The 55,915-nt window shown below is 72.1% G+C and carries 51 protein-coding genes, 4 tRNA genes, 1 other RNA gene and 1 riboswitch (1 of these 57 only partly in view); of the genes, 29 read left to right on the plus strand and 27 right to left on the minus strand.

Annotated features, from left to right (window positions below; all coding sequences use genetic code 11):
* Positions 1 to 54 precede the first annotated feature (54 nt).
* Complete coding sequence (gene upp / locus ACFUNE_RS18235) at positions 55 to 690, plus strand: uracil phosphoribosyltransferase (protein WP_383568437.1); 636 nt, start codon at positions 55 to 57, stop codon at positions 688 to 690.
* Between the two features lie 54 nt (positions 691 to 744).
* Here the strand turns inward: upp and ACFUNE_RS18240 are convergent, their stop codons facing one another.
* The 6 genes from ACFUNE_RS18240 to ACFUNE_RS18265 form a co-directional block, all read right to left on the minus strand.
* Positions 745 to 1,341 carry a LytR C-terminal domain-containing protein gene (locus tag ACFUNE_RS18240; protein WP_383568683.1) on the minus strand — a complete coding sequence of 199 codons (597 nt, stop codon included), beginning with the start codon at positions 1,339 to 1,341 and terminating at the stop codon, positions 745 to 747.
* Between the two features lie 141 nt (positions 1,342 to 1,482).
* The gene (locus ACFUNE_RS18245) at positions 1,483 to 1,779 is read right to left on the minus strand and encodes a type II toxin-antitoxin system VapB family antitoxin (RefSeq protein ID WP_014155093.1); all 297 of its coding nucleotides are present in this window, start codon (positions 1,777 to 1,779) and stop codon (positions 1,483 to 1,485) included.
* 229 nt (positions 1,780 to 2,008) lie between these two features.
* A complete protein-coding gene (locus tag ACFUNE_RS18250) occupies positions 2,009 to 3,532 on the minus strand; it encodes a M20/M25/M40 family metallo-hydrolase (RefSeq protein WP_383568440.1) in 1,524 nt (507 codons plus the stop codon).
* A gap of 221 nt (positions 3,533 to 3,753) precedes the next feature.
* Positions 3,754 to 4,365: an HhH-GPD-type base excision DNA repair protein gene (locus tag ACFUNE_RS18255; protein WP_383568443.1), complete on the minus strand. Its 612-nt coding sequence runs from the start codon at positions 4,363 to 4,365 to the stop codon at positions 3,754 to 3,756.
* Positions 4,366 to 4,432: 67 nt separating this feature from the next.
* A complete protein-coding gene (locus ACFUNE_RS18260) occupies positions 4,433 to 5,689 on the minus strand; it encodes an RNA polymerase sigma factor (protein WP_383568446.1) in 1,257 nt (418 codons plus the stop codon).
* Positions 5,690 to 5,698: 9 nt separating this feature from the next.
* Entirely contained in the window at positions 5,699 to 6,124 is a 426-nt protein-coding gene (locus ACFUNE_RS18265; RefSeq protein ID WP_383568449.1) for a YciI family protein, read from the minus strand.
* Positions 6,125 to 6,307: 183 nt separating this feature from the next.
* Between ACFUNE_RS18265 and cbiE the strand changes: the two genes are divergently transcribed.
* Both cbiE and cobM read left to right on the plus strand, forming a co-directional pair.
* Positions 6,308 to 7,633 (plus strand): precorrin-6y C5,15-methyltransferase (decarboxylating) subunit CbiE, encoded by a 1,326-nt coding sequence (gene cbiE / locus ACFUNE_RS18270; RefSeq protein ID WP_383568452.1) that lies wholly within the window; start codon positions 6,308 to 6,310, stop codon positions 7,631 to 7,633.
* Positions 7,630 to 8,379: a precorrin-4 C(11)-methyltransferase gene (gene cobM, locus ACFUNE_RS18275; RefSeq protein ID WP_383568455.1), complete on the plus strand. Its 750-nt coding sequence runs from the start codon at positions 7,630 to 7,632 to the stop codon at positions 8,377 to 8,379. Before cbiE ends, cobM begins: the two co-directional genes overlap by 4 nt.
* A gap of 67 nt (positions 8,380 to 8,446) precedes the next feature.
* Here cobM and ACFUNE_RS18280 read toward each other — a convergent pair whose 3' ends face one another.
* The gene (locus ACFUNE_RS18280) at positions 8,447 to 9,565 is read right to left on the minus strand and encodes a cobalt-precorrin-5B (C(1))-methyltransferase (protein WP_383568458.1); all 1,119 of its coding nucleotides are present in this window, start codon (positions 9,563 to 9,565) and stop codon (positions 8,447 to 8,449) included.
* A gap of 15 nt (positions 9,566 to 9,580) precedes the next feature.
* On the opposite strand from ACFUNE_RS18280, the gene ACFUNE_RS18285 reads away from it, so the two are divergent.
* Complete coding sequence (locus ACFUNE_RS18285) at positions 9,581 to 10,387, plus strand: cobalt-precorrin-6A reductase (RefSeq protein WP_383568461.1); 807 nt, start codon at positions 9,581 to 9,583, stop codon at positions 10,385 to 10,387.
* Positions 10,388 to 10,482: 95 nt separating this feature from the next.
* On the opposite strand, the gene cobJ is transcribed toward ACFUNE_RS18285, so the two are convergent.
* The 3 genes from cobJ to ACFUNE_RS18300 form a co-directional block, all read right to left on the minus strand.
* Positions 10,483 to 12,006, minus strand: coding sequence for a precorrin-3B C(17)-methyltransferase (gene cobJ / locus ACFUNE_RS18290; protein ID WP_383568464.1), 1,524 nt, complete (start codon positions 12,004 to 12,006; stop codon positions 10,483 to 10,485).
* Positions 12,003 to 12,629 carry a precorrin-8X methylmutase gene (locus ACFUNE_RS18295; RefSeq protein ID WP_383568686.1) on the minus strand — a complete coding sequence of 209 codons (627 nt, stop codon included), beginning with the start codon at positions 12,627 to 12,629 and terminating at the stop codon, positions 12,003 to 12,005. The genes cobJ and ACFUNE_RS18295 overlap by 4 nt, the downstream gene beginning before the upstream one ends.
* Positions 12,630 to 12,691: 62 nt before the next feature.
* Entirely contained in the window at positions 12,692 to 13,993 is a 1,302-nt protein-coding gene (locus tag ACFUNE_RS18300; RefSeq protein ID WP_383568467.1) for a cobalamin biosynthesis protein CobG, read from the minus strand.
* 154 nt (positions 13,994 to 14,147) lie between these two features.
* Positions 14,148 to 14,222: riboswitch (cobalamin riboswitch) on the plus strand.
* A 92-nt stretch (positions 14,223 to 14,314) separates the two neighbouring features.
* Here ACFUNE_RS18300 and cobN point away from each other — a divergent pair.
* Together cobN and ACFUNE_RS18310 are read left to right on the plus strand one after the other, a co-directional pair.
* The gene (gene cobN / locus ACFUNE_RS18305) at positions 14,315 to 17,914 is read left to right on the plus strand and encodes a cobaltochelatase subunit CobN (protein ID WP_383568470.1); all 3,600 of its coding nucleotides are present in this window, start codon (positions 14,315 to 14,317) and stop codon (positions 17,912 to 17,914) included.
* An 84-nt stretch (positions 17,915 to 17,998) separates the two neighbouring features.
* Positions 17,999 to 18,748, plus strand: coding sequence for an IclR family transcriptional regulator (locus ACFUNE_RS18310; protein ID WP_383568473.1), 750 nt, complete (start codon positions 17,999 to 18,001; stop codon positions 18,746 to 18,748).
* A 72-nt stretch (positions 18,749 to 18,820) separates the two neighbouring features.
* Here the strand turns inward: ACFUNE_RS18310 and ACFUNE_RS18315 are convergent, their stop codons facing one another.
* A complete protein-coding gene (locus ACFUNE_RS18315; RefSeq protein WP_383568476.1) occupies positions 18,821 to 19,393 on the minus strand; it encodes a TetR/AcrR family transcriptional regulator in 573 nt (190 codons plus the stop codon).
* Positions 19,394 to 19,508: 115 nt separating this feature from the next.
* On the opposite strand from ACFUNE_RS18315, the gene ACFUNE_RS18320 reads away from it, so the two are divergent.
* The 4 genes from ACFUNE_RS18320 to ACFUNE_RS18335 all read left to right on the plus strand — a co-directional run bounded on the left by ACFUNE_RS18320 (position 19,509) and on the right by ACFUNE_RS18335 (position 22,244).
* Complete coding sequence (locus tag ACFUNE_RS18320; protein ID WP_383568479.1) at positions 19,509 to 20,441, plus strand: SDR family oxidoreductase; 933 nt, start codon at positions 19,509 to 19,511, stop codon at positions 20,439 to 20,441.
* 215 nt (positions 20,442 to 20,656) lie between these two features.
* The gene (locus ACFUNE_RS18325) at positions 20,657 to 21,271 is read left to right on the plus strand and encodes a glyoxalase (RefSeq protein WP_383568482.1); all 615 of its coding nucleotides are present in this window, start codon (positions 20,657 to 20,659) and stop codon (positions 21,269 to 21,271) included.
* Between the two features lie 107 nt (positions 21,272 to 21,378).
* Positions 21,379 to 21,828: a helix-turn-helix transcriptional regulator gene (locus tag ACFUNE_RS18330; RefSeq protein WP_383568485.1), complete on the plus strand. Its 450-nt coding sequence runs from the start codon at positions 21,379 to 21,381 to the stop codon at positions 21,826 to 21,828.
* 5 nt (positions 21,829 to 21,833) lie between these two features.
* A complete protein-coding gene (locus ACFUNE_RS18335) occupies positions 21,834 to 22,244 on the plus strand; it encodes a VOC family protein (RefSeq protein WP_383568487.1) in 411 nt (136 codons plus the stop codon).
* Between the two features lie 94 nt (positions 22,245 to 22,338).
* On the opposite strand, the gene ACFUNE_RS18340 is transcribed toward ACFUNE_RS18335, so the two are convergent.
* A complete protein-coding gene (locus ACFUNE_RS18340) occupies positions 22,339 to 23,466 on the minus strand; it encodes a hypothetical protein (protein WP_383568490.1) in 1,128 nt (375 codons plus the stop codon).
* A 353-nt stretch (positions 23,467 to 23,819) separates the two neighbouring features.
* Here ACFUNE_RS18340 and ACFUNE_RS18345 point away from each other — a divergent pair, with 353 nt between their 5' ends.
* A complete protein-coding gene (locus ACFUNE_RS18345; protein WP_383568492.1) occupies positions 23,820 to 24,320 on the plus strand; it encodes a DUF4234 domain-containing protein in 501 nt (166 codons plus the stop codon).
* Positions 24,321 to 24,418: 98 nt separating this feature from the next.
* On the opposite strand, the gene ACFUNE_RS18350 is transcribed toward ACFUNE_RS18345, so the two are convergent.
* Positions 24,419 to 25,348: a phosphorothioated DNA-binding restriction endonuclease gene (locus ACFUNE_RS18350; protein WP_383568495.1), complete on the minus strand. Its 930-nt coding sequence runs from the start codon at positions 25,346 to 25,348 to the stop codon at positions 24,419 to 24,421.
* A gap of 154 nt (positions 25,349 to 25,502) precedes the next feature.
* Positions 25,503 to 26,279: an SDR family NAD(P)-dependent oxidoreductase gene (locus ACFUNE_RS18355; protein WP_383568498.1), complete on the minus strand. Its 777-nt coding sequence runs from the start codon at positions 26,277 to 26,279 to the stop codon at positions 25,503 to 25,505.
* Between the two features lie 122 nt (positions 26,280 to 26,401).
* Between ACFUNE_RS18355 and ACFUNE_RS18360 the strand changes: the two genes are divergently transcribed.
* Positions 26,402 to 26,548, plus strand: a complete 147-nt coding sequence (locus ACFUNE_RS18360; RefSeq protein WP_383568500.1) for a hypothetical protein — start codon at positions 26,402 to 26,404, stop codon at positions 26,546 to 26,548.
* Positions 26,549 to 26,638: 90 nt separating this feature from the next.
* On the opposite strand, the gene ACFUNE_RS18365 is transcribed toward ACFUNE_RS18360, so the two are convergent.
* Positions 26,639 to 26,726 (minus strand) — tRNA-Ser (locus tag ACFUNE_RS18365).
* A 121-nt stretch (positions 26,727 to 26,847) separates the two neighbouring features.
* Between ACFUNE_RS18365 and ffs the strand changes: the two genes are divergently transcribed.
* The 6 genes from ffs to ACFUNE_RS18395 all read left to right on the plus strand — a co-directional run bounded on the left by ffs (position 26,848) and on the right by ACFUNE_RS18395 (position 35,750).
* Positions 26,848 to 26,944: signal recognition particle sRNA small type (gene ffs, locus ACFUNE_RS18370), an RNA gene on the plus strand.
* 79 nt (positions 26,945 to 27,023) lie between these two features.
* Positions 27,024 to 29,252 (plus strand): DNA polymerase III subunit gamma and tau, encoded by a 2,229-nt coding sequence (locus ACFUNE_RS18375; RefSeq protein ID WP_383568503.1) that lies wholly within the window; start codon positions 27,024 to 27,026, stop codon positions 29,250 to 29,252.
* 293 nt (positions 29,253 to 29,545) lie between these two features.
* Positions 29,546 to 30,799, plus strand: coding sequence for a phosphoribosylamine--glycine ligase (purD, locus tag ACFUNE_RS18380; RefSeq protein ID WP_383568506.1), 1,254 nt, complete (start codon positions 29,546 to 29,548; stop codon positions 30,797 to 30,799).
* A 392-nt stretch (positions 30,800 to 31,191) separates the two neighbouring features.
* Positions 31,192 to 32,922 carry a hypothetical protein gene (locus ACFUNE_RS18385; RefSeq protein WP_383568509.1) on the plus strand — a complete coding sequence of 577 codons (1,731 nt, stop codon included), beginning with the start codon at positions 31,192 to 31,194 and terminating at the stop codon, positions 32,920 to 32,922.
* Positions 32,923 to 33,209: 287 nt separating this feature from the next.
* The gene (locus ACFUNE_RS18390; RefSeq protein WP_383568511.1) at positions 33,210 to 34,673 is read left to right on the plus strand and encodes a N,N-dimethylformamidase beta subunit family domain-containing protein; all 1,464 of its coding nucleotides are present in this window, start codon (positions 33,210 to 33,212) and stop codon (positions 34,671 to 34,673) included.
* A 150-nt stretch (positions 34,674 to 34,823) separates the two neighbouring features.
* Positions 34,824 to 35,750 (plus strand): phosphoribosylaminoimidazolesuccinocarboxamide synthase, encoded by a 927-nt coding sequence (locus ACFUNE_RS18395; protein ID WP_383568514.1) that lies wholly within the window; start codon positions 34,824 to 34,826, stop codon positions 35,748 to 35,750.
* A gap of 44 nt (positions 35,751 to 35,794) precedes the next feature.
* Here the strand turns inward: ACFUNE_RS18395 and ACFUNE_RS18400 are convergent.
* The 8 genes from ACFUNE_RS18400 to ACFUNE_RS18435 form a co-directional block, all read right to left on the minus strand.
* Positions 35,795 to 35,867: transfer RNA gene (locus tag ACFUNE_RS18400), tRNA-Gly, on the minus strand.
* Between the two features lie 22 nt (positions 35,868 to 35,889).
* Complete coding sequence (locus tag ACFUNE_RS18405; protein ID WP_383568517.1) at positions 35,890 to 36,513, minus strand: response regulator; 624 nt, start codon at positions 36,511 to 36,513, stop codon at positions 35,890 to 35,892.
* Positions 36,510 to 37,781 (minus strand): sensor histidine kinase, encoded by a 1,272-nt coding sequence (locus ACFUNE_RS18410; protein WP_383568521.1) that lies wholly within the window; start codon positions 37,779 to 37,781, stop codon positions 36,510 to 36,512. The genes ACFUNE_RS18405 and ACFUNE_RS18410 overlap by 4 nt, the downstream gene beginning before the upstream one ends.
* Before the next feature lie 20 nt (positions 37,782 to 37,801).
* Positions 37,802 to 38,572: an ABC transporter permease gene (locus ACFUNE_RS18415; protein ID WP_383568524.1), complete on the minus strand. Its 771-nt coding sequence runs from the start codon at positions 38,570 to 38,572 to the stop codon at positions 37,802 to 37,804.
* Complete coding sequence (locus ACFUNE_RS18420) at positions 38,569 to 39,540, minus strand: ABC transporter ATP-binding protein (RefSeq protein WP_383568527.1); 972 nt, start codon at positions 39,538 to 39,540, stop codon at positions 38,569 to 38,571. The genes ACFUNE_RS18415 and ACFUNE_RS18420 overlap by 4 nt, the downstream gene beginning before the upstream one ends.
* Before the next feature lie 132 nt (positions 39,541 to 39,672).
* Positions 39,673 to 39,745: transfer RNA gene (locus tag ACFUNE_RS18425), tRNA-Gly, on the minus strand.
* 79 nt (positions 39,746 to 39,824) lie between these two features.
* Positions 39,825 to 39,896 (minus strand) — tRNA-Gly (locus ACFUNE_RS18430).
* Between the two features lie 152 nt (positions 39,897 to 40,048).
* Positions 40,049 to 40,384 carry an Lsr2 family protein gene (locus tag ACFUNE_RS18435; RefSeq protein ID WP_383568530.1) on the minus strand — a complete coding sequence of 112 codons (336 nt, stop codon included), beginning with the start codon at positions 40,382 to 40,384 and terminating at the stop codon, positions 40,049 to 40,051.
* 387 nt (positions 40,385 to 40,771) lie between these two features.
* Here ACFUNE_RS18435 and purS point away from each other — a divergent pair, with 387 nt between their 5' ends.
* The 7 genes from purS to ACFUNE_RS18470 all read left to right on the plus strand — a co-directional run bounded on the left by purS (position 40,772) and on the right by ACFUNE_RS18470 (position 47,217).
* Positions 40,772 to 41,023 carry a phosphoribosylformylglycinamidine synthase subunit PurS gene (gene purS / locus ACFUNE_RS18440; RefSeq protein WP_099173088.1) on the plus strand — a complete coding sequence of 84 codons (252 nt, stop codon included), beginning with the start codon at positions 40,772 to 40,774 and terminating at the stop codon, positions 41,021 to 41,023.
* On the plus strand, positions 41,020 to 41,700 hold the full coding sequence (gene purQ, locus ACFUNE_RS18445; RefSeq protein WP_383568533.1) for a phosphoribosylformylglycinamidine synthase subunit PurQ: 681 nt from the start codon (positions 41,020 to 41,022) through the stop codon (positions 41,698 to 41,700). The genes purS and purQ overlap by 4 nt, the downstream gene beginning before the upstream one ends.
* A complete protein-coding gene (gene purL, locus ACFUNE_RS18450) occupies positions 41,697 to 43,946 on the plus strand; it encodes a phosphoribosylformylglycinamidine synthase subunit PurL (RefSeq protein WP_383568536.1) in 2,250 nt (749 codons plus the stop codon). Before purQ ends, purL begins: the two co-directional genes overlap by 4 nt.
* A gap of 105 nt (positions 43,947 to 44,051) precedes the next feature.
* A complete protein-coding gene (locus ACFUNE_RS18455; protein ID WP_383568538.1) occupies positions 44,052 to 44,579 on the plus strand; it encodes an ArsR/SmtB family transcription factor in 528 nt (175 codons plus the stop codon).
* A 27-nt stretch (positions 44,580 to 44,606) separates the two neighbouring features.
* Positions 44,607 to 45,428, plus strand: coding sequence for a M23 family metallopeptidase (locus ACFUNE_RS18460; protein WP_383568541.1), 822 nt, complete (start codon positions 44,607 to 44,609; stop codon positions 45,426 to 45,428).
* A 116-nt stretch (positions 45,429 to 45,544) separates the two neighbouring features.
* On the plus strand, positions 45,545 to 46,342 hold the full coding sequence (locus ACFUNE_RS18465; RefSeq protein ID WP_383568544.1) for a sterol carrier family protein: 798 nt from the start codon (positions 45,545 to 45,547) through the stop codon (positions 46,340 to 46,342).
* 53 nt (positions 46,343 to 46,395) lie between these two features.
* Complete coding sequence (locus ACFUNE_RS18470; protein WP_383568547.1) at positions 46,396 to 47,217, plus strand: META domain-containing protein; 822 nt, start codon at positions 46,396 to 46,398, stop codon at positions 47,215 to 47,217.
* 67 nt (positions 47,218 to 47,284) lie between these two features.
* Here the strand turns inward: ACFUNE_RS18470 and ACFUNE_RS18475 are convergent, their stop codons facing one another.
* Both ACFUNE_RS18475 and ACFUNE_RS18480 read right to left on the minus strand, forming a co-directional pair.
* Positions 47,285 to 48,739, minus strand: a complete 1,455-nt coding sequence (locus ACFUNE_RS18475; protein WP_383568550.1) for a sulfatase-like hydrolase/transferase — start codon at positions 48,737 to 48,739, stop codon at positions 47,285 to 47,287.
* 198 nt (positions 48,740 to 48,937) lie between these two features.
* Positions 48,938 to 49,030 carry a putative leader peptide gene (locus ACFUNE_RS18480; protein ID WP_351527697.1) on the minus strand — a complete coding sequence of 31 codons (93 nt, stop codon included), beginning with the start codon at positions 49,028 to 49,030 and terminating at the stop codon, positions 48,938 to 48,940.
* Between the two features lie 490 nt (positions 49,031 to 49,520).
* Between ACFUNE_RS18480 and purF the strand changes: the two genes are divergently transcribed.
* Complete coding sequence (purF, locus tag ACFUNE_RS18485) at positions 49,521 to 51,047, plus strand: amidophosphoribosyltransferase (protein ID WP_383568553.1); 1,527 nt, start codon at positions 49,521 to 49,523, stop codon at positions 51,045 to 51,047.
* A gap of 60 nt (positions 51,048 to 51,107) precedes the next feature.
* Positions 51,108 to 52,181: a phosphoribosylformylglycinamidine cyclo-ligase gene (purM, locus tag ACFUNE_RS18490; RefSeq protein ID WP_383568556.1), complete on the plus strand. Its 1,074-nt coding sequence runs from the start codon at positions 51,108 to 51,110 to the stop codon at positions 52,179 to 52,181.
* 146 nt (positions 52,182 to 52,327) lie between these two features.
* Here the strand turns inward: purM and ACFUNE_RS18495 are convergent, their stop codons facing one another.
* On the minus strand, positions 52,328 to 52,585 hold the full coding sequence (locus tag ACFUNE_RS18495; protein ID WP_383568559.1) for a DUF3073 domain-containing protein: 258 nt from the start codon (positions 52,583 to 52,585) through the stop codon (positions 52,328 to 52,330).
* Positions 52,586 to 52,940: 355 nt separating this feature from the next.
* Entirely contained in the window at positions 52,941 to 54,038 is a 1,098-nt protein-coding gene (locus ACFUNE_RS18500) for a Leu/Phe/Val dehydrogenase (protein WP_383568561.1), read from the minus strand.
* Between the two features lie 177 nt (positions 54,039 to 54,215).
* Here ACFUNE_RS18500 and ACFUNE_RS18505 point away from each other — a divergent pair, with 177 nt between their 5' ends.
* Positions 54,216 to 55,061, plus strand: coding sequence for a hypothetical protein (locus ACFUNE_RS18505; RefSeq protein ID WP_383568564.1), 846 nt, complete (start codon positions 54,216 to 54,218; stop codon positions 55,059 to 55,061).
* A gap of 660 nt (positions 55,062 to 55,721) precedes the next feature.
* Positions 55,722 to 55,915, plus strand: the 5' portion of a protein-coding gene (gene bldC / locus ACFUNE_RS18510; RefSeq protein WP_003949541.1) for a developmental transcriptional regulator BldC. The gene runs 13 nt beyond the window's last position; only the first 194 of its 207 coding nucleotides appear in the window; it begins with the start codon at positions 55,722 to 55,724; the stop codon falls past the right edge of the window.

Raw genomic sequence — 55,915 nt, forward strand, 5'->3', positions numbered from 1 at the left:
ATGCCAGTGCGGACCGGCGGAAAGCCCCTCCTGGGCCCGGTTACTGTTGACGGCATGCGGATCCACGTCGTCGACCACCCGCTGGTCGCGCACAAACTCACCACGCTGCGCGACAAGCGCACCGACTCCCCGACCTTCCGGCGGCTCGCCGACGAACTGGTCACCCTCCTCGCGTACGAGGCCACCAGGGATGTGCGGACCGAGCAGGTCGACATCGAGACCCCGGTGACGCCCACGACCGGCGTGAAGCTGTCGTACCCGCGCCCCCTGGTCGTCCCGATCCTGCGCGCCGGTCTCGGCATGCTGGACGGCATGGTGCGCCTGCTCCCGACCGCCGAGGTCGGCTTCCTGGGCATGATCCGCAACGAGGAGACTCTCCAGGCGGAGACGTACGCGACGCGGATGCCCGAGGACCTCTCCGGCCGTCAGGTCTATGTCCTGGACCCGATGCTGGCCACCGGCGGCACGCTCGTCGCGGCCATCCGGGAGCTGATCAAGCGCGGAGCGGACGATGTCACCGCGGTCGTGCTGCTGGCGGCGCCCGAGGGCGTCGAGGTGATGGAGCGCGAGCTGGCGGGATCGCCGGTCACGGTGGTCACCGCCTCGGTCGACGAGCGGCTCAACGAGAACGGCTACATCGTGCCGGGGCTCGGCGACGCCGGCGACCGCATGTACGGCACGGTCGACTGACCGGACGGCTCCGGCCCTCCCGGCCCGGACGCCCGTCGGGCCGGCCCCGCCGCCTCAGCAGGAGGACGGAGCAGGGGCCGGCTTCGTCAGTGCGGTGAGCGCCGACGCGGCGGCCGCGGGCGTGCTGAACGCCTTGAACTTCGTACCGATGATCAGATCGACGTCCGCGGTCCTGCGGGCGTCGGTCTTCTGTGCGGCCCCCGGCAGCTGCGTGGCGAGCACCGGGAACGAGCCGTTCATGGCCGTCGGGCCGCCGAGCAGCATCCCGGTGCCGGGGACCTTCTTGTCGTAGGCGGCCGGTGCGTTGTCCACCTTGCCGATGGCGAAGCCGCGCTTCTTGAGCTCGTCCGCCGCGGCCTTGGCCAGCCCGCTGCGGGGCGTCGCGTTGTAGATGTTGACCTTGATGGCGGCCGGCTTGGGGAGCACCTTCGCGGGCGTCGAGGCGCTCGGGGAGGGGCAGGCTTTGGGGCGGTCGGCGGCGCTGGCCTGCTTGTCGCCGCCGGTGAAGACGTCGATGAGCTGCAGCGTGCCCCAACCGGCCAGGCCGAGGGCCACCACGGCGGCGGCTGCCGAAAGGACCAGCTTGCGGCGATGACGGGGGCGGCGCATGCGGGGGAAGGTGTTACCCGTGATGCGGTACTTTCCGCCCATGCCGGGAGGGGTCAGCATGCTCATGGGCGAAGCGTAGTGCGACCTGGTGATGATGCCTACTAAACGATCAACCTATGGCACCCGAACGAGCATAAAAGCACTCGAAAGGCCCGAAATGCTCCACGGGTGGGTGTGGCGCGTTCAGCCCATCTCGAGCACACGTGCGTGCAGCACCTGGCGCTGCTGCAGTGCGGCGCGCACGGCGCGGTGCAGTCCGTCCTCGAGGTAGAGATCGCCCTGCCACTTCACGACGTGGGCGAAGAGGTCGCCGTAGAACGTGGAGTCCTCGGCGAGCAGGGTTTCGAGATCCAGCTGGCCCTTGGTGGTCACGAGCTGGTCGAGGCGGACCGGGCGCGGCGCGACATCCGCCCACTGGCGGGTGCTTTCCCGGCCGTGGTCTGGATATGGCCGCCCATTTCCGATGCGCTTGAAGATCACACGGAAAGCCTACCGGGCAAGGGCCTCCGGGCGCAGCCACGGAACAGGACCGGACTGCCGTTCAAACAGGTATGAAACGTCCCAAAACGTCGCACTGTCTGTCATGTGTGCGGAGCAGGTTCGTGGGGGCGCCCGGGTGGACGCGCGACGGCCCGACGGTGGCGGCCCGGTGAAGCCCGGGTGCGTCGCACTCCGCGGGCGGGGAGCCGGCCCGCGGAGTGCGGACGCGCTACTCGGTGACGCCGTGCGCGTGGCCCTCGCGCAGCCCGCCGCTGCTCCGGGCGTCGCCGGAGGCCGACGCGGCCGGCACCGGGCGGCTCAGGGAGCTCAGGTCGTGTGCGTAGGTGCCCACGGCGTGGGCGATCACGTCGATGTTGGTGTCGAAGTGCTTCATGTCGATGTTGTCGAGGTCGTCGCAGGCGGCGTGGTAGCAGGGGTCGTACGCGATGCCGGCCTTTCCGCCGTACGTCCTGGCCTGCTCGGCCGTCTTGATGCCCTCGGCGCCGGTGTCGGTGCCTCCGGACGGGATGCCGACCTCGATGAACGGGCCGTAGTCGGAGCGCCCCGTGAAGTCCGTGCCGGTGTGCGGCTTGTCCTCGCTGTCCAGGAACGCGCTGATGTCACGCTCCAGTTGGGCGGATCCCTCGGGGCCGGGGCCCGCTCCGGCGCCGTCGGAGTCGTCGCCGTCGAAGACGAACTGCACACCGTTCGGGGAGGCGATCATGTCGAAGTTGAGGTAGAGCGCGATCTTCCCGCGCTCCGCCGCGGAGAGCTTCGCGACGTACGCCTCCGAGCCCAGCAGGCCGTTCTCCTCCGCGGACCACCAGGCGAACCGCACCTTGTTGGCGGGAGCCCGGTGGGTCCTGGCCAGCTCCAGGGCGACTTCGAGGAGTCCGGCCGAGCCGGAGGCGTTGTCGTTGATGCCGGGGCCGTCGGTGACCGAGTCGAGGTGCGCGCCGAGCATGACCGTCCTGCTCGCGTTCCCGCCGGGCGTCTCGGCCACGACGTTGCGGGTGGTGCGCTCCTCCTGGAACTCGCGGATCTCGAAGGAGACCTTCACCTCGCCCGCCGCGAGGTCCGCGACGAGCTTCTCGCCCTCGTCCCGGGTGAGTCCGCCGGTGGGGATCTTTCCCGCCGCGGCATCGCCGAGGGTCCCGGAGAGGACCCCCTCGGTGTTGTTGTAGATCACCGCTCCCGCAGCGCCCGCCACCGCGGCCGCCGCCTGCTTCTCCGCGAAGGAGCAGCCGCCCCTTCTGATCAGGGCGATCCTGCCGGTGTACGCGGCCGAGGCGTAGTCCGCCGCCTCGCAGCCGGTGGTGTCGTCGGTGGGGACGGCGACGAGAGCGGCGGTGATGCCGCCCTCCTCGGTGGAGGTGGTGTACGTCATCGCCCGGATCGAGATGTCCCGGGGCGTGGGGGAGACCACGGCGAGCTTCTCGGCGAGGGTCTCGGTGTAGATGAACTCGAACGTCTGGTAGCCGACCCGGTATCCGGCCTTCCGGAGCAGCCGGTGGACGTAGGCGGCGGAGGCGTCGTGACCGGGAGATCCGGCCGCGCGGTGCCCGTCCGCCGAGTCGGCTATGGCCTGGAACCGCTCCAGGTGCCGGTGGGCGCCCTTGGCGGAGGAACTCTCGACCAGCTGCCGGGAGAGCCTGGCGGCGTCCCTGGCCGGGTCCCGCGCGGTGTGTCCGTGGTCCGGCGACGCGGCGAGGAGGAGAGGTGCGGCCAGGGCGGTGGCGGCCACGACTGCCATGGCTCTGCGACGTTGTGCGTGCACAGGAGTCCTTCCGGTGTGAACGGATGTGGGGGGAAGCTAGCGAGCCGGCCGCTGTCTGTGAACAGGTGTGGCCGTTCCTGATCAGGTGCGTGGCCGGTTCCGTACCGGTGCGGGCGCGGGACAGGCGCCGTCGCCGGTCGGCGCCCGGTCTCTCCTGTACGGGCGGGCCGTTCCCCGCCGGGCCGGCCGCCCCCCGCTCACGTGGACCCGCCCGCCGCTCTGGCCGCCGCCTTCGCCTGCTGCTTGAACGCCCGCACCTCGGCGAGCGAATCGGGGCCGGTGATGTCGGCCACCGACCGGTGCGAGCCCTGTTCGCCGTACGCCCCGGCGGCCTCCCGCCAGCCGGTCGGACGTACGTCGAACTGCTTGCCCAGCAGGGCCAGGAAGATCTGCGCCTTCTGGGTCCCGAATCCCGGCAGTGCGTTGAGCCGTTTCAGCAGCTCGGCCCCGGTGGCGGCATCGGCCCAGACCGCTTCGGCCCGCCCGTCGTACTCCGCCACCAGGAACTGGCAGAGCTGCTGCACCCGCTTGGCCATGGAGCCCGGATACCGGTGCAGGGCGGGTTTTCCGGTGAACAGGCCGGTGAAGGCCTCGGGGTCGTACGCGGCGATCTCCCGGGCGTCCAGATCGTCCGACCCCATGCGCTGCGCCAGTGTGAGCGGGCCGGTGAACGCCCATTCCATCGGTACCTGCTGGTCCAGCAGCATGCCGACGAGGGCGGCCAGCGGACTGCGGGCCAGCAGGGCGTCCGCGTCTGGCTCCTGGGCGATCCGCACGGTGCGGGCCTTGCCGTTGTCGCTGTTGGTCATGTATTCGATGATCGCGAGGGAGACCGGGATCGGCGACTCGGTACACCGCCGCGGCCGCGGCGCCCGCCTACCCGGGGCTTGCGCCGTCCGGCGGCGGCAGCCGTGCCGCCCGCATCCGCAGATAGCGGGCCTCGGGTGCGCTGAGCGTGTGGCCCGCCGCCCGCCGATAGGCGGCGCGCGCCGCCTCGCGGTCCCCGGCCCTCTCCAGCAGGTGGGCCCGCACCGCGTCCAGCCGGTGGTGTCCCGCCAGCCGGTCCTCCAGGGCCGCGACGGCGGTCAGCCCGGCCCGCGGGCCCTGCACCATGGCGAGGGCCACCGCCCTGCCCAGCTCCGCCATCGGCTCCGGGGTCCTGTGCACGAGGAGGTCGTACAGGGCCAGGATCTGGGGCCAGTCGGTGTCCTCGGCACGGGCCGCCTCGTCGTGGAGCGCGGCAATCGCGGCCTGCAGCTGATACGCCCCCGCCGGGCCTTCGGACAGCGCCTCCTCCACCAGGGCCGTGCCCTCGTCGATCGCCGCCCGGTCCCAGCGGGTGCGGTCCTGCTCGTCGAGCGGGATCAGCTCGCCGTGCGGTCCGGTGCGCGCCTCGCTGCGGGCCTCGGTGAGCACCATCAGGGCCAGCAGCCCGGTCACCCGCCCGTCCCGGGGCAGCAGCGTGCGGACGGCGCGGGTCAGCCGGATCGCCTCCCGGGCCAGGTCGGCGCGGTGCAGATCGCTGCCGGACGTCGCGGTGTACCCCTCGTTGAAGATCAGGTAGAGCACCTGGAGCACGGCGGTGAGCCGCTGGTCGCGGTCGGCGGGACCGGGCTGCCGGAACGGCACGCCCCGTACCTTCTGCTTGGCCCGGCTGATCCTCTGTGCCATCGTCGCCTCGGGCACCAGATGGGCCCGCGCGATCTCCGCCGTCGTCAGCCCGCCGACGGCGCGCAAGGTCAGCGCGACCTGGGCGGCGGGCGGGAGCCCGGGGTGGCAGCAGAGGAAGAGCAGGGTGAGGGTGTCGTCGGCGGACGGGGCCCGGCTCTCCCCGGGCGGCGGGGCGGTGAAGGCGTCGCGGGGGGTGAGCGCGGCGGCCCTCGCCTCACGCCGCTGCCGTGCGGAGTCGCTGCGCAGCTGGTCGGTCAGCCGCCTGGACGCGGTCCTGATGAGCCAGCCGCGCGGATTGCCGGGCACCCCGTCGGCCGGCCACTGCCGGTACGCCGCGAGCGTCGCCTCCTGCACGGCGTCCTCCGCCGTGTCGAAGTGTCCGTAACGGCGGACGAGCGCGCCGAGGACCTGCGGCGCGTGGTGGCGCAGCAGGTCCTCGACGCCTGTCTCCCTACGGTTCACCTGCGCCCCTCATCCGGAGGTCGTGAGCTCGCCACCGTCGTCCATGATCGGCCGGATCACCACCGGGTGGACGGGTGCTCCCTCGGGCTGCGGACACAGCGCGACGCGCGCGGCGATCTCGGTGACCCTCTCCAGGCTCTCGCAGTCGAGCACCCAGTACCCGGCGAGCTGCTCCTTGGTCTCCCCGTACGGTCCGTCCGTGACCACGGGACGACCGTCGTCGCCGGGCAGCACACAGCGGGTCCTGGCCGGTTCGGCCAGTCCGTTGCCGTCGACCATCTCGCCGGACTCCGCCAGATCGTTGTTGATCCCTTCCATGAAGGCGAACATCGCCTTCATGTCCTTCTCGCTCCAGGCCGGGCTCTCCGCCGACGGCTTCCCCGACATGGCCTCGTAGTCGGCCTGCGAGCCCTGAATCATGACCAGGTACTTCATGGTGTCGCTCCTCCGTCTCCGGTCGCCGCCCCCTGCGAGCGGCTTTCACAGGGGACGTCGGAGCCACCGGCCGGTTCTCGACACCACGCGGGAGATTCCTCGGAATCACTCCGCCGCGCGGGCCCGGAAACGCTCCCCGTAGAGTTCGGCTGCGTCGTCCCAACCAACCCCGAGGTACCGGCCGTGACCCCCGCATCACCCCTGCCCGCCGTCCCGGCGGCCCCGTCCGCCGTGAGCGTCGTGGGGATCGGTGCCGACGGCTGGGCGGGCCTCCCCGGGACCGCGCGGGCGGTGCTCCTGGACGCCGAGATCCTGATCGGCGGTGAGCGTCAGCTCGGTCTGCTCCCGCCGGAATGCGCCGGCCGGCGCGTGCCATGGCCCTCGCCGCTGCGGCCGGCCGTGCGCGGTCTGCTCGCCGCGCACGCGGGGAGCAGGACCGCCGTGCTGGCCAGCGGCGATCCCATGTTCTACGGCATCGGGCGGGCCCTCACCGAGGAGCTGGGCGCCGGTGCGCTGCACGTCGTGCCGCACCCTTCCTCGGTGTCGTACGCCTGCGCCCGGCTCGGTTGGCCGATGGAGGACACCGAGACCGTCACCCTCGTCGGACGGCCCACCGCCCGGCTGGCCGCCGCGCTGCACGACGGGCGCGGACTGCTGGTGCTCTCCGCGGACGCGGCCACACCCGCCGCGGTGGCCGCCCTGCTCCGTGAGCACGGCTTCGGGCCCAGCCGGATGCGGGTGCTCGAACAGCTCGGCTCCACGGCCGAGGACTGCCTGGACGGCACCGCCGACACCTGGGAGCACCCGCCCGGGGACCCGCTCAACGTCATCGCGGTGGACTGCCGGAGCGCCCCGGACGCCCTGCGCCTCGGAGCCGTGCCGGGGCTTCCCGACGAGGCCTACGAGCACGACGGACAGCTCACCAAGCGCCATGTGCGGGCGGCCACGCTCGGCGTGCTCGCTCCCTCGCCCGGTGAGCTCCTGTGGGACGTCGGCGGAGGCTCCGGATCGATCGCCGCGGAGTGGATGCGCACCCATCCGTCCTGCCGCGCCGTGACCGTGGAACGCGATCCGGCACGGGCGGGGCGCATCGCCCGCAACGCGGACCGGCTCGGCGTACCCGGGCTGCGCGTGGTCACCGGCCGCGCACCGGACGCCCTGGCCGGACTGCCCGCGCCCGACGCGGTGTTCATCGGCGGCGGGCTGACCGCAGCCGGACTGCTCGACACCTGCTGGGACGCACTGCCCCCGGGCGGCCGGCTGGTGGCCAACACGGTGACGCTGGAGTCGGAGGCGCTCCTCGCCGAGTGGTACCGACGGCTCGGGGGAGACCTCGTCCGCCTCGCGGTATCCCACGCCGTGCCCGTCGGCGGGTTCACCGGCTGGCGTCAGGCCATGCCCGTCACCCAGTGGTCCGTACGGAAGCCCTCGCACGCTCCGGAACCTCCGCACGCTCCGGAACCCTCGCCCGTTGCAGACCCCTCGCACGCTCCAGGAGACGACAGATGACCGTGTACTTCATCGGCGCGGGCCCCGGCGCCGCCGACCTGATCACGGTGCGCGGCGCCCGGCTGCTCGCCGCCAGCCCGGTCTGTCTGTACGCGGGCAGCCTCGTGCCGCGCGAGCTGCTGGCCGAATGCCCGCCGGACGCCCGGCTGGTGGACACGGCCCTGCTCGACATCGACCAGATCACCGCCGAGCTGGTGGGCGCCCACGAGGCGGGCCACGACGTGGCCAGGCTGCACTCCGGCGACCCGTCGGTCTTCAGCGCGGTGAACGAGCAGATGCGGCGGCTCGACGAGGCCGGCGTGCCGTACGAGGTGGTGCCGGGAGTACCCGCTTTCGCCGCGGCCGCCGCGGCGCTCAAGCGGGAGCTGACGGTGCCCACGGTCGGCCAGACCGTGATCCTCACCCGGATCGCCCAGCGCGCCACGGCCATGCCCGAGGGAGAGGACCTGGCCACGCTGGGCCGTAGCGGTGCGCTGATCGTGCTGCACCTCGCGGCGCGGTACGTGGACCGCGTGGTCGACGAGCTGCGGCCGCACTACGGGGCGGACTGCCCCGCCGCCGTGGTCGCCATGGCCTCGCGCCCGGACGAGATCGTCCTGCGCGGCACGCTGGACTCCATCGCTGAGCAGGTGAAGGAGGCGGGGGTGATCCGGACCGCGGTGATCATGGTCGGCCGGACGCTGGGCGCGGAGCAGTTCCGTGACAGCCACCTGTACTCCCCGGCGCGGGACCGCCACACCTGCTGACCGGCGGGGCGGCTTCCGTCCCGTCTCCGCTCCGGACCTCACCGCGGCGTGGCCGGGGCCCCGCCGCTCATCGCGCCTCGCTGCGCCCCACCACGGCTCCCGCCCGGTCGATGCAGATCACATCCACCGTCACCGGCGCTCCCCGCAGGACCGACAGGGCCTGGTCCCGGGCCGCCACCGCCACCAGGTCGCCCAGCGGCACGCCGGCCGCCGTGCACAACTGCAGTGCCGCGAGGCCGGTGTTGGCGACCTCGATCTCCGCCGCCAGCGCCTCGTCGGCGCCGCCCTGCCGTGCCAGCCGGGCCAGGAACGGCTTGTCGACCTGGGAGCGGCCCGAGTGCAGGTCCAGATGTCCGGCGGCGAGCTTGGACAGCTTGGCGAAGCCTCCGCAGATCGTCAGCCGCTCCACCGGATGCCGGCGTACGTACTTCAGCACGGCACCCGCGAAGTCCCCCATGTCCAGCAGGGCGATCTCCGGCAGCGCGTACTCGGCCACCACCGTCTTCTCCGAGGTCGAGCCCGTGCACCCCGCGACATGCCGGTGCCCGGCCGCGAGCGCCACGTCCACCCCGCGGCGGATCGAGTCGATCCAGGCCGAGCAGGAGTACGGCACCACGATGCCCGTCGTGCCCAGGATCGAGATGCCGCCCAGGATGCCCAGCCGGATGTTCCACGTGAAACGTGCGATCTCCTCGCCGTCGTCGACCGAGACCGTGATCTCGACGTCGCCGGTGCCGCCGTTCTCCGCCGCCACCCGCTCGACGTGGTCCCGCATCATCTGGCGCGGGACGGGGTTGATCGCGGGCTCCCCGACATCGAGGGGCAGACCGGGGAGAGTCACGGTCCCCACGCCCGGTCCCGCCCGGAACACCACACCGGACCCCGGCGGCAGAAGCCGTACCGTCGACCGCACCAGCGCGCCGTGCGTGACGTCCGGGTCGTCGCCCGCGTCCTTGACCACGCCGGCCGTGGCCCGCCCGTCGCCGAGTTCCTCCACCGCGAGCGCGAAGGCAGGGGTCTGCCCCCTGGGCAGGGTGATGGTCACCGGATCGGGGAACTCGCCGGTCAGCAGGGCCGTGTACGCCGCCGTGGTCGCCGCTGTCGCGCACGCCCCGGTCGTCCATCCCGGCCGCAGACCGGTGTGCTTGAGTTGGGCGGTGCGCCCGCCCTGCGCCTCACTGCTCATGGATGGACCGATCCGATGTCCTTGCACGTACTCCTCCTCGGCGGCACGACGGAGGCCCGCCGGCTCGCGGAGTCCCTGGTGGCCGTGGACGGGATCAGGGTCACCAGCTCACTCGCCGGCCGTGTCGCCCGGCCGAGGCTGCCGCCCGGGGAGGTGCGTGTCGGGGGCTTCGGCGGAGCCGAGGGCATGGCCGAGTGGCTCCGCGCACACCGTGTGGATGCGGTCATCGACGCCACCCATCCCTTCGCAGAAACGATCAGTTTCAACGCGGCTTCGGCCGCCGCCGCTGTCCATGTTCCCCTGCTCGCTCTCCGGCGGCCCGGCTGGGTGCCCGTCGAGGGGGACCGCTGGCACGCCGCCGACTCCCTCGCGGGCGCGGCGGAACTGCTGCCGGCACTGGGGTCGCGCGTCTTCCTCACCACGGGACGTATGGGACTGGCGGCGTTCGCCGCGCTGGACGAGCTGTGGTTCCTGATGCGCTCGGTGGACGCTCCCGAGCCTCCGTATCCGGCGCGGACCGAGGTCCTGCTGGACCGGGGTCCGTTCACCCTGGAGGGCGAACGGGAGCTGGTCCGGCGTCATGGGATCGACGTCCTCGTCACGAAGGACAGCGGCGGTGACGCGACGGCACCCAAGCTCACCGCCGCGCGCGAGGCCGGAATCCCGGTGGTGGTGGTCGGGCGCCCGCCGGTGCCGGCGGGCGTGCCGGTGGCCGGTACCCCGGAGGAGGCCCTCGCCCTGCTGCGGGACCTGCGGGACCTGCGGGGCCTGCGGGGCCTGTCGGATCCGGGAGACCTGCGGGACCTGGGGGATCGCGGCTGACTGCCGGAGCCGGTCTCGGCTATCGGACACGGGACGGCGCGTCGGTCACCGCGCAGGCCGGGCGGCGCTCGCTCGGTGCGGCGCCGCCCGTCCTGTCAGGCCTCGGGGTAGCGGCGCGGTGTCCAGACGATCTGCCGCCCGTCGCCCCGGTGCACCCACCGGGTCTGTGAGGACCCGACGATGAGGATCGTCCGCATGTCGACCTCCATCGGGTCCAGATCGGCCAGCCGTACGGTCCGCACACTCTCCGCCGGTCCTCCGACGTCCCGGCCGAGTACGACGGGCGTGTCCGGGGAGCGGTGTTCCAGCAGCAGGTCACGGGCCTTGCCGACCTGCCAGGTCCGGCTCCGGGAACCGGGGTTGTACAGGGCCATCACCAGGTCGGCCGCCGCCGCCGCGCGTAGCCGCCCGGCGATGACCTCCCACGGCTTGAGCCGGTCCGACAGGGAGATGGTGGCGTAGTCGTGGCCCAGCGGCGCACCGGCGCGGGCCGCGGCGGCATTGGCCGCGGTCACCCCGGGAAGCACCCGCACCGGGATGTCCGTGTACGTGTCCTGGGAGGCCACCTCCAGCACGGCCGTCGCCATCGCGAAGACCCCGGGGTCGCCGCCCGAGACCACGACCACGCGGCGCCCACGACGAGCGAGGTCGAGGGCGAACTCGGCGCGCTCCGACTCGACCTTGTTGTCGGAGCCGTGACGCTGCTGACCGGGCCTGACCGGCACCCTGTCCAGATACGTCGTGTAGCCGACCACGTCGTCGGCGGCGGCCAGCGCCCCCCGTGTCTCGGGCGTCAGCCACAGCGGTCCCGCCGGCCCGGTCCCCACCACGACGACCTCGCCGGAACCGGGGGCCCGCTCGGGGCGGGGCGCGTCGATCCGGCTGGGCAGCACGGCGACCGCGAAGTACGGGACGGAGTCCGGGTCGGTGTCCGCCAGGTCACCGGTGCGCTCCCCGGCCATGGTGGCCCGCTCGACGTACCGGGCCTCGGGCAGCCGTCCCGACGCCTCGAACGCCCGGCGCACGGCGGGGAAGGTCCGGCCCAGCTTCATCACCACGGCTGAGTCCGTGGCCGCCAGACGTGCCGTCAGCTCCTCCTCGGGCAGGGTGCCCGGCAGGATCGTCAGCACCTCCTCGGCCTCCACGAGCGGGGTGCCGAGGCGGGCCGCGGCGGCGCTGACCGATGTGACGCCGGGGATGACCTCGGTGTCGTAGCGGTCCGCGAGCCGCTTGTGCATGTGCTGGTAGGAGCCGTAGAAGAGCGGGTCGCCCTCGGCGAGCACCGCGACGGTGCGCCCTGCGTCGAGGTGCACCGCGAGGCGGGCCGCGGCCTCGGCGTAGAACTCGTCCAGCGCGCCCCGGTAGCCGCCGGGGTGGTCCGTGGACTCCGTCGTGACGGGGTAGACCAGCGCCTCCTCGATGTGGTCGGCGCGGATGTACTGCGCCGCGATCGAGCGGGCGATGGAGCGGCCGTGCCGCGCCGAGTGGTAGGCCACGACGTCGGCCTCACCGATGATCTGCACGGCACGCACGGTCATCAGCGCCGGGTCACCCGGGCCGAGCCCGACCCCGTACAGCCGTCCGGCGCCTTCCGTCCGCTGCTGCTCGGGCACGCTCACTCCTCCTCGCTGGCGATGGCGTTGACGGCGGCGGCCGCGATGGCGCTACCGCCGCGCCTGCCCCGTACGACGAGGTGCTCAAGCCCGGACGGGTGGGCGGCCAGCGCCTCCTTGGACTCGGCGGCCCCGATGAAGCCGACCGGCACACCGATGACGGCGGCGGGGCGCGGTGCGCCCTCCTCGATCATCTCCAGCAGCCTGAAGAGGGCGGTGGGCGCGTTGCCCACGGCGACGACCGCGCCCTCCATCCGGTCCCGCCACAGCTCCAGGGCGGCGGCGCTGCGGGTGGTGCCGAGCTTCGCGGCCAGCTCGGGCACGGAGGGGTCGGACAGGGTGCAGATCACGTCGTTGCCCGCGGGCAGCCGCTTGCGGGTGACCCCGCTGGCGACCATCGCCACGTCGCACAGGATCGGGGCACCGGAGCGCAGGGCGGCGCGGGCGTCGGCCACCGCGTTCGGGGAGAAGGCGAGATCGCGTACGAGGTCGACCATGCCGCAGGCGTGGATCATGCGGACGGCCACCTGGCTCACATCGGCGGGCAGCCCTGCCAGATCCGCCTCCGCGCGGATGGTGGCGAAGGACTGGCGGTAGATCGCCGGTCCGTCCTTCTCGTACTGGTGCACAGTGCTGTCGCTTTCTTCATCGAACAGGTCGAATTGGTCGAACAGGGGGTGATACATGCTGGTCAGGGGTGTGTGCCCCGGGCCGACGCCACGGCGGCGGCGAGCGCGGCCGGGTCGTCCCGGACCGTCACCGCCTCCGTCGTCCGGTCCCCCCGCACACGGGAGATCCGGTGTCCGCCGGAGGTGGCGACCACGTCGATCCACTCCCCGTGCGGATGGCCGCACCGGCGTTCGCACCCGGACCAGTACACAGGGAGCCGTCCGGCCGGTCCCACGGCGGCCCCCGCCTCGGCCCGCACGTCGGCCAGCGACTTCGCGCAGCCGGGCTGTCCGATGCAGGCCCCCACACCGGCCCACGGGGAGCCGGGACCGGTGATCAGTCCGGCTGCGGAGAGCTCGGCGAGAAGGCCGGCCGCACGGTCGGGCGCGATCCCGGTGACGACGGCTCCGCGCCACGGGGTGAGCCGCAGCCCACCGGCTCCGGACAACAGCCGCCATTGCTCCTGGGCCAGCCGCCCCAGCGGTACGCCGACGGACAGTGCGGCCTCGCGACGGCCGCCCGGGACGGGGCCGTGCGCCGGGGGCAGCGCTTCGAGGGGGCGCGGGTGCCGGTCCGGGGCGACGGGGATGCCGGCCTCGCGCAGCCGCCGCATGGCCTCGGCGGGCAGCGCCGCCGCCGCGTCACCCGGCAGGTCCTTCACCCGCCACGCGCCGGTGTCCCGTGCCGAGTCCAGAAAGGCCTCGGCGGCGATCAGCGCGGCCCGGGGGGCTTCGCCGGCGGGTACCCGGAGGACGGCGTCGCCGTCCCCGACGCGCAGCCGGCCGCTGCCGTCACCGAGGCCCAGGAGGGTGAGGTCGGCGCCGAGGGCGTCCACGTCACCGCGGCCGTCGTCGAGCGCGAACAGAAAGCGTCCGGAGAGCTCCGTCGCACGGTCGCTCCCGCAGAGGAGCCGGTCCAGTCGGGTCAGCCACGGTCCGACGTCGGCGGCACCGAGACGGTCGAGCCCGGAGAGCGGGGAGGCGACCACGTTCCGTACCCGTTCATGGTGTTCGGAGGGCAGCAGCCCGGCCCGGTCCAGCAGCCCGGCCAGTTCCGCTCCGCAGTCCGGGGCGAGCCCGCGCAGCTGCACGTTTCCGCGGGAGGTGAGATGCAGCTCACCGTCACCGAAGTGCCCGGCAGCGTGTCCGAGGGCCTCGGCCTGAGGGGGTGTCAGCACCCCGCCGGGTATGCGGATCCGCGCCAGCGCACCGTCGTCCGCCCGGTGCAGGCGCAGTGCGCCGGGGCACGCGTCCCCGCCGCTCCGGGCGCACGCATCGCCCGGAGGACGGGGCGTAAGGGGGGAGGCCGACATGGCGGCGAGCATACCGACCGTGACCGTGGCGGACCCCTGCGGTCACTGTGACCTACGGGACACCCCCCACGGCCGGGGCGGGGGCCGTCTGGTCAGGACCCCCCACCCCCCGCCTACTATGCCTAGCGGCGGTCCGTTCGGTCCGCCATCGCCAGACGGCGACACGGAGGAAGCCCGGTGAGAATCCGGCGCGGTCCCGCCACTGTGAGCCCGGCCCATCGGCCGGACGAGTCAGGAACTCCATTCCCCAAGCTCTCGGCTTCGCTCGAGCAGGGGAGACCCCAATCCGACACTGCCCGGGGCGTGGACACCCCGAGGAAGGCCTGACGCCGCATGATCCTGCTCCTGTCGACGTCCGACACCGACCTGCTCAGCGCCCGTGCCTCCGGCGGCCCGGTCGGCTTCCGCTACGCGAATCCGTCCCGCCTCTCCGTCGAGGACCTGCCGCGGCTCCTGGAGGGCGCGGACCTCGTCGTCGTACGCCTCCTCGGTGGTGTCCGCGCCTGGCAGGAAGGGCTCGACCAGGTGCTGGCCACCGGCCGCCCGGTCGTCGTCCTCACCGGTGAACAGGCCCCCGACGCCCAGCTGATGGCCGCGTCGACCGTGCCCATCGGCATCGCGGCGGAGGCGCACGCCTACCTCGCGCACGGCGGCCCCGCCAACCTGGAGCAGCTGGCCCGCTTCCTCTCCGACACCGTGCTGCTCACCGGCCACGGCTTCGAGCCGCCCGCCCCGGCCCCCGCGTGGGGCCCGCTGGAGCGGACCGCCCGTGACGTCGCCGGCCCGACGGTCGCGGTGCTCTACTACCGCGCCCACCACATGAGCGGGAACACCGACTTCGTCGAGGCGCTCTGCAGGGCCGTGGAGGACGCCGGTGCGCGCCCCCTCCCGCTGTACGTCGCCTCGCTCCGCACGCCCGAGCCCGAGCTCATCGACGAGCTCCGGGCCGCCGACGCCATCGTCACCACCGTGCTCGCCGCGGGCGGCACCAAGCCGGCCACCGCGTCCGCGGGCGGCGACGACGAGTCCTGGGACGCCGGCGCCCTCACCGGTCTCGACGTCCCGGTCCTCCAGGCGCTCTGCCTCACCAGCCCCCGCGCGGCCTGGGAGGAGAACGACGAGGGTGTCTCCCCGCTGGACGCGGCCACGCAGATCGCCGTCCCCGAGTTCGACGGCCGCCTGATCACCGTGCCGTTCTCCTTCAAGGAGATCGACGAGGACGGCCTGCCCGCGTACGTCGCCGACCCCGAGCGCGCCGCCCGGGTCGCCGGGATCGCCGTACGGCACGCCAGGCTGCGCCACATCCCGGCCGCCGAGAAGCGGATAGCGCTCGTCCTGTCCGCCTACCCGACCAAGCACTCCCGGATCGGCAACGCGGTCGGCCTCGACACGCCCGCCAGCGCCGTCGCCCTGCTGCGCAGGCTCCGGGCGGAGGGCTACGACTTCGGGCCCGAGGAGGAGATCCCGGGCCTGGTCTCGGGCGACGGCGACGAGCTGATCTACGCGCTGATCGAGGCCGGTGGCCACGACCAGGAGTGGCTCACCGAGGAGCAGCTGGCCCGCAACCCCGTCCGCATCCCCGCCGCCGACTACCGCCGCTGGTTCGCCACGCTGCCCGCCGAACTCCGCGCGTCCGTCGAGGAGCACTGGGGCCCGGCCCCCGGCGAGATGTTCGTCGACCGGTCCCGCAACCCCGAGGGCGACATCGTGCTCGCCGCCCTGCGCCGCGGGAACCTGCTGATCCTCATCCAGCCGCCGCGCGGCTTCGGCGAGAATCCGATCGCGATCTACCACGACCCCGACCTGCCGCCCTCGCACCACTACCTCGCCGCGTACCGCTGGATCGCCGCGTCCGCCGACGACAACGGCTTCGGCGCCGACGCGATGATCCACCTCGGCAAGCACGGCAACCTGGAGTGGCTGCCCGGCAAGAACGCCGGCCTCTCAGCCGCCTGCGGTCCCGACGCGGCGCTCGGCGACCTGCCGCTGGTCTATCCGTTCCTGGTCAACGACCCGGGCGAGGGCACCCAGGCCAAGCGCCGCGTGCACGCCACCCTCGTCGACCACCTGGTGCCGCCGATGGCCCGCGCCGACAGTTACGGCGACATCGCCCGGCTCGAACAACTCCTGGACGAGCACGCCCAGATCGCCGCGATGGACCCGGCCAAGCTGCCGGCCGTCCGCGCCCAGATCTGGACCCTCATCCAGGCCGCGAAGCTCGACCACGACCTGGGCCTGGAGAACCGGCCCGAGGACGAGGGCTTCGACGAATTCATCATGCATCTCGACGGCTGGCTCTGTGAGATCAAGGACGTCCAGATCCGCGACGGTCTGCACGTCCTCGGCAGCGCCCCGGCAGGCAAGAACCGCGTCAACCTCGTCCTCGCCGTCCTGCGCGCCCGCCAGATCTGGGGCGGCACGGCCTCGCTGCCCGGCCTGCGCGAGGCGCTCGGCCTCGACGAGTCGGCCGCCACCCGTACCGCCGCCGACGAGACCGAGGAGAAGGCCCGCGCGCTCGTCCAGGCGATGGACGACGCCGACTGGGACCCGGACGCCGTCGCCGGAGTGGCCGCGGGGCACCCTCAGGCCGTCGCCGACATCCTCGACTTCGCCGCCCGCGAGGTCGTGCCCCGCCTCGCCGCGACCACCGACGAGCTCGACCACGCGGTCCACGCGCTGAACGGCGGCTTCGTCCCCGCCGGACCGTCCGGATCCCCGCTCCGCGGCCTGGTCAACGTCCTGCCGACCGGCCGCAACTTCTACTCGGTCGACCCGAAGGCCGTCCCCTCCCGCCTCGCCTGGGAGACCGGTCAGGCCCTCGCCGACTCGCTCCTGGAGCGCTACCGCGCCGACAACGGCGAGTGGCCCACCTCCGTCGGCCTGTCCCTGTGGGGCACCAGCGCCATGCGCACCGCCGGCGACGACATCGCGGAGGCGTTCGCCCTGCTCGGTGTCCGTCCCGTCTGGGACGACGCCTCCCGCCGGGTCACCGGCCTGGAGCCGATCCCGTACGAGGAGCTGGGCCGGCCCCGCATCGACGTCACGCTGCGCATTTCCGGCTTCTTCCGCGACGCGTTCCCGCACACCATCGGCCTGCTCGACGACGCGGTGCGCCTGGCGGCCTCCCTCGACGAGCCCGCCGAGCAGAACTTCGTACGCGCCCACACGCAGGCCGACCTCGCCGAACACGGCGACGAGCGGCGCGCCACCACCCGGATCTTCGGCTCCCGTCCCGGTACGTACGGCGCCGGGCTGCTCCAGCTGATCGACTCCCGCGACTGGCGCACCGACGCCGACCTCGCCGAGGTGTACACGGTGTGGGGTGGCTACGCCTACGGCCGTGAGCTGGACGGACGCCCGGCGCGGGACGAGATGGAGACCGCGTACAAGCGGATCGCGGTGGCGGCGAAGAACACCGACACCCGTGAGCACGACATCGCGGACTCGGACGACTACTTCCAGTACCACGGCGGCATGGTCGCGACCGTACGCGCGCTGAAGGGCACCGCCCCCGAGGCGTACATCGGCGACTCGACCCGCCCCGAGACGGTCCGCACCCGCACGCTGGTCGAGGAGACGTCCCGGGTCTTCCGCGCCCGTGTGGTCAACCCGAAGTGGATCGAGGCGATGCGCCGCCACGGGTACAAGGGCGCCTTCGAGCTCGCCGCGACGGTCGACTACCTGTTCGGGTACGACGCGACGACCGGTGTCGTCGCGGACTGGATGTACGACAAGCTCACCGAGACGTACGTCCTCGACCCGACGAACCGCGAATTCCTCCAGCAGGCGAATCCCTGGGCACTCCACGGCATCGCGGAGCGACTCCTGGAGGCGGAGTCCCGGGGCATGTGGGCCAAGCCCGACCCGGCGGTGCTCGAGGCGCTGCGCCAGGTGTTCCTGGAGACCGAGGGCGACCTGGAGGGCGAGGACTGAGCCGCGCACCGGCCGGGGAGCCCTCCGGCCGGTGACCGGCGGTCCTGCCTTGCTGCCTCCGGGCAGCGGGTCCAAGCTTGTGGAATGGGTGACCGAGCGGGCCACGCGCCCATCTCTTCTGTCCACCACACGTTCCGCTTGATGGAAGCCGTGGCGGCGCACGAGGGCGGCGCGCCCGCCGAGCTGCTGGCGCGGCAGGCGGGGCTGCCGCCGGACACGGCCCACGAGCTGCTGTGGGCCCTCACGCAGGAGGGCTACCTGCGCATGCTCGAGGACGGCGGTTACGTCCTGGGCGACAAGCTGCACAGCGCGCACCCGGCACCGGACCTGGTCAGTCGGTTCCGTCCCGCACTCGCCTCCCTGCGGAACGACGTGTCGGCCGCGGCCTACCTCACCTTCTACGAGGAGGGCGAGATCCGGATCGCGGAGATCGTCGACAGCCCGAAGACGCCCAGGGTCGACCTCTGGGTGGGATTCCAGGACGCCGGGCACGCCACGGCGCTCGGCAAGTGCGTCCTGCGCGAACTGGACGCCGACGCGCGCGGCGAATACCTCTCGCGGCACACCCTCGCCGACCTGACCCCCCGCACCATCACGCACCGGGAGGAGCTGATCCGGCAGCTGGAGGGGACGCAGTCGGCGCCGGTGGTCATGGACCGGGAGGAGTACGACCTCGGCACGGTGTGCGTCGCGGTGCCCGTCCGCAGCGGTGACAAGCTCGGCTCGCTCGGCGTCTCCTTCCGGGCGGACCGGATGTACCGCACCAGCCAGGTCCGCGAGAGCCTGCTGTCGTCGGCGGCCCGGGTGACCAGGGATATCGCCCTCGGCGGCTGAGAACGGCCCGGAGCGGCGGCCTCCTTCGGGAGTCCGGGGCGCGGAAGCCCGGAGTCCGGGACGCGGCGTTCCCTAGGAGGTGCGCCCGCCGGCCGTGAGGGCCTTGAGCTCGTCCAGCACGTCCCGCATCACGAGGGACATCGCGCGTTCCTCGGCCTCGGTGATCCACCGCTCGAAGCCGACCTTGAAGACGGCGATCCCCGTCTCGGCGCTCAGGCTCGCCGCCGGCTCCGGAACGCCGCGCCCGCGCAGGGTGGCGGCGAGCGCGGCCGACAGCGAGGCGAGCTTGATCAGCTCGCGCTCCTGGAGTTCGGCGTTCGCGACGATCACGGCCTGCCGCTTCCGCGCGTACTCCCGGCGGTCGTCGAACATCTCGGACACCGCGTCGAGGCCCGCCGCGAGCGCGTCGATCGGGGCCGTGGTCTCCGGGACGCCGGCCACCGCCCCGACGAGCAGGTCCCGCAGCTCGGAGCCGCCGAAGAGCACCTCGCGCTTGTCGGCGTAGTGCCTGAAGTAGGTCCGCTCCGTGAGCCCGGCCCGCCTGGCGATCTCCGCGACGGTGGTCTGCTCGAATCCGCGCTCGCTGTACAGCTCCAGCGCCGCCTCGGCCAGGCGCCCGCGCGCGTTCGGCTCCCATCTACCCATGGGCCGATCCTACGTGACGGCAGTGACTGACATCGAGCCTCATTGTGCATGTCAGTCGCTGACATCAGGTGTTACGGTGGATGTCAGTCACTGACATCCAGAGTTGGAGTTTCCCATGCGCATCTTCGTGACCGGCGCGTCCGGCTGGATCGGGTCCGCCGTCGTTCCCGAGCTCATCGACGCGGGCCACCAGGTGGTCGGGCTCGCCCGATCCGACTCGTCCGCGGCCGCGCTCACCGGGGCCGGGGCGGAGGTGGTCCGGGGCACCGTCGACGACCTCGACGTCCTGCGGGACGCGGCCGCCGCCGCGGACGGGGTCATCCACCTCGCCTTCAAGCACGACATCGCCTTCTCGGGCGACTTCCTGGGCGCCGCGGAGGCCGACCGGCGTGCGGTCGACGCCTTCGGCGACGTACTGGCGGGCACCGACCGCCCCTTCGTCATCGCCTCGGGCGTCGCCGGCCTCCTCCCCGGGCGGGTGGCGACCGAGCGCGACATGCCGACGATCGACGGCTCGCCGGTCTCGGTCAGGGCGGCCACCTCCCTGGCGGCGCTCGCCCTCGCCCCGCGCGGCATCCGCTCGTCCGTGGTGCGGCTCTCCCCCACCTGCCACGGCGAGGGGGACAACGGCTTCACCGCGGCCCTGGTGGCCGTCGCCCGGGAACGCGGAGTCTCGGGGTACATCGGTGACGGTGCGAACCGGTGGCCGGCGGTCCACCGCCTCGACGCCGCGCGGCTGTTCCGCCTCGCGGTCGAGGAGGCACCCGCCGGATCGGTGCTGCACGGAGTCGCGGAGGAGGGCGTCGCCATCCGTGACATCGCCGAGGTGATCGGCCGCCACCTCGACGTGCCGGTGACCTCCGTGGACCCGTCGGCCGCGGGGGAGCACTTCGGGTGGCTGGGCGGTTTCCTCGCCGTGGACGCCCCGGCGTCGCACGCCCTCACCGGCGAGCTGCTCGGCTGGCGGCCGACGCGGCCCGGCCTGCTCCAGGACCTCGATGCGGGCCATTACTTCGACGCCGCCTCCGCCTCCGCCGTCACGCTCTGACCGCCGGTCGACGGGCCGGGGGCCGGCCGGGCCCCCGACCCGGACGTCAGGCCTCCCGGCGCTCCTGGCGGTCCCGGCTGTCCTGGCGGCCCCGGAGGCCCGGACCTCCTCCTGACCGGGCCTCCTCCTGACCGGGCCTCCTCCGTCGGACCTCCTCCGCCTGACCGGTCAGGAATCGAGAAGCGCGCGGAACGGAGCCGCAATAGCTTCTTCTCATGACCTCCATCGCATCCGTCACCCTCGAGGTGGACGACCCCACCGCAGCCGAACGCTTCTACGCCGACGCGTTCGGTCTGGGCACCCAGCTACGCGTACGGGCCGCCGAGGCCCCGACCACGGGCTTCCGCGGCTTCACGCTGTCGCTCACGGTCTCGCAGCCGTCCACCGTCAACAGCTTCGTCGACTCCGCCCTCGAAGCCGGAGCCACGTCCGTGAAGCCTGCCGGGAAGTCGCTCTGGGGCTACGGCGCTGTCGTGCAGGCCCCTGACGGCACCCTCTGGAAGATCGCCTCCTCGGCGAAGAAGGACAAGGGCCCCGCCACCCGGCAGATCGACCGCTTCGTGCTCCTGCTGGGCGTCGACGACGTGATCGCGACGAAGGGGTTCTACGTCGAACGCGGCCTCGCCGTGGGCAAGAGCTTCGGCCGCAAGTACGTCGAGTTCGACACGAAGCCGGGCTCCGTCTCCCTGGGGCTCTACGGCCGTGCCGCCCTGGCCAAGGACGCGGGGGTCGCGCCCGACGGCACCGGATCGCACCGGATCGCGATCGGCAGCGACATCGGGCCCTTCACCGATCTGGACGGCTTCGCGTGGGAGAAGACATCGGACTGAGCAGGCCACAGCCCGTCCTCGGCCGCGCAACCGCCCGGCCGCGCATCCGCCCGGCCTCCCGGCCGAACAGGCTGCGCGGCACCGTGGCGCGTGGCACGATCGCGCATGTGACCGGCAGACCCTCCGAAGCGCAGCACCTGCGCGATCTGGCGCTGCTGCGCCGCGTCCGCGACCGGATGGACCGGGAGTACGCGCAGCCGCTGGACGTCGAGGCGCTGGCCCGGGGCGTCAACATGTCGGCCGGGCACCTGAGCCGCCAGTTCCGGCTCGCCTACGGCGAATCGCCGTACGGCTATCTCATGACCCGGCGCATCGAGCGTGCGATGGCACTGCTTCGTCGTGGGGACCTCAGCGTCACCGATGTCTGCTTCGCGGTCGGTTGCTCCTCGCTGGGCACCTTCAGCACGCGGTTCACCGAACTCGTCGGGATGCCGCCCAGCACCTACCGGCGCCGGGCGGCGAGCGGGGCGGCGGGCGTGCCCCCGTGCGTGGCGAAACAGGTGACCAGACCGGTCAGGAATCGAGAAGCACACCCTGCCGAACCGCCGCTAGCGTGACCAGCATGGACATCACCATCAACACGAGCGTCCTCCTGCACGACGACCCGGACGCAGCCCTCGCCTTCTACCGCGACACCCTCGGTTTCGAGGTCCGCAGCGACGTCGGATCCGGCACCATGCGCTGGATCACGGTCGGCCCCGCCGGGCAGCCGGACACGTCCATCCTCCTGGCACCGCCCGCCGCCGACCCCGGCATCACCGAGGACGAACGGCGCACAGTCGTCGAGATGATGGCCAAGGGAACCCACGGCTGGATCCTCCTGTCCACCTCGGACCTGGACGCCACCTTCGAGAAGCTGCAGGCCGGCGACGCCGAGGTCGTCCAGGAGCCGACCCTCCAGCCGTACGGCGTGCGCGACTGCGCCTTCCGCGACCCGGCCGGCAACCAGATCCGCATCAAGGAAGTGCGCTGAGCACGTCCTGTCCGCTGCCGGGACAGGCAGGTCCCTGACCCAGGGCCCTCACCCGTGGTGAGGGCCCTCGGCACGGACGGCGGGGCGGGCGCCCTCAGCTGTCCGCCGCCTCCGGGGCCGCCGTGGACGACCGCTCGATCAGGCCGTTGACCGTCTGGTCGCCGTTCGCGTCCATCGGTGTGGAGTAGTCGCCGACGGCCCAGAAGTCGCCGGAGCTGCCCGCCGGGGCCAGGTCGTAGAAGGCGTACGAGGGCCACCGTGTGTCGCCGTCGGATGCGGGTGCCCCGGCCTCCTTCGTCCAGGTGGCGCCGTCGTAGTGCCAGAAGACCGGGTCCGCCTGGGCGGGTTCGGCCTGGTCGTTGCCGGTGACCCACAGACCGCCCCGGCCGTCGGGCGCGATGGCGTGGACGTACAGGGCCGAGAGCGCCCCGGTGATGTCCTCCCAGGCGGAGCCGTTCCAGTGGGCGACGCCCGGCACGGGCGGGGCGGCATCGGGGCCGACGGCCCAACCGGCGACGTAGACGCTGTCCGAGGACTCGGCGGCGATCTTGGCGGTGTCCGTGCCGGTGAGCAGGGGCGGCTGCTCCATCAGCGTCCATGTGGTGCCGTCCCAGTGGTACGTCACCGGGTGGCCGCCGTCGACCGGGTACCTCATCCCGGTGGCGTAGGCGTCGTCCGCCGAGATCGCGTCGATGCCCCTGATGTCCACGCGTGCGGGCAGCGCGAAGGTCTTCCAGGCGCCGCCGGAGTAGGTGTAGAGCGCGTTACCGCCCTTGAAGAGCCGTCCGGGGACGGCGTCGATCGGTACCTCGGGCCAGGAGTCGTCGGCGGGCCCCGCCGCGGTGACGCTGTTCCAGCGTTCGCCGTCGAAGTGCACGAGCGCCTGGCCCCTGCCCACCGAGCCGTAGGCCCAGACGTCGTCCGCGGAGACGGCGCTCACCGCCGACCACTGCCAGACGGCAGGGAGTCCCGGAGCGGTGTCCTCGGCCCACCGCTCTCCGTCCCAGCGCATGATGACGCCCTCGCCGCCCTTGCGCCCGACCGCCCACGCGAGGTCGTCGTCGACGGTGGAGACGGACATGAGGGAAGTGGCGGGGCTGTCCCCGGAGAGCGAGACCTCCCAGCCGGATGCCTCGGCTGCGCCCGCTCCGCCGGCCATGAGCAGGGTGGACGCGAGAGCCGACGAGACGGCTGCCGTGCGTATGAGGTGCCGTACGAGCATCAGTGGGCTTTCCTTCGAGGTGAGTTGGAGCTTTCCCGGTGCCGGGGGAGGCCTGTGGCCTGTCGGCTACGGGGCCAGACTCACGGTCACGCCCGATGGTTGTAGTGGCTGGTCGTGGCACGGGGTGACGACCTGGACCGCGCCTCACGCCCCGCAGGGGACCGGGCGCCCGGGCACGGACCGGCAGAGGCGGGTGGCCGCATCGCGCAACTTCGCGGGTGGCGTGCCTGGTTGGCGCATCATCACGAAAAAGTGACGAGATACCCACTGAATACCCCATTGTCTTCACAAGGCCTTCACTTGCTGTCATGCTGCTCCGGCTCAACCCGGAACCAGCAGATGGAGCACCTCACATGGCTGACATTCAGCCCACCACCGCGTCCGGTCCGGACGTTCGGAGCGCGGCGGCGGGCACCGTGGAGCCCGCCGCGGCCGGCGCACCCGCCGTCAGGCTGACCGGTCTCGCCATGAAGCGCCGCGGCCCCGTCGCCGTGTGGCTCGGCCTGACCCTCATCACCCTCGGGATCTACCAGCTGGTCTGGTACTTCAAGATCCACAACGAGCTGCAGCAGTTCGACCGGCGCAGGCCCCTGAGCCCGGGCGGCAGCGTGCTGGTCCTCATATTCCTCGGCTGGACCCTGGTCGCTCCGCTGATCTCCTTCCACAACACCGGGAAGGCCATCGCGAACGCCCAGCGCGCGGCCGGTCTGCCGGTGACGTGCAGCCCCGCCGCGAGCATGTGGCTGGCGTTCGTCTTCGGCCTGAACACCTGGTACATGCAGCGCCAGCTCAACCTGGTCGTCGAGGCCTACCCGGGCGCAGCCCCGGGCACCGAGGTCTCGCTCGCGGCCTGAGCCCGGGGAGCGCCGCGTCACGGCGAAGCGTCACGGCGCCACCCGGCACGCCGGTCCGCGCCCGGGTGGCACGGACCGGCGGCCGTTCGGCCCAGCGGTCAGACGGCCATTGCGGGACGTGGACTGCCCTGGAAGACCTGGCTGGTGTGCCAGGAGCGGTGGGCGGTCGAGACGGGACGGACGCCCGGCTGAGGGCCGATCACCGGGCGGCCGGCGAGCGCGACGACGTGCTCGCGCGCGGCGGTGCTGCGGCCGACGAAGCTCTGTGAGACCAGGATGTGGTGGCGCCCGCCGCGGCCCTCGTCACGGCTCTCGTCACGGCCTTCGTCGAGCCCGAGGACGCCTTTGTCGAACAGCTTGTGGTGCAGAGAGCACAGGCACAGCCCGTTCTCGACGTCGTCCGGGCCGTCGAACGCCCACCAGCGCACATGGGCGGCCTCGAGCCCGACCGGCACCGTGCCGATCCTGCCGTCGTACCCGCAGAAGGCGCACTGGTACTCGTACGCCGTCAGGACCATCTCCCGCATCCGCCGGTCCCGCTGCCTGCGCGCGGCCGAGAGCGGCCCGGTCCCGGCCTCCTCCAGTCCGAGGCCGACGGCTTCGCACAGCTCGCCGTGGAGGGAGGGCGGGAAGTTCAGATCGAGCAGCATCCGCGCCATCCGGCCGAGCAGGGGCGGGTCCCGCCGCAGGGCAGCCCTCAGCTCCGGCGCCAGCCGCCCGGCGGCGCTGGTTCCGCGCAGTTCCCTGACCCCGGTCCCGGGGCTGCCGGGCCCGCGGTCGGTGCGCACCTCCCAGACACCGTCACTCGCCAGATGATGGAACGGGTAGGCGGGTGTCGTCCGGTTGCCGGGGCCGTACTCGGCGAGCAGCCGCCGCAGGTCCTCCTCCACCGCGCTGTACCGCAGCTCGTCGTCGGCGTCCTGCTGGAACCGGCTGAGCGCGTACAGGAACAGCAACGGCTTGTGCGGAGCCCGCGTCCCACTCCTCGTCCACTGCCGCAACCGCGCGGTGCGCTCGACCCAGTCCATGGTCGGCGAGCGTAGTGGTGGCCGTCCCGGCGCTCGACCGCGGGCAGGGACGGTGACCCCGGTCCCACCGTCGCCCGCAGATCCTGCTCGTCCCGGCTTCGCTCTCCCCGCTGATCCGAGGAGGGCTTGGGGCTCGGGCGCCCGGCCGGTCCGGCTATTCGGGAAACGGGCCGCGGACCGAGACGCCGCCGTCCAGCACGATCTGCTGACCGGTGATGTAGCGCGCCTCGTCCGAGGCCAGGTAGACGGCTGCGGCAGCCATCTCCTCCGACGTGCCGTAGCGGCCCGCCGGGATCTCGGGGACCCATTCGTCGGAGGGGGCGGCGTTGACGGCGGTGCTGATCGCCCCACCCGCGACGACGTTCATCCGGATGCCGTCCGCCGCGTACTCGGCCGCGACGGTCCGCGCCAGGCTGTACAGGCCGGCCTTGGCGGCCCCGTAACCTGCCTGCTTCGGCGCGGCCATGAACCCGCTGACCGAGCCGATGCTGACGATGCTCCCGCCGGTGCCCTGCGCCAGGAACAGCCGCAGCACCTGGCGCACCGCGCGAGCCACGTAGCGCAGGTTCACGTCGTAGACGGTGTCCCAGTCCTCGTCGGCCATCTCATGCAGCTTGACCGCAGGTACGAACGCCACCTGCCCACCGACCACCGTGACCAGGATGTCCAGCCCGCCGAGCCGTTCGGCCGCGCCGGCGACCACGTCCTCGAGCTGCTCCGGGGAGCGCACGTCACCGCTCAGCGCGTGGGCGACGTGTCCGGCAGCCCGCAACTCGTCCGCCGTCCCGGCCGCCCGCTCGGCGTCCAGGTCGACCACCGCCACCGCCGCCCCGGCGGCCCCACAGGCACGGACGATGCTCCGGCCTATCCCTGCCCCGCCACCACCGATCACCAGAGCCCGCTTGCCGTCGAGCCTGCTCCACCCAGCCATGTGCCCCCCCATGAGTTGCCCAAGGCTATACGCACCAACTGGGCGTTTTCGAGGGCCACAAGGCCATGCAGGAGGAGCCGACCGGCCCCGCCGGTGGCGCCCGGAAGAGAGGCGCGCGAGCGATGACCTGCAGGGCGATGGCGGCCCGGTACCAGCACGTGACAGGCGGCATCCTCGCCGACGTCGCGCAGCGGGTCGGGGGGCTCATCCGGGAGGTGGCCGAGGAGCCCGACGAGAGTGGCGCGGACGGCTCCGCAGGGTCTCGATGAGACTGCAGATGAGACTGCGGGCCCAGGAGAACGCCGAAGGGCCCCACCGCAAGCGGTGGGGCCCTTCGACGTATTGCCCGGTGAGAGCAATGGCGGAGGATACGAGATTCGAACTCGTGAGGGGTTGCCCCCAACACGCTTTCCAAGCGTGCGCCCTAGGCCACTAGGCGAATCCTCCGCGGCAAACAATACAAGACGTTGGAGGGTGCTCGCGAACACGTTCCCCGGAGATCGTTCCCGGACCCCCTCCGGTCCGGGAGCGGGTGGACGGCAGGGGGCTGGGATCGGCTAAGGTGGGCGTCAGCCCCTCACGTGGCGCTATCTGACTGAACTCCCCCAGGGCCGGAAGGCAGCAAGGGTAGGTTGGCTCTGGCGGGTGCGTGGGGGGCCCTTGCGTGTCCGGGGTGTGGTGTCCCACCGGGCGCTCGGTCCCGGGCGGGACCGGTTGTCGGTCCGCCCCGATAACCTCGTATGTGTGTCGTCCCTTGCGCTGTACCGCCGCTATCGCCCCGAGTCCTTCGCCGAGGTCATCGGTCAGGAGCATGTCACTGACCCGTTGCAGCAGGCCCTGCGGAACAACCGGGTCAATCACGCGTACCTGTTCAGCGGGCCGCGAGGCTGCGGGAAGACGACCAGCGCGCGCATCCTCGCCCGCTGTCTGAACTGCGAGCAGGGGCCCACGCCGACCCCCTGCGGTGAGTGCCAGTCCTGCCAGGACCTGGCGCGCAACGGGCCGGGATCGATCGATGTCATCGAGATCGACGCCGCGTCGCACGGTGGTGTGGACGACGCCCGTGACCTGCGGGAGAAGGCGTTCTTCGGGCCCGCGTCGAGCCGGTACAAGATCTACATCATCGACGAGGCGCACATGGTCACCCCGGCCGGGTTCAACGCCCTGCTGAAGGTGGTCGAGGAGCCGCCGGAGCACCTCAAGTTCATCTTCGCGACCACCGAGCCCGAGAAGGTCATCGGCACGATCCGGTCGCGTACGCACCACTACCCCTTCAGGCTGGTCCCCCCCGGGACGCTCCGCGGCTACCTCGCGGAGGTCTGCGGCAAGGAGAACAGCTTCGTCGAGGACGGCGTGCTGCCGCTCGTGGTGCGGGCCGGCGCGGGTTCCGTGCGTGACTCGATGTCCGTGATGGACCAGCTGCTGGCCGGCGCGGGCGACGACGGTGTGACATACGCCATGGCCACCTCGCTCCTCGGCTACACGGACGGGTCCCTGCTGGACTCCGTCGTCGACGCCTTCGCGGCGGGCGACGGGGCGGCGGCCTTCGAGGTCGTGGACCGGGTGATCGAGGGCGGCAACGACCCCCGCCGCTTCGTCGCCGACCTCCTGGAGCGGCTCCGTGACCTGGTGATCCTGGCCGCCGTGCCGGATGCCGGGGAGAAGGGGCTCATCGACGCGCCCGCCGATGTCGTCGAGCGGATGCAGGCCCAGGCGTCCGTGTTCGGCGCCGCCGAGCTGAGCCGCGCCGCCGACCTGGTCAACGAGGGGCTCACCGAGATGCGCGGGGCGACCTCGCCCCGGCTCCAGGTGGAGCTGATCTGCGCCCGGGTGCTGCTGCCCGCCGCCTTCGACGACGAGCGCTCGCTCCAGGCCCGGCTCGACCGGCTGGAGCGCGGGGCGTCCTTCGCCGCGGCCGGGCCCGGGCCCGCCGTGGGATACGTGCCTGGTCCGGAAGCCCATGGAGCCGGCGTCGCGATGCCCGCCGGAGGACCTGCCGCGGCCCGTGCGGCGGCCCGGGGCGAGGCGCCGGGCGGCGGCGCCCCCGTCGACGTACGGCCGGCCGCACCCGTGGCCGCAGAGGCCGCGGCGCCCCCGGCGGTCCAGCAGCCCCAGCCCCCCGTGGCGCAGGAGGCGCCGCCGGCCCAGGAGCCTCCGGCGCCCGCAGGGCAGCGGCCCGGGGCCTGGCCCGCGGCGGCCGGAGCCGGCGGCGGGGGCGGTGCCGAGGCGGCACGCCGGCCCGGCGGCTGGCCCACCGCGTCCACGCCGGGCAGCGGCGTACCGCAGGCGCCCGCGCCCACTCCCGCTCCCGCCCCCGTCCGGGCCGCACCGGCCCCTGCGGCGCAGGCACCCGCGCCGGGCGGGCAGGACATGGCGCAGGGTGCCGCGCAGGTGCGGAACATGTGGCCCGACATCCTCGAGGCCGTGAAGAACCGGCGTCGCTTCACCTGGATCCTCCTCAGCCAGAACGCCCAGGTCACCGGGTTCGACGGCAGCACCCTGCAGATCGGCTTCCTCAACGCCGGTGCCCGTGACACCTTCTCGAGCAGCGGCAGCGAAGAGGTGCTCAAGCAGGCACTCGCCGAGCAGTTCAACGCCAAGTGGCGGGTGGACGCGGTCGTCGACCCGTCGGGCGGCGGCGGGCAGCCCGCGCCGCTCGGCGGCGGTGGCAGGCCCCCCGCCGCCCCGTACCAGCCCCCGTCCGCGCCGCCGGCTCCGTCGTACGAGTCCCGGCCCGCGGCCCCCGTCCCGCAGACGCCGCCGTCCTCGCAGCAGCCCCCGTCGGAGCAGTCCGGGCGGTCCGAGCAGTCCTCGTACGACCGTGGGGCCTCCGAGCCTCCGCGGTCGGTCGCGCCGGAGGACGACACCGCCGAGGCGGACGATCCCGACCTGGTCGACTCCGCGCTCTCCGGCCACGACCTGATCGTCCGCGAGCTGGGAGCCACGGTCGTCGAGGAGTTCACCAACGAGTAGCGGGCTCCGCGCCCCGGAACCCTCGCGCCTGGCGCCCGCCGCGGCCCGGGCCTTTTGCGCGCCCGAGCCCTGGTGCCCCCGTCGCGCCCGCGACTTGTGGGCGCCGGGCTTTCGCGCCCCGGCCCTGCGCACCCCGGGATCTTCGCGTCCCGCGCCCGCCCGGACCCGTCGCCCGCCTGTCCCGCGCCCGCCCGGACCCGTCGCCCGCCTGTCCCGCGCCCGGACCGCCCGAGGGCTGTCCACGGAGCGGCGCCCGTCGAGGCGCCCGGCCCCCGGCAGCTAGGCTGCACCCCGTGAAGGTCCTCGTCATCGGCGGCGGCGCCCGCGAACACGCCCTGTGCCGCTCTCTCTCCCTCGACCCCGATGTCACCGCTCTGTACTGCGCCCCCGGCAACGCCGGAATCGCAGAGGTGGCCGAACTGCACCCGGTCGACGCGCTCGACGGCGACGCCGTCGCGCGCCTCGCCACCGAGCTGGGCGCCGAGCTGGTGGTCGTCGGCCCGGAGGCACCGCTTGTCGCCGGTGTCGCCGACGCCGTGCGCGCGGCCGGCATCCCCTGCTTCGGCCCCTCGGGCGAGGCAGCACAGCTGGAGGGCTCCAAGGCGTTCGCCAAGGACGTCATGGCCGGTGCCAACGTGCCGACCGCCCGCAGCTACGTCTGCACGACACCTGCCGAGATCGACGAGGCGCTGGACGCCTTCGGTGCGCCGTACGTCGTGAAGGACGACGGCCTGGCGGCCGGCAAGGGCGTCGTCGTCACGGACGACGTCGACGCCGCGCGTGCCCACGCCCTCGCCTGCGACCGCGTGGTCATCGAGGAGTTCCTCGACGGCCCCGAGGTGAGCCTCTTCGCGATCACCGACGGGACCACGGTGCTGCCCCTCCAGCCCGCCCAGGACTTCAAGCGGGCCCTGGACGGCGACGAGGGCCCGAACACCGGCGGCATGGGTGCCTACTCCCCGCTCCCGTGGGCCGACCCGAAGCTGGTGGACGAGGTCATGCAGACGGTCCTGCAGCCGACCGTCGACGAGCTCCGCCGCCGCGGAACCCCGTTCTCCGGCCTGCTGTACGCGGGCCTCGCGATCACCTCGCGCGGTGTACGGGTCATCGAGTTCAACGCCCGCTTCGGCGACCCGGAGACGCAGGTCGTCCTGGCGCGGCTCAAGACGCCGCTCGCCGGGATCCTGCTCGGCTCGGCCAACGGCACCCTGGACGTCGTGCCCGCACTGACGTGGCGCGACGACGCCGCCGTCACCGTGGTCATCGCTTCCCACAACTATCCGGACACGCCCCGCACGGGAGATCCGATCGAGGGCCTCGCCGATGTGGAGGCAAAGGATGCACCGCACGCCTTCGTCCTGCACGCCGGCACCCGGCGGGAGGGCGACGCGGTCGTCAGCGCCGGGGGGCGCGTCCTCTCCGTGACGGCGACCGGCAAGGACCTCGCGCAGGCGCGGGAGCGTGCCTACACCGCGGTCGGCCGGGTCCGCCTCGACGGGTCCCAGCACCGTACGGACATCGCCCGCACGGCCGCCGAAGAGGCCTGACACCCGTTCGTCCCCTGTGCCCGGCCCTCCGCGGAGGCGCCGGGCACAGGTGCGTCCGGCAGCCCTCCAGGCCCCGGGAAGGCCGTGTCCGGCGGCCCGGGGACCCCGGGGCGGACCGGCCCGTGCGCCGGAGCCGGACCGGCCCGTGCGCCGGGGGCGGGGCGGGTCGCGGTATCACCGAACGCCTCCGGACCCACACGTCAGCAGCTTTGCCCAAAGCCATTCCATCGGGTGACGGCTCGGCCATCCGGATGACGCCCGCCGAGGCCCCAACTAGGGTGCGGCGCAAGCGTTCCGGCACTTGGCCCACCGGCATTGCGATGTCGGTGACGGGTGCCACAGTGGGGGAGTGACCAACACCGTCGCGGGGGCAGAGGGGGTGACGTCCAGCCGTGTCCGGTACCGGTTCGGTTGAGGAGCTGGGTGCGCACGCAGCGCGGGCCAGGGCTGTGGCTCTGCTGCGTATCCGCAGCAGAGCCACAGCCCTGGCGATCCTGCCGGCGGGCGTGGCCGTCGTGCTGCTCGTCGCGAGCGCCCAGGGGCACATCGGCCCAGGCGTGTGGTCCACGGTCAGCTGGGCGGTGGCGGCCCTCGCGGTCGTCGTGCTGCTGCTCGCCGCCGCGGTCGCGGTCGCGGTGGCGCGCGCGAGGCCCGCGGTCAGCCCGACGGTGCCCCTCACCGAGGCCGCTGCCCCCGATCTCTACCGGCTGGTCCGGGACCTCGCCGACCGGCTCGACGTCCCGGCGCCGTCGGCCATAGCGCTGACCCCGGACTGCGACAGCTGGCTGGAGGACCGTACGCACCCCGCCGCCCAGCCGAAGGCCGAGGCCCTCAAGGGGCTGGCCGGGACCCGCCGCGGGCGCAGGGTCCCGGCGGCTCCCGTGCTCGTCATCGGCTCCCCCTTCCTGTGGTGGATGAGGGTCGCCGAGCTCCGGGCCGTGCTGGCACCGGTCGTCGCGGGCACCGGACCGTCCGCCCACCCCGACATAGCAGCAGCCCGCCGCTTCGTCCGTGGTCTGGACGCCGCGGTTGCCGACGCGGTTCTGCCGGGGCAGGGGATCGTGCGCCGGATCTCCTCGGCCTTCGTGGGGTGGATCGCCAGGGTGCTGCTGCGCGGCTGTCGCGGCCATGCCGCGGAGATGGAGCGCTGCGTGGCCACCGCAGCGTCGGGGCGCGCCCAGGAAGTGGACTACGGGCTGCGGATCGTCGCCCAGGAGCAGGTCGGGCTGGCCTACGCGGGCTGGGACCGGCTGCTGACCCGGGTCGCGCTGCCCGCATGGCGGATGGGGCGCTGGCCCTCCAGGCTGGACGCCGGCGTCGTCTCGGCGCTCACCGAGCTCTCCCGGCGCGACCGGCTCGCCGACGGCTTCACCTCCCGGCTGGGGGAGCGCCCGGCCTGCGATCTGATCGAGGAGCCGGGCGCCGCCGACGAGGCGGCCTCGCTGCTGGCCGCCCGGCTCTTCCACGGCGGGCCGGCGGAGACCGGACCCGGCTGGTCCCCCGTCGACTGGCAGCAGTATCCGGAGGAGGTCGTGGACCGGAAGTGGCGCACGGAGGCCGCCCGGCTGCACCAAGTGCTCGACGCCATGGGGGTGGCCACGAGCGTCTCCGTGGGGGTGCAGGGCGCGCCGGCGGGTGCTGACGGCTCCGCCGTCCCCACCTTGGCGCGTGTGATCGACCACCTCGCCACCCCGGGAGCCGACAGCGAGGCGCTCGCGGCGGGGATCGGGGCCGCTCTCGCGCGTGACGAGGAGAAGGCGGCACCGCGGCCCCGGGCCGGCGGCAGCGCTGCGGACGGTGGGCCGGCCGCAGCGGGCACCGACCCCCTCGACCTCTGGGGGCCCGTCCCGTTGCCGCTCTTCCCCCTCCAGCCGCCTCGTACGGGCGCGGAGCTGCTCGCCGACCACGTCGTGGCGATGGTGTGCTGCGCGGCGGTGGACACGGCGGGGGCCGCTCCCGGTCTCGACTGGCTCGACGGCCCCGCGCTGCTGGTCGACGGCGGCCGCAGGTCGGACCTCGGTGCTCCCGTGCTCAGCCTCGTCGAGGACGGCGACGCGGATCCGCTGCTCTCCTGGCTCACTGCTGTGGGGGTGCGCACCGACAAGCCCGTACGCCTGGGCTGAACGGTGCGCACCGACAAGCCGTACGGCTGGGCTGAACGGTGCGCACCGACAAGCCGTACGGCTGGGCTGAACGGTGCGCCCGGGGCGGCAGCTCCTCAAGTGAACGGCCGACCGTTCACTTAGATCAATAAATGTCCTGAATATCCCCCTGATGCCCGGAAGATTGGACTCTGGGCGCGCCAATTCGCGACGAACGGTGACGGAGCGCGTGCGTAATGTGATGTGCTGGGGGTGGCGCCGACACATCCGGCGCACCGGATGTATCGGGGACGAGGGAGGGGTGCGGGATGGGGGCGGAGCAGATCCGGCGATGGGAATCGGGTGCCCTCGCGCATGCCGTGAGCGACCCCTTCGGGCAGGGCCCGCTGCCCTGGCTGCGAGGCAGCGAGAACTACTTCGACGACACCGGTCACGTCGTCCCCTGGTACGCCGACCCCGACCTCGGCCGCAGTGGGTCCGGCGGCGGCACGCGGACCGCGGACGACGTGCACCAGCAGATCAAGGGGTTCGTGTCCCCCGGGGCCGCGGCGCCCGGCGAGGCCATCGACTTCCACATCACCGTGGACCCGCCCCAGCAGTTCTCCGTGGACGTCTACCGCATCGGGCACTACGCCGGCGACGGCGCCGCCAAGATCACCACCAGCCCGCGGCTCTCCGGCATCGTCCAGCCCGCGCCGCTGGCCGCGGAGCGGACGGTCTCCTGCCATCACTGGTGGCTCTCCTGGCGGCTGCAGATCCCCAGCTACTGGTCGGTCGGGGCCTACGTCGCCGTGCTGACCACCGCCGACGGCCACCGCTCGCACGTCCCTTTCACGGTCCGCGACGACCACCCGGCGGACCTGCTGCTCCTGCTCCCGGACGTCACCTGGCAGGCGTACAACCTCTACCCCGAGGACGGCCGCACGGGCGCGAGTCTCTACCACGCCTGGGACGAGCAGGGCCGGCTGCTGGGCGAGGAGGACGCCGCGGCCACCATCTCCTTCGACCGTCCCTACGCGGGCGCGGGCCTGCCCCTCCACGTCGGCCACGCCTACGACTTCATCCGCTGGGCCGAGCGTTACGGCTACGACCTCGCGTACGCCGACGCCCGCGACCTGCACGCGGGCCGCGTCGACCCCAGCCGCTACCGGGGCCTGGTCTTCCCCGGCCACGACGAGTACTGGTCGGTGCCGATGCGTCGCACCGCCGAGCTCGCCCGGGACACCGGCACCTCGCTCGTCTTCCTCTCGGCCAACACCATGTACTGGCAGGTCGGCCTCGGCCCGTCGCCCTCCGGGGTCCCCGACCGCCTGCTCACCTGCCGCAAGCGCCGCGGCCCGGGCAAGTCCGCGCTGTGGCGCGAGATCGACCGCCCCGAACAGCAGCTCCTCGGCATCCAGTACGCGGGCCGGGTCCCCGACCCGCACCCCCTGGTCGTGCGGAACGCCTCGCACTGGCTCTGGGAGGCGACCGGGGCGGCCGAGGGCGACGAGATCGACGGGCTGGTCGCCGGCGAGGCCGACCGCTACTTCCCGCGCACGGCGCTGCCCGAGCACGAGAGCCGCATGCTGCTCGCGCACTCCCCGTACGCCGACAGCGAGGGGACCACGCGGCACCAGGAGACCTCGCTGTACCGCGCTCCGTCGGGAGCGCTCGTCTTCGCCTCGGGCACCTTCGCCTGGTCCCCCGCTCTGGACCGCCCCGGCCATGTCGACTCCCGTGTCCAGCGGGCCACGGCCAATCTGCTCGACCGGATCTGCAAGAGGGACTGAGAAGCGGAACCCGGTGCGCGGGCACGCGGCGGGCCCCTGCCCGGCCGGTGCGCGGCGCTGCTCCTGTCCACGGGGCGACCCCTGTCGGCATGACGACTTCGCATGCGGGACAATCGGAACGACTCCTGGATCAACCTACGCGGAGGCAGCGTGTCCGGTTTCGTAGAAAAGCCCGAGCCCGTGCAGGTGCCGGGGCTCACCCACCTGCACACAGGCAAGGTGCGCGACCTGTACCGGAACGAGGCGGGTGACCTCGTGATGGTCGCCAGCGACCGTATGTCCGCGTACGACTGGGTCCTGCCCACCGAGATCCCGGACAAGGGCCGTGTGCTCACCCAGCTGTCGCTGTGGTGGTTCGACCAGCTCGCCGATCTCGTCCCCAACCACGTGCTGTCGACGGAGCTCCCCGCAGGCGCACCCGCCGACTGGGCCGGCCGCACCCTGATCTGCCGGTCGCTGCGCATGGTCCCCGTCGAGTGCGTGGCGCGCGGGTATCTGACCGGCTCCGGCCTGGTCGAGTACGACGCGACCCGTACGGTCTGCGGTCTCGGTCTGCCCGAAGGCCTCGTCGACGGCTCCGAGCTGCCGGCCCCGATCTTCACCCCGGCCACGAAGGCCGCGGTCGGCGATCACGACGAGAACGTCTCGTACGAGGAGGTCGCCCGCGAGGTCGGCCCCGAGACGGCGGCCGTGCTGCGCCGCACGACGCTGGACGTCTACGGCCGTGCCCGGGACATCGCCCGCGAGCGCGGCATCATCCTCGCGGACACGAAGTTCGAGTTCGGATTCGCGGCCACCGCGGACGGCGCCGAGGAGCTGATCCTCGCGGACGAGGTGCTGACGCCGGACTCCTCCCGTTTCTGGCCGGCCGGGAGCTGGGAGCCGGGCAGGGCGCAGCCTTCGTACGACAAGCAGTTCGTGCGCGACTGGCTGACCTCGCCGGCCTCCGGCTGGGACCGCCACGGCGAGCAGCCGCCCCCGCCGCTGCCGCAGGAGATCGTCGACGCGACCCGGGCCAAGTACATCGACGCGTACGAGCTCCTGACCGGCACGAGCTGGCCGGCCCAGGGGATGTGACAGCAGAAGGCCCCGGTCACGAGGACCGGGGCCTTCTTGTGCGGAGCGGACGACCAGGTTCGAACTGGCGACCTCAACCTTGGCAAGGTTGCGCTCTACCAACTGAGCTACGTCCGCATGCGCCGAAGCGCGATGCCTACTATACCCAACCTCTTTCGCGTGCGAGACGCACCGCCGCATGGCGGTTCTCCGCACCGAGCTTGGAGACGGCTGCCGACAGGTAGTTGCGCACCGTGCCCTGCGAGAGCGACGCCCGCTCCGCGATCTCCGCGACCGGCGCCCCGTCCGCCGCCAGCTCCAGGACCTCGGCCTCACGGGCGGTCAGGGGGGAGTCCCCGGCGGTGATCGCGTCGGCCGCCAACTCCGGGTCCACATAGCGGTTTCCCGCGTGCACGGTACGGATGATCTCGGCCAGTCGCCGGGCACTGACGGTCTTCGGGACGAAGGCGCGGACGCCCGCCTCCAGCGCCCGCTTCAGGTGTCCGGGCCGGCCGTGACTCGTCACGATCATGGTCCGGCAGCCGGGCAGCCCGGTCCGCAGCGATGTGGCGACCTTCACACCGTCCGCGCCCGGCATCTCCAGGTCCAGGACGGCCACGTCGGGCCGGTGGGCCAGGGCCATCGCGAGCGCCTCCGGGCCGGTCGCCGCCTCGGCGACCAGCACGATGTCGTCCTCCAGCGCGAGGAGCGCGGCCAGCGCGCCCCGGATGAGGTGCTCGTCGTCGGCGAGCAGGACGCGGACGGGCTCGGGTACGGGTGTCATCGGTTCTCCAACGGGGAGGGTGCGGTTTTCCGTGGGGAGGGCAGCGGGACCTCCGCGGTGAGGTGGAAGAGGCCGTCGCCCGCCGGTCCGGCCTCCAGCGAACCGCCGACCGCGGCCAGCCGTTCCCGGAGCCCGTGGAGGCCCGAGCCGCCGCCGGGGAGGGCCGCCGCCCCGGGATTCACCCCGTCGTTCTCCACCACCAGCCGGACCCCGTCCCGCGCGGTCTCCAGACGGATGGTGCACCGCTGGGGATCGCCGTGCCGCAGCACGTTGGTGGCCGCCTCCCGTACGGCCCAGCCGAGCGCCGACTGCACCGCGGCGGGAAGCTGCTTCCCGCCGGTCCCGTCCACGGCACACTCGATACCGGCCGCGCGCAGGACCCCCTGGGCGCCGAGGAGTTCCGTACCGAGATCGGCCTCCCGGTAGCCCCGTACGACGTCGCGGACCTCCTGCTGGGAGGTGCGCGCGATGCGCTGCACCTCGACCATCTGGTCCATGGCGGTGGGCTTGCCTCGTTGTGCGAGCTCTACGGCCAGTTCGCTCTTCAGGGCGATCACCGCCAGGTTCCGGCCCAGCACGTCATGCATGTCGCGTCCGAACCGCAGCCGTTCCTCGGCGACGGCCAGCCGGGTCTCCACGTCCTGGGCGTCGCGGAGTTTCGCCATCACGTCCAGGGACCAGGCGGAGATCCGCATGGTGCAGGCGAACATTCCGGTGCCGAAACACACGCCGACGAAGGTCTGGAGCACGAGGGACCCGCTCGCTCCGGCCAGCGAGGCGCCGCCGCTCACGCCCGCCGCCACGAGGGGCAGGGCCACCGCGGACACCCGCACGGGCGCGAGCAGGACGAGGGAGGCCGTGAACGGCAGGGTCGCCGCGGCCAGGGACAGGGGCAGTTCGGGAAATTCCTCCGGGCCGGCGTACGCACCGAGTGCCAGCAGGCCCGCCGTGTGCGCGAGCATCAGGACGGCACCGAGCGCCGGCAGCGGCGGCCCGAGCGTCCGGCGGCCCAGGTAGCTGTCCAGGGCCCCGCCCACCAGGGGGACCGAGCAGCACCCCTGGGCGACCGCGGCCAGCACCGTCGCGGCGATCAGCGCGACGGGTGCACCGGAATGCCGCACCGGCTGCGCCACCGACATCAGCACCGGGCACACCAGCGCCATCCACACCAGGAAGTGCAGGGAGCCGCGCGTGTAGAGATCGATCTTGTCGAATCCGCTGCGGCGCTTCCAGCTCCGCACCTGTCCCCGCACCCACACAGCCCGCATCCCCCTCGGCCCCGTCCGGCTCAGCTCCGCGGATCCCATCGGAACCACCGCTGCACAGCAAACACCGCGAGCCCCGTCCATGCCAGGGCCGCCACGGCCGCGCCGAGCACGTCGCCGCCCGGCACACCGCCCAGCCAGCCGGCCCGGACGAGCGTCATGACCCCGGTCAACGGCAGCAGTTCGCACAGTGAGGCGGCCGGGCCGGGGAGGATCTCCAGGGGTACGAAGAGCCCGGAGCCCAGGAGCGAGACGAGGAAGAGCGGCAGCGTGGTCAGCTGGGCGGTCTGCACCGAGCGGGTCAGGACCGACGTCGCCGCGGCCAGAACGGTCATCAGCACGAGGCCCAGGAGCAGTCCGAGGACCAGCAGTTCGGGCCGGAGCGGCGCCGACAGGCCGAAGGCCGCCGTGCCGGCCACCACGATCAGCACGGACTGGACGAGCGCGAGGAGGGCGGCCGGGAGCGCCGTACCGGTGAGGATCTCGTGATCGGAGACCTCCCCCGTACGGAGCCGCTTCAGGACGAGTTCCTCGCGCCGCGCCACGTAGGCGGCGACCAGGTTCATGTAGACGACCTGGAGCAGCACCATGCCGATGCCACCGCTCAGGGACGCCCCGGCGACGGTCACGCCCGATCCGCCGAGATCGATCTGCTCCAGCGTGGACCTCATCACGAGGATCAGCGCCACAGGCATCAGCAGGGCGACGAAGACGGCCGTCCTGTTCCGCACGAGGAGCGTCACCTCGGCCCGTCCGAGTGCGCCCAGCCGCCCAGCGACCGTGGTTCCCGTCATGCCGCCGCCACCTTCTCCGCCTCCGTCTGCGTCTTCGCGATCTCGAGGAACGCCTCTTCCAGCGAGGCGGAGCGGGCATCGAGCCCCAGCAGCTCCACGTCCGACTCGCGGGCCCAGCTCAGCAGGGTGTGCAGGGACTCCTGGAGGGTCCGCGTACGGATGTCGACGTGCCGTCCGTCGGAGCGTCCGCCCAGCACCGGGGGGAGCCGGTCCGCCGACAGCCCGGCCGGGAGCTCGAAACGGATCCGGGCGGGCCGGGCCGCCGTCACGTCGGCGATCGTGCCCGAGGTGACGACGCGTCCCTGGTGCATGATCGCCAGCCGGTCGGCGAGGGCCTCGGCCTCCTCCAGATAGTGCGTGGTCAGCAGGACGGTCGTGCCGCCGTCCCGCAGCTCCCGCACCAGCCGCCACGTCTCACGCCTGCCCTCGGCGTCGAGTCCTGTCGTCGGCTCGTCCAGGAAGAGGACCTCCGGCCTGCCGAGCAGGGCGAGCGCCAGATCGAGGCGGCGGCGCTCCCCGCCGGAGAGCTGCTTGACCCGGACCCGGGCCCTGGCCGTGAGGCCCACCAGGTCGAGCGCCTCGCCGGGCGGCCTCGCCCCGCTGGTGCAGCCGGCCCACATCCGCAGGGTCTCGGTGACGGTCAGGTCGGACGGGAAGCCGCCCTCCTGGAGCATCACGCCGGTGCGGGGCCGGACGGCCGCCCGCTCGCGGTAGGGATCGTGGCCGAGGACGCGGACCGTACCGCTGTCGGGGCGTGCCAGCCCTTCCAGCAGTTCGACGGTGGAGGTCTTTCCGGCTCCGTTGGTCCCGAGCAGGGCGAAGAGCTCACCGCGTCCCACGGAGAACGAGACTCCGCGCACTGCTTCGAAGCCCCCCGCGTAGAGCCGCCGGGCCCCGTTCGCCTCGATCACCGCGCCGGGTCCGCCGGACCCGCCGGTCTCGGCAGGGAGAAAGTCGTCGTTGGTCATGGTTCAAGACTTCCGCCCGACGCCGGCTGCGGGCAGTGCGCGGTGTCATCACTGCTCATGACAAACGTCATGCGTCGATATCGGGAAACGTCAAAGGCCCCGGTCGATATCGACCGGGGCCTTTGAATCAAGAGCGGACGACCAGGTTCGAACTGGCGACCTCAACCTTGGCAAGGTTGCGCTCTACCAACTGAGCTACGTCCGCATTGCCACCACTCGGCTTTCACCGGTGGAGCGCTCACCACTCTACCTGATCCACATGGTGGCCCGGTAAGGCGGTGCAGAGCGGGTGACAGGAATTGCACACTGCGCCTTCCCCCTGGAAGGGGGATGTTCTACTACTGAACTACACCCGCACGCTGCGTCGGACCCGGCTTTTCGGCCTTGCCCTTCGGCGTGCTCCAGACTCTAGCCGACCTGCAGGGGTGTTGTGCAAGTCGGCTCCCCGAGGTGTCGCCCGCGGTGCCTGCGGACGCCGTATCGGAACGGAACATTCCGGGCGCCGCCCTCAACTGGCGGCGTTGAACGCCTCGTAGACCTTCTTGGGGATCCGGCCGCGGGCCGGCACCTCCATCCGGTGCGAACGGGCCCAGGCGCGCACGGCCGCCGGGTCGGGTGCGAGGGATGTGTGGTGGTAAGCCACCGGAGCCTTGCCGCGCTTGCCGGTATTTGTCTGCTTTCGGCCGGCCGATACGTACGGCGCCAGCGTCTTACGCAGCTTCTTTGCATTGGCGGGATTGAGGTCGATCTCGTACGACTTCCCGTCCAGGGCGAAGGTGACCGTTTCCGCCGCTTCTCCCCCGTCGATGTCGTCGGAGAGTGTGACCACGACGCGCTGAGCCACGGATATCGGTCCTTTCCTGCGGCATCGTCGCGCCTGACATGCGCTGATGCCGGCCTTCCGGCGGCTGGGCGGATACGGATCGACTGGTGTCGACTGTTCCGGGGCAATCGTGCTTTCCCCGGTATTCATTTGTACAGCGGCGGGAGCCGCATTGTGAAGCCCGGCCAATTGCATCCGCGTGTTGCCTCCGTGTGCCCGAGTGGAATCGGGGTGAAGATTTTTTCCCAGCACTTTTCCCGGGGCCGTCGCGTCCCGATATCCCGCCGTGATCAGGCCCGCCCGATATCTACCCGCGTAGAATTTCTGGCCAGGTACGCTGAGTGGACCCGCGGGGATCTGGGGAACCCCTCGGAGACACAGCCGCACCACACCACATCGGGAGTGCCAGTGGCACGCGTCGTAGTCGACGTCATGCTCAAGCCGGAGATCCTCGACCCGCAGGGACAGGCTGTGCAGCGCGCGCTGCCCCGTCTCGGGTTCGACGGAATCGCGGACGTTCGTCAGGGAAAGCGTTTCGAGCTCGAGGTCGAGGGGCCGGTCGACGACGCCGCCCTCGCCCGTATTAACGAGATCGCCGAGACCTTCCTCGCCAACACCGTCATCGAGGACTTCACCGTCAAGGTGGAGGAGGAGAAGTGACCACCCGTATCGGCGTCGTCACTTTTCCCGGCACGCTCGACGACCAGGACAGCCTGCGGGCCGTACGGATCGCGGGCGCCGAACCCGTATCCCTCTGGCACCGCGACAAGGACCTCCACCAGGTCGACGCGGTCATCCTGGCGGGCGGATTCAGTTACGGCGACTATCTGCGGGCCGGTGCCATCTCGCGTTTCTCGCCGGTCATGGAGACCGTCATCGAGCAGGCGAAGGCCGGCATGCCGGTCCTCGGCATCTGCAACGGTTTCCAGATCCTGACCGAGGCGCACCTGCTGCCCGGCGCGATGCTGCGCAACAACCACCTCCACTTCATCTGCCGCGACCAGAAGCTGCGGGTGGAGAACGCGGAGACCGCCTGGACCTCGGACTACACGGCGGGCCAGGAGATCTCCGTACCGCTGAAGAACGTGGACGGCCGCTACACCGCCGACGAGCGCACGCTCGACGAGCTGGAGGCCGAGGGCCGCGTCGCCTTCCGTTACGCCGACGTCAACCCGAACGGCTCGCTGCGCGACATCGCCGGCATCACCAACGCCGCGGGCAACGTCGTCGGTCTGATGCCGCACCCGGAGCACGCCGTCGAGCCGCTGATCGGCACCGGTCGCACCGACGGCCTGGGTTTCTTCACCTCGATCATCAAGAAGCTGGTCAACGCATGAGCCTGGACACGGTCAAGCACGCGGCCGAAACCCCGGACGCCGGACAGCCCTGGAAGGAGCTCGGCCTCAAGGAGGACGAGTACGCCCGGATCCGCGAGATCCTGGGCCGCCGTCCCACCGGCGCCGAGCTCGCCATGTACTCCGTGATGTGGTCCGAGCACTGCTCCTACAAGAGCAGCAAGGTCCACCTCAAGCAGTTCGGCGAGAAGGTCCCCGCCAACGACGCGATGCTCGTCGGCATCGGCGAGAACGCCGGTGTGGTCGACGTCGGCCAGGGGTACGCGGTCACCTTCAAGGTGGAGTCGCACAACCACCCCTCGTACATCGAGCCCTACCAGGGCGCGGCCACCGGCGTCGGCGGCATCGTCCGCGACATCCTGGCCATGGGTGCCCGCCCGATCGCGGTCGTCGACCCGCTGCGCTTCGGTGCGGCCGACCACCCCGACACCCGGCGGGTCCTGCCGGGCATCGTCGCGGGCATCGGCGGTTACGGGAACTGCCTCGGCCTGCCGAACATCGGCGGCGAGGTCGTCTTCGACTCCTGCTACCAGGGCAACCCGCTCGTCAACGCCGGCTGCATCGGCGTGATGAAGCACGAGGACATCCACCTCGCCCAGGCCTCCGGCCCCGGCAACAAGGTGATCCTCTACGGCGCCCGCACCGGCGGCGACGGCATCGGCGGCGTCTCCGTGCTGGCCTCGGAGACGTTCGACGACACCAAGCCCACCAAGCGCCCCGCCGTCCAGGTCGGCGACCCGTTCCAGGAGAAGCTCCTCATCGAGTGCACCCTGGAGATCTTCAAGGAGAAGCTCGTCGCGGGCATCCAGGACCTCGGCGGCGCCGGGCTCTCCTGCGCCACGAGCGAGCTGGCCTCCGCGGGCTCCGGCGGCATGCGCGTCGAGCTGGACACCGTGCCGCTGCGCGACTCCTCCCTCTCGCCCGAGGAAATCCTCATGAGCGAGTCGCAGGAGCGCATGTGCGCGATCGTCGAGCCGCAGCACGTGGACCGCTTCATGGAGATCTGCGAGAAGTGGGACGTCATCGCCACCGTCATCGGTGAGGTGACGGAGGGTTCGCAGCTGGAGATCTTCTGGCACGGCGAGCAGATCGTGGACGTGCCGCCGCGGTCCGTCGCCCACGAGGGCCCGACGTACCACCGGCCCTTCGCCCGTCCCTCCTGGCAGGACGCGCTGCAGGCGGACGACGCCGGAAAGCTGGCCCGTCCGGCGAACGGCGCGGAGCTGCGCGAGCAGGTCCTCAAGCTGGTCAGCTCCCCGAACCAGGCCTCGAAGTCCTGGATCACCGACCAGTACGACCGCTTCGTGCAGGGCAACACCGTGCTGGCGATGCCCGAGGACGCGGGCATGGTCCGGATCGACGAGGAGTCGAATCTGGGCGTGGCGATGGCGACCGACGGCAACGGCCGTTACGCCAAGCTCGACCCGTACACGGGCGCACAGCTCGCGCTGGCCGAGTCCTACCGCAACGTCGCGGCGTCCGGCGCCAAGCCGCTCGCCATCTCCGACTGCCTGAACTTCGGTTCGCCCGAGGACCCGGACGTCATGTGGCAGTTCGCCGAGGCCACCCGCGGTCTCGCGGACGGCTGCCTGGAGCTGGGGACGCCGGTCACCGGCGGCAACGTCTCGCTGTACAACCAGACCGGCGAGACGGCGATCCACCCGACGCCGGTCGTGGCCGTCCTCGGCGTGATCGACGACGTCACCCGGCGCACGCCGGTCGCGTTCGCCGAAGAGGGCCAGCTGCTCTACCTCCTGGGCGACACCGCCGAGGAGTTCGGGGGCTCCGCCTGGTCCGAGGTCGTCCACCAGCACCTCGGCGGCATGCCGCCCAAGGTCGACCTGGGCCGCGAGAAGCTGCTCGGCGAGATCCTGATCTCGGCCTCCCGCGACGGCATGATCGACGCGGCGCACGACCTCTCGGACGGCGGCCTGATCCAGGCGGTCACCGAGTCCTGCCTGCGCGGCGGGAAGGGCGCCCGGCTGGTCGTCCCGGACGGTCTGGACGCGTTCACCTTCCTGTTCTCGGAGTCGGCGGGCCGCGCGGTCGTGTCGATCCCGCGCAGCGAGGAGCTCCGCTTCAACGACATGTGCGGTGCGCGGGGTCTGCCCGTGGTCCGGATCGGTGTCGTGGACGGCGACGAGATCGAGATCCAGGGTGAGTTCAGCATCCCGCTGAGCGAGCTGAGCGTGGCTCACGAGGGGACCCTGAAGGGTCTGTTCGCCTAGGTTCTGCCTGTACCGAAGCCCCCGTCCGGGTCGACCGGCCGGGGGCTTCGGCGTTTCCGTACCAGAAGTTTGAATGATGTTACGTAATTACGTAAGGTGGATGTCATGGAGCTCGAGGAGCGTGTCGCCGAGCTGGAGCGCCGCCTCGCGGTGCTGGAGTCGGCCTCCGGGAGCGGGAAGCCGGAGCTGGGCGTCGGGGACTTCTGGGCGCTGGACGGGCTGAAGGACCAGCTCGACCAGGTCGGAGCCGCTGCGGCCGACGGCGGGGTGCTGTTCACGGGCGCGGTGAGGCTGCCGGCCGGCGAACGGTACGAGTGGCAGTACGGGGCGCTCACCGCGGGGCTCCTGGGGCGCACCGACGAGGACCGCCCCGACTGGGCGGAAGCCGCCGAACCCCTGGCCGCGCTCGGCCACCCGGTCCGGCTGCGGCTGCTCCGCGAGATCCTGGGCGGCCGGCGTACGGCCGCCGAGCTGGCCGAACTGGCCGACATGGGCACGACCGGCCAGATCTACCACCATCTGCGCCTGCTCACGGGCGCGGGCTGGCTGCACACGACCGGGCGCGGGCGCCACGAGGTGCCCGGCGCGCGGGTCGTGCCGCTGCTGGTGGTGCTCACGGCCGCCCGGCCCTGAGCCCGCACGCCGAGACCGAGGGGGGCCATGTCCGTTCGCAAGGTCGCGATGATCCTCTACCGCTGCTGCTGGCTCGCCTTCGTCGCACTGGTGCTGGTCGACGTCCTTGCCGAGTCGCTGGTCCCGTTCGGGCTGGTCTTCGTGCCCGCGGCGGCCGCGATCCTCATCGGTCTCCTGGTGGGCCGCAGCCGCGCGGACCGCGCGGCGGACCGGCCGGCCGTCGAGGTGGGCCCGCCGGTGACCGGGCGCTGGATCGCGCTCAACAGCCCGGCGGACAAGGCCCCCAGCCACGGCACGCACGGCTACGGGCAGACCTACGCGATCGACATCGTCGCCGAGCCTGAGGAAGGCGACCGTCCCCCCTTCCGCCCGCTGTGGCCGGTCGCCCGGCCCAACCGCGACTTCCCCGCCTTCGGCGCCCCGCTCGTCGCGGTGGCGGACGCCACCGTCGTGCACGCGAGCGACGGCCGACGCGATCACCTCAGCCGGAACTCCGGCCCCGCGCTGGCGTACCTGATGGTGGTGGAGGCGTCCGTGCGTGACATGGCAGGCCCCCGCCAGGTCTTCGGCAACCACATCGTTCTCGACCTCGGCGACGGGACGTACGCCGCGTACGCCCATCTCCGCCGCGGCTCCCTCCAGGTGAAGGCCGGGGACACCGTCAGGGCGGGACAGCTGCTCGCCCACTGCGGGAACTCCGGCAACTCCACCGAGCCGCATGTGCACTTCCAGCTGATGGACCACCCGGACCTCGACGCGGCCCGCGGAATCCCCTTCACCTGGCGGGGCATCGGCGTACCGGCCAACGGCGAGGCGTTCACGGCCGAGGGGGCCGTCGGCAGCGGCTGACGACGAGCATGCGAAGCACGGCTGTGCGTTCTCGCCGCGGCGGGCCATCGGCGTGAGCGGCGGACCTCACCAGGAGCCGAGTGGCGCTGTCAGAGGCGACGGTTAGTCTCGCCCCCATGCCCCCGGCCAGGAAGCGCCCCCGCGCCTATGACGTCACCCGGACCCGGACAGCCGTCCTGGCCCAGTTCGCCCACGTGCGGGAGGCCGTTCGTGCCCTGACGCCCGAGCAGCTCGCCCGGCCGGGGCCGGGGGAGTGGACGGTGCGGGAGCTCGCCGCGCACCTGGCCATGGCCCTGGAGCGGGTCAGCCGGGCCATGGAACTGCCGGCGCCCGGAGGGCCCAGGCCGGAGATCGCCCTGCTGGAGTGGCCGTTCTCCACGGCGCTGAACGCCCCGGGAATCGCCGGCAGCGCCCGGGATCTTGCCGAGGCAAGGCCGGGCCTCGACGCGCTCTACGAGGAGACGGCGGCCCGATTCGGGGAGCTGGTGCCCGACGACGCCGGGGACCGGCTGGTGACGACCCGGGCGGGGTCGATGCGGCTGGGCGATTTCCTGGTCACCCGCACGGTCGAACTGGTCGTCCACACCGACGACCTCCACCGGGCGACCGGACTCGACATCCCCTACGACCGTCAGGCGCTCGCCGCCTGTACCCGGCTGCTCGCCGACGCCCTCGCGGACAAGGCGCCCGGCGGCTCGGTCGAGGTGCGTGTCCCGCCGTTCGCCGTCGTCCAGTGCATCGGGGGCCCCAAGCACACCAGGGGTACGCCACCCAATGTCGTCGAGACAGACCCGCTCACCTGGATCCGGCTGGCCACCGGACGGACGCGGTGGGCCGACGCGCTCGAAGCGGCGCAGGTCAGCGCCAGTGGTGAGCGCGCCGACCTCGCCCCGCTCCTTCCGCTGATGGGCTGAAGGGGAACCGGATCGGCTACTCGATCCGTCCCAACGCCATGCGCACACAACGTATGACTGTCAGCGCCCTGGCCCTCTTCACCCTTGCCGCCTGCGGCACGGAGTCGGGTTCCGGAGGGGGATCCGGGGACTCCGGGGACGGAAGCGGCACCGTACGGACCGAGTCGCACGTGACCGGTGTCCACTGGAACGTGTCCTCCCTGACCGTCGGCGGGAAGAAGACCGCCGCACCCGAGGGCGCCCACGTCCGGATCGACTCCGAGGGGAAGGCCACGGGCAACCTCGGCTGCAACCGGTTCACCTCCGACGTCCGCCTGGACGGCGACAAGGTCACGGTCGGCCGGAGCACCACCACCGGGATGGCGTGCGAGAAGGACGTCCAGCAGTTCGAGAACGCGATGGGCAAGGCCTTCCACGGCGAGCTCGAGGCCGCTGTGGCGGGCCGGGGCGACGAGCAGACCCTGACCCTGACCACAGCGGGAGGCGACTCGATCGCCCTCGCCTCCGAGCCGCCCGCCCCCCTCACCGGCACCACCTGGAAGGTCACCGGTCTGGCGTCCGGCAGCACCGCGGCGTCCCTGCCCGCCGGCACGGAGGACAAGGCGCACCTCACCTTCGCGAAGGACGGATCGGTGGAGGGCAGCCTCGGCTGCAACTCCTTCCACGGCAAGGCGGCGGTCTCCGGCTTCACCCTCGCCTTCGGTCCGCTCGTCACCACCAGGAAGATGTGCCCCGGTCCCGAGATGGAGCTGGAGCGCGCGCTGCTCGGTGTGCTGGAGGGCAGGACGACGTACGCGATCGATCACCGCTCCCTGTCGATCGAGGCCAAGAGCGGCAAGGGACTCGACGCGACCGCCCCGGCCGCGGGGAAGTGACCGGGTGGGACGACCGCCCCGGCGGCCGGGAACCGGCCGACCGGGGCTGATCCGCTCCGCCGGGGCCTCATGAACCCGTCGGATAGGGGAGCAGGCCCGAGTTCGTCCTCTCCCACGAAGCCCTCAGCCCGGCCAGCCGCTTCGGTTCGGCCGCCGCGCGGTCGGCCTGTTCGCGCTGGTCGTCGGCCAGGTTGAACAGCTGGTCGGCGCCGCCCTTCCCCCGGTAGTACTTCCAGTCGCCGCGCCGCAGCGCCCGTTCGCCCCGCACCCGCCAGAACAGGTCGCGCTCCTCGGGCACTTCGTCCCGCAGCAGATACCCGGCGAGGCTGACGCCGTCGAGCGGGTGAGCGGGGTCGGGCCGCGCTCCGCCGAGCTCCAGCAGGGTCGCCGTCCAGTCGGGCGAGAACACCGGGAGGTCGCTGACCTGGTGGCCGTCGATGCGCGCCGGCCAGCGCAGCACGGAGGGGACCCGGATGCCGCCCTCCTGGAGCGAGCTCTTGTTGCCGGAGAGCGGCCAGTTGTAGGAGAAGCGCTCGCCGCCGTTGTCGCTGGCGAAGAAGACCAGGGTGTCCTCCTCCTGACCGGACCGCTTCAGCGCCTTCAGCACCTCGCCGACCGAGCGGTCCAGGTCCTCGACCATCTCGGTGTACTTCTCGACCGAACCGCCGTCGGCGTTCCAGAGGGCACCCCGGTCACCTGCCTCGATCCGGCGGACGATCTCGGCACTCGCCTCCGTGTCCCCGTCCGCGATCCACGGCCAGTGCGGGGTGGTGAAGTTCAGATTGAGCAGCCACGGCTTGTCGTGGTCGCGCTGCACGTACTCGCTCGCGCGCTCCGTCAGGATCCGCGTGTAGTAGCGCAGGTCCTTGTACTCGGCATCGCCCTCGTACAGGTCGTACTCGCCCCCCAGACCGAGCTTGGAGTAGTACTCCAGGGCTCCGCCGAAGTTCCCGAAGAACTCGTCCCAGCCCGACTTGGTCGGGCTGTAGTCCGGCAGGTATCCGCAGTGCCACTTGCCGATGAGCGCGGTCGCGTAGCCGGCACCGCGCAGCAGGGACGCCAGCGTCGGGTGGGTGGGCTCCAGCCCCACGGACCTGTCGGCGATGGGCTCGGAGAGCCCGCCCTTCGTCCGCCCCGGGTAGCGCCCGGTGTAGAGGCTGAAGCGGGTGGGGGAGCAGGTCGCGGACCCGGCGTAGGCATCGGTGAACCGCACGCCCTGGCGCCCCAGCTTGTCCAGGTTGGGGGTCCGGATGTGCGGGGCGCCGTACGAGGAGAGATCCGCCCAACCGAGGTCGTCGCCGAGGATGAACAGGATGTTGGGACGGCGCGCGTGCTTGCCGCGGGCGGCGCGGAAGGGCCGTTCGCCGGGCGTCGTCACGGGGGCGGCCGCCGCCGGGGCGGCGGCCTGTATCCCCGCGGCGGCCGCGGCGGCGGTCGCGCCGACGGCGGTGGTGAAAGTGCGGCGGCTCAGCGGCGAACCGGAACGCGTATCCGCATGCATGTTCGAATCACGAGAGGTCATGAGGTCTCCTGGGCGGGCCCCGGCCGTCGGTCGGGGGTGGGGCGCGAGGGGGAAGAACGCGGCGGTGCCCGTCAGGAGCGGGTACGCACGGTGGCAGGCCCGGTCATGAGGGGCGGAAAGGAGGAGAGGCGGAAACGCGTGTGCGCGTGCCGGAGTTCGAGGCGAATGCCCTCGAAGGGTTCCGGGGGTGCGACAGGCTCAGGCGCAGCGACAGATGGCGCTCGCGACACGTCCCAGATCGACGTGGCGGCGCTCCACGAGCGTGACCGAATGATCACCGAGGGGCTGCATGGGGATGGAGCCTGCCAACGGGCCATGAGCCTGTCAACGGTGGTCTCGCACTGCGGACAGCCGTCTCACGTGACAACGGACCCGCCCGCCGATCTTCCGCCCGGACGGGGCGGGCGGGTGCGGACCGTCGACCCGCCGGAGCCGCCTGCGGGGTCCCGGCCGGGGCCCCGCGGTGTGAGGCTCGCCACGATACGGGCGTTCGGCCATCGCCCGATCCGCCACTGGTCCCGGCCCGATCCGGGCCTCGGGAGGGGCGGTCGCGGGTCACGGCCCCCGTCCTGCCCGACCCGTCGGTAACCGCCCTCCATCCCGGTCCTCGGCGGCCCGAGGGGCACCGGGCCCGAAGGGCGAACCGCGCCGGGGTCACCCGGAGTGATCGTCCGACGCCGGGTCCGGCGCCCGCCGGAAGGGCGCCGCCGTCGTGCCCGCGGCCCGTGCCGGGCGGTCGTCCAATTCGGACCGGTGGTCGATCTCGCCTACACTCGGTGCCGTGCCTCGTGGTGATGGACGACTCAACCACGACCTGCTCCCCGGAGAGAAAGGCCCCCAAGACGCTTGCGGCGTCTTCGGTGTCTGGGCTCCCGGCGAAGAGGTCGCCAAGCTCACCTATTTCGGACTGTATGCCCTGCAGCACCGTGGACAGGAGTCCGCGGGCATCGCAGTGAGCAACGGGTCCCAGATCCTGGTCTTCAAGGACATGGGACTGGTCTCGCAGGTCTTCGACGAAACGTCTCTGGGATCGCTCCAGGGCCACATCGCGGTCGGTCATGCCCGCTACTCCACCACCGGTGCCTCGGTGTGGGAGAACGCGCAGCCGACGTTCCGTGCCACCGCGCACGGCTCGATCGCCCTGGGTCACAACGGCAACCTGGTCAACACGGCTCAGCTCGCCGAGATGGTCGCCGACCTTCCTCGCAAGGACGGGCGTGCCACCCAGGTCGCGGCGACCAACGACACCGATCTGGTGACCGCGCTGCTCGCCGGCCAGAGAGACGACGACGACAAGCCGCTCACCATCGAGGAGGCCGCCGCAAAGGTGCTCCCCGAGGTCAAGGGCGCCTTCTCGCTCGTCTTCATGGACGAGCACACGCTCTACGCGGCCCGTGACCCGCAGGGCATCCGCCCCCTGGTCCTCGGCCGTCTCGAGCGTGGCTGGGTGGTGGCCTCCGAGTCCGCAGCCCTCGACATCTGCGGCGCCAGCTTCGTCCGCGAGATCGAGCCGGGCGAGCTCGTCGCCATCGACGAGAACGGCCTGCGCACCTCACGCTTCGCGGAAGCGAAGCCCAAGGGCTGTGTCTTCGAGTACGTCTACCTGGCCCGCCCCGACACCGACATCGCCGGTCGGAACGTCTACCTCTCCCGCGTGGAGATGGGCCGGAAGCTGGCGGCCGAGGCTCCGGCCGAGGCCGATCTGGTCATAGCGACGCCGGAATCCGGAACCCCCGCGGCCATCGGCTACGCCGAGGCGAGCGGAATTCCGTTCGGGGCCGGACTGGTCAAGAACGCCTACGTCGGCCGGACCTTCATCCAGCCCTCGCAGACCATTCGCCAGCTGGGCATCAGGCTCAAGCTGAACCCGCTCAAGGAAGTCATCAAGGGCAAGCGCCTGGTGGTCGTCGACGACTCGATCGTCCGCGGCAACACCCAGCGCGCCCTGGTGAGGATGCTCCGCGAGGCGGGAGCAGCCGAGATCCACATCCGGATCTCCTCCCCGCCAGTGAAGTGGCCCTGCTTCTTCGGCATCGACTTCGCGACGCGGGCCGAGCTGATCGCCAACGGCATGTCGGTCGACGAGATCGCCACCTCCATGGGTGCCGACTCGCTCTCGTACATCTCGATCGACGCGATGATCGAGGCGACGACGATCGACAAGCCGAACCTCTGCCGCGCCTGCTTCGACGGCGAATACCCGATGGAGCTTCCGGACCCGGAACTGCTCGGCAAGCAGCTGCTGGAGACGGAGCTGGCGGCCGGTCCCGCCGCGACCGCGGCGGCCGACGCACTGCGTCGTCCGTGATCCGGACCGACCGGTCGCTGCTCCACCAGCCCCGTATTCCCACACGAAAGATCCCGGGCCATGTCTGAGACAACAGGTGCTTCCTACGCTGCGGCGGGCGTCGACATCGAAGCCGGTGACCGCGCCGTCGAGCTGATGAAGGAGTGGGTGAAGAAGACGCAGCGCCCCGAGGTCGCCGGCCTCGGCGGTCTCGGCGGATTCGCCGGCCTCTTCGACGCCTCGGCGCTCAAGCGCTACGAGCGCCCGCTGCTCGCCTCGGCCACCGACGGCGTCGGCACGAAGGTCGATCTGGCCCGTCAGATGGGCGTGTACGACACCATCGGCCACGACCTCGTCGGCATGGTCGTCGACGACCTGGTCGTCTGCGGCGCCGAGCCGCTCTTCATGACCGACTACATCTGTGTCGGCAAGGTGCATCCCGAGCGTGTCGCGGCCATCGTGAAGGGCATCGCCGAGGGCTGTGTCCTCGCGGGCTGCGCCCTCGTCGGCGGCGAGACGGCCGAGCACCCGGGCCTGCTGGGTCCGGACGACTTCGACGTCGCGGGCGCCGGTACGGGCGTGGTCGAGGCCGACCGCCTGCTCGGCCCGGACCGTATCCGTAAGGGTGACGCCGTGATCGCGATGGCGTCGTCCGGTCTTCACTCCAACGGGTACTCGCTCGTGCGCCACGTGGTCTTCGACCGGGCCGGCTGGACCCTGGACCGTCAGGTCGAGGAGTTCGGCAGGACGCTCGGTGAGGAGCTCCTGGAGCCCACCAGGATCTACTCCCTGGACTGCCTGGCACTGACCCGTACGACCGAGGTGCACGGCTTCAGCCACGTCACCGGTGGCGGCCTGGCCAACAATCTGGCCCGGGTGATCCCGGACGGGCTGCACGCCACGGTCGACCGCGCCACCTGGACGCCGGGCGCCGTCTTCGACCTGGTCGGCAAGGCCGGACAGGTCGAGCAGCTGGAGCTCGAGAAGACGCTCAACATGGGTGTCGGCATGATCGCGGTCGTCCCGGCCGATTCGGTGGACGCGGCCCTGACGACGCTGGCCGACCGGGGTGTCGACTCCTGGGTCGCCGGTGAGATCACCGAGCGCGGGGACCACGCGACGGGCGCCGAGCTGACGGGCAGCTACGCACGGTAGGACGCCGCCACCGCCGGTCCGGTACGGCCCCGGACCGGCGACGGAGCCTTCCGCGCCGATCACGGTGGCACCTCGCCCGTGCGTGCCGGGACAGCACAGAACCCGGTCCGGGCAGGCCCGGACCGGGTTGATGTGTCAGCGCGAGGTCAAGCGCCGCGGCGCTGTGACGACGGACCGGACTGGTCGTCCCCGTCCGCGTCCTCGTCGTCGTTGTACTGATCCGCGTACTGTGCGTACGGGTCATCTTCCTCGTCGTCGTCCTCGAACGGCTCGGCGTTCGGTGGTTGACTCGAAGGTGATGCGCCCAGCTCATTGGCCAGACGCGACAGGTCTGTCCCGCCGCTGCTGTACTTCAGCTGACGGGCGACCTTGGTCTGCTTGGCCTTTGCCCGGCCGCGCCCCATGGCTCGACCCCCTCGGTGACGGGGCTCGACGGCCCCAGAGTCTTGACACGCGTTCATGTTTCAGGACGGACTCTCGGTAGAGAGACCGCGCCCGTGGCTTTAACGGTACCTGCTTCCTCGGCCATACGGTACGCCGCCCGCATCACGTGCCTCGGTGCAGGACCGCAGAGGAGCCCGTCCTCGCTGGTCAACCCCGATTTTAACCTCTTGAGGACGGCCGACCCGCCGACCGGAGTGAGTCTTGTCTCCCTGCGGCCCGCCGGCGTCCCCGCCGCCTGCGCGAACGCCCCCGCCACCGGGTCCTCCTCGCGGACCGGTGGCGGGGGCGCGGTGCTCGGCACGGCGGCCGAGGCGTTCAGCGGCGGCGGGCGTCCGCCATCCGCTGCTCGGCGATCCGGTCGGCGGCGGCGGCCGGCGGAATACCATCCGCCTTCGCACGTGCGAATATGGCCAGCGTGGTGTCGAAGATCTTTGTGGCCTTGGCCTTGCACCGGTCGAAGTCGAACCCGTGGAGCTCGTCCGCGACCTGGATCACGCCACCGGCGTTCACCACGTAGTCCGGTGCGTACAGGACCGAGCGGTCGGCGAGGTCCTTCTCGACGCCGGGGTGCGCGAGCTGGTTGTTGGCCGCGCCGCACACCACCTTGGCGGTGAGTACGGGGACGCTCTCGTCGTTCAGCGCGCCGCCGAGTGCGCACGGGGCGTAGATGTCGAGGCCCTCGGTGCGGATCAGCGCGTCCGTGTCCACGGCCACGGACACCTCGGGGTGCAGGTCGGTGACCCGGCGCACGGACTCCTCGCGCACGTCCGTAACGACGACTTCGGCGCCGTCGCTCAGCAGGTGCTCGACCAGGTGGTGGCCGACCTTGCCGACGCCCGCGACACCGACCTTGCGGCCGCGCAGGGTGGGATCGCCCCACAGGTGCTGGGCCGAGGCCCGCATCCCCTGGAAGACACCGAACGCGGTGAGCACGGAGGAGTCGCCGGCGCCGCCGTTCTCCGGGGAGCGGCCGGTGGTCCAGCGGCACTCCCGGGCGACGACGTCCATGTCGGCGACGTAGGTGCCGACGTCGCAGGCGGTCACGTAGCGTCCGCCGAGCGAGGCCACGAACCGGCCGTAGGCGAGCAGCAGTTCCTCGGACTTGACCAGGTCCGGGTCGCCGATGATGACGGCCTTGCCGCCTCCGTGGTCGAGGCCGGCCATGGCGTTCTTGTAGGACATGCCGCGCGACAGGTTCAGCGCGTCCGCGACCGCCTCCGCCTCGGAGGCGTACGGATAGAAGCGGGTCCCGCCGAGGGCCGGGCCCAGGGCGGTGGAGTGGAGGGCGATGACGGCCTTGAGGCCGCTCGCACGGTCCTGGCAGATCACGACTTGCTCGTGACCCCCCTGATCCGAGTGGAACAGGGTGCGCAGGACATCGGCCTGGACGGGCACGCCGGTCACATCGGTCACTGTGGTGACTCCCAAGTACGAAGCGGCGGAAGACCCTCCTGAAGGTGGGGAGGGCCTCGGACCGACCGGCTCCGGCCGGTCCGACTGGGCACGAGCGTAAGTCCTCGTGGCACGTAGATCTGTTCCCGTGCCCGGGATCACCCCCCTGTGGAGTACGGGCGTGACACGATTTACCGCATGTCGGTGGTGTCTTCGGTGCTCGTCCCTTACGCGTCCTACCTGCGGGTGTACGAGCCACTCGCCGCCTTCCGCGAACCCGAACGGAGTCACTGGACGCGTTACGCGCGGCGCTCGGAGCTCCCCACGGCCCAGGACGAGCTGCGCCGTTCGCTCGCCGACCTGGTCCCCACTCCGCCGGTGGCGGTGCCGGTGCACGAGAGTGCGGACGCCTTCGTCGCGGTGGTCGACGGCGCGATCTGTGTCTGCCCGTGGCGGACCCGGATGCGCGGCTGGCTGGCCATGGGCGAACTGGGGGGTCTGTTTCCGGCCACTGTGCTGGACGCGGTGCTGCCCCCGGTGGTGCGCGGGCAGGCGGAGGCGGACTACGAGCGGTGGGCCGAGCGGAACCCGGACGCCCGTCCCTGGATCCGGACCACGGTGTGGCACGTGCCGGTGCGCTGGTTCGTCCTCTTCGACGACGAGGAGCGGGAGTACGTCGCCGCGGGCGCCGGCGTGGAGCGCCCCCTGCTGCGGTACCGGACGCCGATGGTGCAGGCGCGCCGCCGGCTGGCGAGGGCGCTGCGGACGCTGCGGGAGACCGTCGACGAAGGGCCGCTCACCGAGGGGCTCGTGGAGGTGGGGCGCTGGCTGGAGGAGTTCCACCCGCGCGCCATGGTCGAGCTGGACTACGGCGGCCTGGTCCATGCCCTCAGCGGCGAGCAGCTCGCGGGGGACCGGTCGGCCGCGGACGTGGCCGAGGGCATCGCGGCGCTGCGCTCCGGCGACAGCGACGCCGCGGGTGTCGCGTACGGACGCCTCGCCGACCGCTGGCGGGCGGTGCGCGACCTGCAGTCCTCCAACTAGCCCGAAGCGGTGTGAATTGGAACGCACCGCCGCATAGAGGGGCTATCCGCAGGGAAGAGACATCCTGTGAGGTGTCCGACATCGGTCGGCGCCGCGGGAGCCCGGCGGAGGTGAACGGGGATGTCATGAGGGGAACTGACGGGTCATGAACCCACGCCCGATGTGACGCGTGCGACAGGTGGGACGGGAGTCCACCCGTGAGGGCCGGGACCTACGTCCCGAACCGGGCCTTTGCCTCAAGCGTGACGGACAGCACTAACGGGGCCCTTGCGCCCTTCCCTACTCCTCATGCCAAAATAGGACAAGGAGTCCGGGGAGGACTCTGTCCGCCCAACTATGGGTGGAATGCTCAGCATTGCACGCTATGGGGGGTCTGATGACTTCTGACGACTCCTGATTGTCCTGTGACTGATCGTTACTGGGGCGTGACTGTCCGCTATGGCATGGTCCATCGGCTTCCGTCGCTGATGAACACCTGGGAGGGCAATTCCATCGGTTTGGCCGACGTGGCTGGACGGATGGTGTAGTTGTAGTGCCGAGGACAAGCCGTTCGTCCTATAACCGACTCGGCCCGCGTCCGCCATTTCGGGCAACGCGGGTCAAGGTGCAGAATTTAGAGGAAAGAACCGAGATGGTTCGGTTCTCCCGAGGAGGCCGCTCATGACCGCTCGCACCCCTGATGCCGAGCCGCTGCTGACCCCGGCTGAGGTTGCCACGATGTTCCGCGTGGACCCGAAGACGGTCACCCGGTGGGCAAAGGCCGGCAAGCTCACGTCCATCCGCACGCTCGGTGGACATCGCCGGTACCGCGAGGCAGAGGTCCGCGCACTGCTTGCGGGTATTCCGCAGCAGCG

Origin of the sequence: Streptomyces sp. NPDC057287 (genome assembly GCF_042667905.1) — a bacterium.
Lineage (GTDB): Bacteria > Actinomycetota > Actinomycetes > Streptomycetales > Streptomycetaceae > Streptomyces.

Coding starts and splice junctions, on each gene's coding strand:
- upp (WP_383568437.1), top strand. CDS start 55: ATGCGGATCCACGTCGTCGACCACCCGCTGGTCGCGCACAAACTCACC.
- ACFUNE_RS18240 (WP_383568683.1), bottom strand. CDS start 1,341: ATGGGCGGAAAGTACCGCATCACGGGTAACACCTTCCCCCGCATGCGC.
- ACFUNE_RS18250 (WP_383568440.1), bottom strand. CDS start 3,532: ATGGCAGTCGTGGCCGCCACCGCCCTGGCCGCACCTCTCCTCCTCGCC.
- ACFUNE_RS18255 (WP_383568443.1), bottom strand. CDS start 4,365: ATGACCAACAGCGACAACGGCAAGGCCCGCACCGTGCGGATCGCCCAG.
- ACFUNE_RS18265 (WP_383568449.1), bottom strand. CDS start 6,124: ATGAAGTACCTGGTCATGATTCAGGGCTCGCAGGCCGACTACGAGGCC.
- cobM (WP_383568455.1), top strand. CDS start 7,630: ATGACCGTGTACTTCATCGGCGCGGGCCCCGGCGCCGCCGACCTGATC.
- ACFUNE_RS18280 (WP_383568458.1), bottom strand. CDS start 9,565: ATGAGCAGTGAGGCGCAGGGCGGGCGCACCGCCCAACTCAAGCACACC.
- ACFUNE_RS18285 (WP_383568461.1), top strand. CDS start 9,581: ATGTCCTTGCACGTACTCCTCCTCGGCGGCACGACGGAGGCCCGCCGG.
- ACFUNE_RS18300 (WP_383568467.1), bottom strand. CDS start 13,993: ATGCTCGCCGCCATGTCGGCCTCCCCCCTTACGCCCCGTCCTCCGGGC.
- cobN (WP_383568470.1), top strand. CDS start 14,315: ATGATCCTGCTCCTGTCGACGTCCGACACCGACCTGCTCAGCGCCCGT.
- ACFUNE_RS18310 (WP_383568473.1), top strand. CDS start 17,999: ATGGGTGACCGAGCGGGCCACGCGCCCATCTCTTCTGTCCACCACACG.
- ACFUNE_RS18315 (WP_383568476.1), bottom strand. CDS start 19,393: ATGGGTAGATGGGAGCCGAACGCGCGCGGGCGCCTGGCCGAGGCGGCG.
- ACFUNE_RS18320 (WP_383568479.1), top strand. CDS start 19,509: ATGCGCATCTTCGTGACCGGCGCGTCCGGCTGGATCGGGTCCGCCGTC.
- ACFUNE_RS18325 (WP_383568482.1), top strand. CDS start 20,657: ATGACCTCCATCGCATCCGTCACCCTCGAGGTGGACGACCCCACCGCA.
- ACFUNE_RS18335 (WP_383568487.1), top strand. CDS start 21,834: ATGGACATCACCATCAACACGAGCGTCCTCCTGCACGACGACCCGGAC.
- ACFUNE_RS18340 (WP_383568490.1), bottom strand. CDS start 23,466: ATGCTCGTACGGCACCTCATACGCACGGCAGCCGTCTCGTCGGCTCTC.
- ACFUNE_RS18345 (WP_383568492.1), top strand. CDS start 23,820: ATGGCTGACATTCAGCCCACCACCGCGTCCGGTCCGGACGTTCGGAGC.
- ACFUNE_RS18350 (WP_383568495.1), bottom strand. CDS start 25,348: ATGGACTGGGTCGAGCGCACCGCGCGGTTGCGGCAGTGGACGAGGAGT.
- ACFUNE_RS18355 (WP_383568498.1), bottom strand. CDS start 26,279: ATGGCTGGGTGGAGCAGGCTCGACGGCAAGCGGGCTCTGGTGATCGGT.
- ACFUNE_RS18360 (WP_383568500.1), top strand. CDS start 26,402: ATGACCTGCAGGGCGATGGCGGCCCGGTACCAGCACGTGACAGGCGGC.
- ACFUNE_RS18390 (WP_383568511.1), top strand. CDS start 33,210: ATGGGGGCGGAGCAGATCCGGCGATGGGAATCGGGTGCCCTCGCGCAT.
- ACFUNE_RS18405 (WP_383568517.1), bottom strand. CDS start 36,513: ATGACACCCGTACCCGAGCCCGTCCGCGTCCTGCTCGCCGACGACGAG.
- ACFUNE_RS18410 (WP_383568521.1), bottom strand. CDS start 37,781: ATGCGGGCTGTGTGGGTGCGGGGACAGGTGCGGAGCTGGAAGCGCCGC.
- ACFUNE_RS18415 (WP_383568524.1), bottom strand. CDS start 38,572: ATGACGGGAACCACGGTCGCTGGGCGGCTGGGCGCACTCGGACGGGCC.
- ACFUNE_RS18420 (WP_383568527.1), bottom strand. CDS start 39,540: ATGACCAACGACGACTTTCTCCCTGCCGAGACCGGCGGGTCCGGCGGA.
- purL (WP_383568536.1), top strand. CDS start 41,697: ATGAGCCTGGACACGGTCAAGCACGCGGCCGAAACCCCGGACGCCGGA.
- ACFUNE_RS18455 (WP_383568538.1), top strand. CDS start 44,052: ATGGAGCTCGAGGAGCGTGTCGCCGAGCTGGAGCGCCGCCTCGCGGTG.
- ACFUNE_RS18460 (WP_383568541.1), top strand. CDS start 44,607: ATGTCCGTTCGCAAGGTCGCGATGATCCTCTACCGCTGCTGCTGGCTC.
- ACFUNE_RS18465 (WP_383568544.1), top strand. CDS start 45,545: ATGCCCCCGGCCAGGAAGCGCCCCCGCGCCTATGACGTCACCCGGACC.
- ACFUNE_RS18470 (WP_383568547.1), top strand. CDS start 46,396: ATGACTGTCAGCGCCCTGGCCCTCTTCACCCTTGCCGCCTGCGGCACG.
- ACFUNE_RS18475 (WP_383568550.1), bottom strand. CDS start 48,739: ATGACCTCTCGTGATTCGAACATGCATGCGGATACGCGTTCCGGTTCG.
- ACFUNE_RS18480 (WP_351527697.1), bottom strand. CDS start 49,030: ATGCAGCCCCTCGGTGATCATTCGGTCACGCTCGTGGAGCGCCGCCAC.
- purM (WP_383568556.1), top strand. CDS start 51,108: ATGTCTGAGACAACAGGTGCTTCCTACGCTGCGGCGGGCGTCGACATC.
- ACFUNE_RS18495 (WP_383568559.1), bottom strand. CDS start 52,585: ATGGGGCGCGGCCGGGCAAAGGCCAAGCAGACCAAGGTCGCCCGTCAG.
- ACFUNE_RS18505 (WP_383568564.1), top strand. CDS start 54,216: ATGTCGGTGGTGTCTTCGGTGCTCGTCCCTTACGCGTCCTACCTGCGG.